This window comes from Mycobacterium sp. NGS58 (assembly GCF_059812385.1).
This window is the reverse complement of sequence record NZ_JCALCO010000010.1, coordinates 112505-169334: the sequence shown is the minus strand read 5'-3', so window position 1 is coordinate 169334 and position 56830 is coordinate 112505. Positions and strand designations below refer to the sequence as shown.

Here is a 56830-nt window from a genome sequence, read left to right as displayed (position 1 = left end):
GATCTCGGCCGTGCGGCACCTGGCGGGGCGTGCTTGGCCATCGCGTCGATAACGCCGTCGGTGAAACGAAAACGTTCGATCCAATCGTGACCCTCGGTTGTGCCGGTCGCCGCGTCAAGCGTCTGACGTAGTTTCCTTGCGGCGTCGGCGGATTCGTCGGTGTCGTGCAGCGCCGCCGTGCGCGCCAGCCTGTCGGTGTTGATCCGCTTGAGGCTGTCCGAGGTGATCGGCACACCCTCGGGCGAGGACACGCGCAGGTCGGTAATCACCGCGCCCTCGGCGGTGTCGCGCCACGCAATCTCGTAGGTGTGCGCGTGATCGTGGCATGTAATCGTCACCGGACGCTCGGCGTCGGCGTTCACCTCAACCCCGACCACCTCGCCCGCCCGGCGCGGTGCGTAATTCCGATTGGTCCCGCCCATAGTTTCTAACCCTAGACGAGACATCACAAAGGTGCAAAATAGACACCATGTCAATGACCACAACTGCCCCGGTCCTGCACACACTGGACGAATTGCGCAGTGGGCCACCGACTCTCAGCATCACGCAGGCCGCGCAGTATCTAGGCGTGAGCCGCGCCTACGGCTACGCGATGGCCCGCGAGGGGCGGCTGCCGACGATCAAGCTCGGGGAGCGCCGCGTGCGGGTGCCCGCGCTGGCGCTGCTCAAAATGCTCGGCGGCGGCGAGGACGCTTGATATGGCGACACCCTTTACGGTCGTGCCGAACCACGACGCCGAGGTACTGCCCGCGCCGCTGGCCGAGGCCGACGCCAAACGGCTGGACGACCGTATTCGCCGGATGGCCACGGCCACAGGGGAACACGCCGCCAAGCTGGCCGATCTGATTGCCGAGGCTAGACGCGGCCAGGTGCACCGGGCGCTCGGCTTCACAAGCTGGCCCGCCTACTTGGCCGACCGCCTTGCGCCCCTGTCCGCTGCGCTGACTGGCGAAGTCCGCCGCGAGGTGGTCGCCCTGATGGCCGGTGAGGGCATGTCGCAGCGGGCCATCGCGGCGGTGACCGGCGCGTCGCAATCGACCGTCTCGCGCCATATCTCAGGTGATTCATCTGAATCACCTGATGACGGGGACGCTGGCGACGGCGTGCCCGAGCCGTCCCAGGCGACCGTCACCGGCCTTGACGGCAAGACGTACGCCAAGCGCAGGGCCGATCACGCCGTGCAACCGCTCAATGGGACGTTCCGGCGGCGATGGAACGCCAGCCGCGAGGCCGTGATCAAGCTGTGCAAGATCGCCGACTCGGACAGGTTCGACCCCGCCAGCCTCGGCGAGGACGCCGATGCGATCCGGTCGCAGATCGATGCCGCGATCTCGGCCCTGACCCACGTTCGCGCGCGGCTCGAAACCCATGGGGTCGGCGAGATGACTTTGACCTTGCCCGAACCTACAGCGCCGCCCGGCTGATCGACCCGAAACATGCGTGCGCCCCGCCAGATTCACCAGTCCGAGCGGGGCGACTTACCGAGATGAGAGGCAGCCCGACCGGTGACCGCCAAAGCTCACACTACCGCGATTAACAGCAGTCCTTTTGCGAAGGAACCCGCCGCAATCAAGCGTGCGAAGGCCGATCGGGCTCGCGACGACCACGACCAGCGAGCCGCTGACCAATATCGAGCGCGTGACGCGGCGACCACCTCCGACTGCGCGACAGCGGCAGCGGATGCGATGGCCGACCTGCGCCGGGTGATGGCCGACAACGCCGACACCCTGACATCGAGCGGCGTCCTGGGCCACGTCGCACGGTTCGCCGACGCACGCAGCGCTGAGCGGTACGCGACCACGTTCGGGGTGCTCATGCGCACGGTGCTGGCCGTGCCGCCCCAGGTGGTCCTGCCGCCGATCATCGGCGGCGAGGTATCGCTGAACATGCTGCTCACGGTCGTCGGCGGCAGCGGTGCCGGTAAGGGCACCGCCGACAAGACCGCCGCCGCAGCCGTGCGCCTGTCGGTCGGCGGTCACCGCACGATGCCGTCGCTGCCCATGCTGCCGGTCGGCACAGGTGAGGGAATCAACCGGACCTACGCGCACGCCGAGCGCGACAAGCTCGGCAGCGGTCAGGTGGCGCTGCGCTGGCACACCGACCGCGCCCTGTTCGGCTGCCGCGACATCGCTACGTTCGACGCTCTGACGGCACGCCAGGGCTCGACGTTGGTCCCCGAGCTGCTCAAGGCGTACATGGGTGAGGAGCTGGGTTTCGCCAACGCCGAGAAAGATCGGCGTGTCATCCTGCCGATGCACACCTACCGGCTGTGTCTGTCGGCGGGCGTGCAGCCCGATAACGGCATGGTGCTGCTCAACGACCAGGCGCAGCGTGACGGGGTGCCGCAGCGGTTCATCTGGACCCCCGTCCGGCCCGGTGTCGCCCGACCGCGACGACGCGCTGACGCTACGCCGGTCGATCCGCTGACCGTCGCCGGTGCCCGACTTCGGCATCGACCCGATGACGTTCGATGTCGGCGACGACGACGCCGACGTTTACGAATCCGCTGCGCGGCCACTGGTGCCCATCGGGGTCGCGTCGTCCATCGCTCAGCAGATCATCGACGCCGACGCGGCCAAGGACGCCGACCCGTTCGGGCGGAGCGCCGACCCGCTGGCCGGTCACCGCCTGCTCGCTCAGCTCAAGGTCGCCGCCGCGCTCGCGGTGTTGCACAACCGGACCTACGTCGGTTCCGAGGACTGGCAGCGGGCCGAACGGCTGATCGAGGTTTCGTCGGCGGTGGCCCGCGTCGTCGGCGCCGAGTCCGGCTCGGCTGCTGAGCGTGACGCGGTGCGACAGGGACAGATCGATGGGCACCGGCTGGCCGCTGCCGACGATGCCCGGCACGCCGCCGCGCTGCACACCGTGATGAACCGCGTCACCCGATACCTCGGCGAGCAAACCACTTGGGTCTCGCAGGGTGCGGTGACCCGTTCGGTAACGGGGAAGATGCGCCGTGACCTCCCCGACGCGCTGCTGGCGCTGCTCGGTAACGGCACCATCGAGCGCCGCAAGGTCGAACGCGCTGCTCAAAACGTTATCGAGTACCGGATAAAGGCGCCTGACCGTGGGTGAGGGGTTGGCACCCTTGGCACCAGGATTGGCACCGCCGGCGCTGACGTTTGCCCAGCTCGCAGGGGGCTTGGCACCCTTGGCACACCTTGGCACCCCTGGCGCGAAACCTCGCTACCTGAGAGTGCTGTACGAAGTCGCCCGATTCACTTCTCTAGCTAACTGTCTGACGACAGTTGAGAGGCTGCGGGGGAGTGCGACAGGGTGCCAAGGGTGCCAAGCCCCGACTGACCTGTGGTTATTGGGTGCCTACCCCCGGTGCCAAGGGGCGCCAACCCCTAAGCAAGGCGGTGCGGCGATGACGTAGACGGCCCTGACGCCGCCGGAGCAGCGTCACCGACCCACAGCTCACCAGTCGCGACCCATGACGGACCAAACCAATCGAGGAGACTGAGATGACCATCTACGCCGAGACCACCGAACCGACCGATGACCCGATCGACGCCGCGATCCTGGCTGCGCTTACCGACGCGGGCGGCGAGGATCTGCACCCCTGGGCTGTGATCAGGCGGCGGGTGCCCGGCTCGCTCGACTGCAAAACCGAGCGGCTGATCGCGCTGTACCACATAGGCCGCGTGTACCTGATGAAGATCGCCGGTCGCAACTACGTCGGCCTAGGTGACGCCGACGACATGCGCCTGGCTGCTGCCAACAATGCCCGCGTGCCGCTGGTGCTCTGACTATCCCGGTGTCCGATCAATGGCCGTCCGAACCGAACGGAGACACACCGATGACCAATAACGCCGTGCGCCAGCCCGACGAGCGTCAGCGAGCCATGCGGGCGGTCGAGCTACGGGTGCAGGGACAGACCTATGCTCAGATCGCCGAGGCGCTCGACTACAGCGACGAAAGCGGCGCACGACATGCCGTATCGCGCCTGCTCGCGCGCCGCGAGGCCGAGTCAATTGACGAATTGCGGGCGGTGCACTCTGCGCGCCTTGAGAGCGTGCTGTCTAGCTTCTGGCCCGCCGCGACGTCCGCTGACACCGACGCCGCGCGCATCGTGCTACGCACTCTCGACAGCCTGGCCAAGCTTTACGGCCTCGATCCGCCGGCCCGCGTCGCGGTGGGGGCGAGGATCACCGATAACGTCGAGTTCGCGAACGAGGCCGCGAGACTCATTGAGCGGATTGCCTCGCTCGGCGGCACCGATGACCTGTTGCGGTCACTGCCTGGCGGCGCGGGCCATCAGGTGATCGCCGAGCGCGAGCGGGCGACCTTGCCGGTCGGTGATGTCGCAGCGCAACCTGCTTCCTTCAGCGCCGCGGCGCTCCATTACGACGACGAACCGTGGTCTAACATCGGCGGGCCGGATCCCGAGTCAGCATGACCTAGTCAAGATCGGCGCGCGGGGCGACGCCGCGACACTCCCAGGTTCTGACCAATTGGTGAGGCAAGATGCCAGGCAGCAACCTAAACGGCAGTTCACTGCGCGGCGCCAAGCTAGGGTTTTGAACGGACCTTCATCCGACTGCCGGCCGACGGGGGGTACACCGCAATCCGTGATTCATCGCCGTCAGAATTCTGACGTGGAGCGACGGGTCGGCAACCGGCAAGAGAGCAGGACGAGGGATTAAGTAGATGGCAACAGAAGACGCGACGTCTCCGGACGGCGTCGTAGTAAATGACGGCCACCAGTCCACCAACGCGATCGACATGGACATCGCCGCTATCGAAGACCCGCAGCTTCGCCGCCGGATCGCAGCAGCCTTCGAGCGTCTTCGCGGTCGCGCTGAGTACGGACTAGTTTTCGAGAAACATAAGCCGGAATCCGTTGTCTTGCATGGTCAGCCGATCCGCGAAGACCGGTACGCCACGCTGCGCGCTGCACCAGGACCGAAGAATGCGTTTCGCGTCCTCGCGACCGACGAGGATAAGGCGACCCTGCAACCTGTCGACGAGCACTTCCGAGCTGACGGCGAAATTATCGCCGAATCTGTCGAAAGTCTCGTGCCGATCGCTCGATTCGGAGACCCGATCTTCCCCGGGATGGTGCCTGCGGGTGAGGTGCTGGGAGCGGTTGACGAGGACGGCAGCCCGACCAAGCCGTTCCACATAGTGATCAACGGCGAGAACTTCCATGCACTCGAGACTCTGCTCTACGCGTACGAGGGTCAGGTCGACGCGATCTATATCGACCCGCCGTACAACTCGGGTGCGAAAGACTGGAAGTACAACAACGACTACGTCGACCGGGACGACATCTATCGGCATTCGCTGTGGTTGTCATTCATGGAGAAGCGCCTAAAACTCGCGCGGCGTCTCCTGGCTCCGGATGACTCGGTTCTCATCGTCACCATCGACGAGAAGGAATTCCTGCGTCTCGGGCTGCTCCTAGAACAAATCTTCACAGGCTGTCCCATCGCGATGGTGACAAGTGTCATCAGTGCCAAGGGCGCGGCCCGTCAGCGCAGCTTCTCGCGCGTTGAAGAGCACATTTTCTACGTACTGATCGGCAACGCAGCGATCGTGCACGGGGCGAGCAACATGCTGCCGGGTTACTCAGTAACCGATGATGAGGAGAAGCCCGAAGACGAGCAGGAAGCCGAAGACGAGGTCCAGCAGGAGGCTCCACCAGAACCAATTGAGTGGCTGGGGCTCCGTCGGCGAGAACCGTCAAGCAAGCGTGGCGCACGACCTAATCAGTTCTACGGAATATTTGTCGACGAGGAGACCGGCCACCTGCATTCGGTTGGTGAGGCGCTCGACGACGACGTAGATCGCCACAAGGTGGAAGTGCCGAAGGGGACAGTTGCGATCTGGCCGCTCGACTCCAAGAAACGCGAGACGCTGTGGGGCCTGACCCCAGACCAGCTCCGAGCCAACTGGGCGAAGGGGTACGCCCGCGTCTACAACTGGAAACCCGCCGAAAAGAAGGGCAATGTCCAGTACCTGCCGACAGGAACTATCGAGAAGATCGAGAGCGGGCAGGTCACGATCACTGGGTACGCGGACGATGGACACGTCCAGGGGTACTTGACAAAAGATTCCGAGACCACAGTCCGCCCGAAGCGGGTCTGGCACCAAAAGTCTCACAACGCCGAAACCGGCGGAACGAATGTGCTCGGAAGAATGCTTCCTGGCCGGCGCTTCGACTACAGCAAGTCCCTATACGCCGTTGAAGACACAATCCGCTTCGCCGTTGGAAATAAGCGGGACGCGCTCATCCTAGATTTTTTCTCTGGGTCAGGTACAACCACCCATGCAGTGATGCGGCTCAACAAGCAAGACAACGGCCGCCGTCGCTCAATCCTCGTCACGAACAACGAAGTGTCGGTAGGCGAACAGGCGTCGCTTGCCGCCAAGGGCCTCCATCCGGGAGACGAAAGCTGGGAAGCCCTCGGGATCTGCGAGTACATCACCAAGCCGCGTATCCGGGCGGCTATCACTGGACAGACGCCGGAGGGTGACGAGATCCAGGGGAAGTACCAGATTCGCGGCGCGGATGTGCCGGACCCATTCCCCATGAGGGACGGCTTCGAAGAGAACGCGCGCTTCTACGATCTCGCTTACCTGGATCCGGAGACCGTGGAGGCGAAGCAGTCCTTCGATCGAATCGCGCATCTGCTGTGGCTGATCGGTGGCGCTGAAGGCCCCGTGATCGAGAAAGAGTCACGCTGCGGCTGGGCGCTCCCCGCCGGTGCGACATACGGAGTTCTGTTCCGCAACAAGGGACGAGCTGCCTTCGCCGATGCGCTGAAAGCTCGTGCCGAGGCGGGCGACCCGCCCCGGCACGTGTTTATCGTCTCTGACTCGACCGATGAGTTTCACCGGAGCCTCGAGGAAACAGGGGCGGACCCGGCACACACGACGCGGCTGTACCGCCATTACTTGAAGAACTTCCGCGCAAACGTGATCGACCTGAAGGACGAACTGTGAAGGTCCCGCTGAAAAACTTCCAGAAGAAGGCTGTACGTCGTGTCCTGAGGGCGCTCGACGAGGCATACGGCAACTGGGCTGAGGACGACGACCACTCGGCCGTCATGCTCCATGCCCCGACGGGCTCAGGGAAGACCGTGATGGCGACTCAGGTGATCGAAGGACTCCTGGACGGCAGCAACGAAACTCAGGAACGCCCAGCCCTCCGGGTGCTCTGGCTGACCGATAGCCCGTCGCTGAACAGGCAGTCAGCGGACAAGATGGACCGATACGGCGATCATCTGTCGTATGGCAAGAATCTGATAGTCATCGATGATGCCTACGATGAGGAAGTCCTCGCCGCCGGCACAGTGACCTTCGCCCATATCCAACAACTGACGTCGTCAGCCTCGTCATGGTGGCCGAACGAGTCGAAGGGCAAGAAAAACGCACTGTGGCATGCAATCTCCAAAACGGTTCGCGATCACGGCGACGACTTTCTGCTCGTGATCGACGAAGCCCACAAGGGCATCGGCAAGGAGAAGTCGAACGGCGACCGCGACACCATCATTAAGACCTGCCTTGAAGGCGGCAAGAACCTCTACGACGGAGCCGCGCATCCGGCCGCTCCCGTTGCGCTCGTCATGACGGCGACACCTGAGAACTTCAAGAAGGCGATGGTGGCGTCCGACCGGCTAACGCCCGAGCACAAGGTCGATGTCCAAGAGGTCCAGGACGAAGGCCTGCTGAAGGCCCGGGTACGGGTGGAGTTCGCCGAGGAGAACCAAAAGGCGCACCACACGCTGCTGGAGTCGGGTACCGAGGACCTATTCCGGTCTCAGGGGTGGTGGAAAGAAGCTGAAGAAAGCGGCTTCCAGCACGTTTTGCCAGCGATGGTCGTTCAGGTTGAGAACTCAATCTCGAAGGCCGAGCTCGGCGAGCGGATGAAAACCATTGCCGACAAGTGGGCCGAACTGACCGGAGCCGCACTCCCTGAAAACGCATTCGCCCACGCCTTCGGCGACGACGGCAATATCAAGGCTGGCGACATGACGCTTAGGAAGGTCGCGGCCGAGCAGATCGAGGCGGATACATGGATTCGTGTCGTCTTTTTTAAGGAGGCGCTCACCACCGGCTGGGACTGTCCGCGCGCTGAAGTGATGGTGTCGCTGCGTCCTGCGAAGGATGCGACAACAATCGCGCAGCTCGTCGGCCGGATGATCCGTACGCCGGGTGCGACGCACGCACCTGACCCACGGCTGGAGAGTGTGATGCTCTATCTGCCGTACTACAGCCAGACCGAGGTGAAGAGGGTTGTCGACGAGATCGCCAAGGACACTGAAGGTGGTTCGGTGGTTGAGCTGGCTAGCGAGCCGACGGACCTAAACCCGGCAGTGTCTGCTGAGGCATTCAAGAAGATTAATGGACTGCCGAAGTACACCAAGCCCAAGCAGGACTACCCGGACGACGTCGAACGCGCGTCCGACCTGGCGGAACGGCTTGTCGACAAGAAGATCGTCAGCATCGAGGACGATGAGGACACTCCCGAAGATGTTCTTCGAGGTCTTCTGGTCGCCGAAATGCGACGAGTCGACGGTGCCAACAAAAAGCAAGTCGACCAGCGCGTGAAAGACCTTCTCGAGATCGACACCCATCGCCGTGATTTTCAGTATGCGGGAGCTGGCGGCGACGAGGACGGGGACGGCGACACCAGAAGCAAAGCCGTTCACTTCCGAGACCTTGACGGCTACTTCGAGGACGCAAAGCGCCGACTGCCCGGCGGCACCGGGTCTTGGTACTACGACGCGCTGATGTCCGACGGGGTGCCCGGGAAGAAGGCCAAGATGCGTGTCGCAGCCGTCGCGGAAATCGCCGACATCAAGAAGATGCTCAACGCGATCGCGGCCAGCAAGATCGAGGAGATGCAGAAGGACTACGAGGACCGCGTCGAGACCCTCGGGCTTGCCGAGCAGTTCAAGGCGATCTGGTTCCCGCCGACGAAACCAGTGGACGGAGAGTTGGTGCTGGTCAACCCTGGCCGGGTCGCCACTCAGAAGGCCCGCAAGAAGGGCACCGAGGTCGAGATCACTAACTACCCTCTCTTCGAGAAGCATGTGTGGGCGTTCGAGAGAGATGGCGACTGGCGGTATCCAGGAAGCGGCAATAGCTGGGAGGATGCCGCGCTCGAACTCGAGTTGGATCCGTCGCGGAATGTTGTCGGCTGGTATCGCAATCCTGGCTCCGGGAGGGCTGCCTTATCGGTCCCCTACTTCAAGGGCTCTGGTGCGAAGCGGCAGCTCAATCTCATGCATCCAGATTTCATCTTCGTGCGCGACATCGACGGTGAGCTGGTGGTCGACATCATCGACCCACACCTAGACCACGGTGATTCTCGCGACAAGTGGCAAGGGCTGGCCCGCTACGCGGCTGACCACTCCAACGTGATTCGGCGGGCAATCGCGGTGGTACGAATCGGCGAAACCGACTGGGGGCTCGACTTAGCCAAATCGTCGGTCCGCGAAGCACTGGAAGACACCAGTGAGCCGCTCGAGGACCTGTTCCAGCGCATGGGTCACAGGCGGATCCCTGGCTGACGCCTACCGTCGTTGGTTTAGCGTCCGCAACGGCGGCATGCCCAGGTCGATTCGCACGACGGGCGCGGCGGCGTAGCCGCAACGTAGATCACAATGCGACGATCTGAGTTTCCTCACGAGGTTCATCATCCTCTTGCCAGTGCATCGTCACCTTCAACTGCGGCGGGCTCTGCCCAAACACCATCATTGGCCAATCCACCTGCGAGTCGGGTAGCAGGTCGATCGGCTCGCGCTCGTACATGAGATGTACGGGTTCGTCGTCTCCCATGTCGCCCCAACTGGCAGGCCAGACACCGGCAATGTCGAACCAAAACTGTTGGGCAGTAACGCTGTTACTTCTATTCTCGACTACCAACGAGTCGCCAGCACGCCTCGCCCGTGGGCGAGCGCGCTCCGCCGCATCTCGGCGTATACCGGTTTGGCCCAGGCCCATCTGAGCGAGGTCACCTTCGATGGCGCTGCGCACCTTATAGGCCAGGTCGGCTGGGCTGTCGTACTCACCCAACAGCCCCTGACTCTCGAGCCCGGCTCGGAATTCGTTGAGTGCGGCCACCTGGCGCAAGTCCGCCGAGCGGCTTATTGGTTCGTTGGAGAACCAGACGTGGACATGTTTGCCCGCATCGATCGCGCGTTGAATCTCCTCTGCTGTGCCAGAAACGGCGTCCGCGGTTGCCTGCCCGAGGCGGCTATCGAACAGCGCGATGACGATGTCGGCACCATCTACTAACTGCTCGTTGATCACCCCCTGACCGCTGCCGACACCGACACGGGGGATGGCATCTGACCTCCAATGACGGGGCAGGAGAATCACTTCGGCTGACTCGGCCCTGTCGCCATTCCAACCGTGAAGAGCCTGTTTGACCGCGTCCACCTCCTCGGCGGTGTCTCCTGGCGAGGAGATCAACACCTTGAGTACGTGCGCGTCGAACATCGCATGCTCTCCTAGCTACTCGGGCATCGGCAATACGCGTGGCGGTGAATCGTCGGCAAGCACCTGAGCTACTGCCTCGCGGCCGGCGCGGCTATGTGCAGATTCGCCCAATCCAGTTCCGATCCGGTGCTCATCTGTTTCGCCGGTGTCGCTCAGGTCGATCTGCCGGGGTAGCGCAGGCGTGGCAGGCGCGCCCGTGACGAGAGTCGGGATGAGGATGTCCGCGACGAAATCGTGAATCTGGGACAGCTCCGATCCCGGGCCTACCCACACTTGGCCGTCCGGACGTTGGACGAATACCGCCGTCCGTGATTCGACCTCCACCGGATTGCCTTCTCGCACGCCGCTGGAGACGACGTCGCCGACCTGGACCTCTCGCCATTGCAGGTTCTGCGCCGTGAACGGTCGGTCATCCCGGGTCACGACTGCACGCCAGATAGCGGGCCGGATGATGCGGTGTTTGTCCTCGTTCGAATAGCCCTGGAGCAACAACAACGGATGTACCCCGTTGAGATCGGACACGCCCATTACCGTGGCGAGCTCAATGGGTAGCGAGGTCACCACGGCTGGGCTGCGGTAAGGCTGCAAGCTTTCAATCCGCGAATGGAGGTCGGTATTCGAGCCCAACTCCGGCACCTGCCGTGACGTTCGATTCGTCCAGTCGGCTAGATCGCTGGCCGACTGGACGATCGGCATCTTGACTTTTACCGCTTGCCCCGGCGGCAACGCCGATCCGCGCGCCTGCTCGACCAGATAGAAGACCACATTGTCAATCGCCGCCCGCAGATGGTTGACGGCTTCGCTGATGAGCATGGGGATCGCAGGCGGGATGGGTCGGATCGCTGATACGACCAGAGAAAGCAGGCCGTCGTCCGTCCGCACTTGATCGAAGTCGAGCGCGCGGCGCGACCATTCGAGACACAGCATCGCAAGTTCGTGTTGGAGTTCGTCGGCGCGAGCTAACCGCATTGCTACGGGGCTCAGTTCGGTGGGCAACCAATCTAGGGCCGAAGGAGTGTGTGTCACGGACGACCAGTCAACACCGTTTCCGCGCTGCCGCGCGAACACTTGTTCGGCGTGTCCTAGCGGTGTCCTAACACTCTCGATCACTGGCGAACACGCAGTAGACAGATCGGCACGAAGACGGTCCGCCGACTTGGACGAATCGGTGCAGAGTAGACGTGCCGACACAAGCCAGCACATACGGTTTCACCCTGGCAGTGTGGGGGTCAGGGGTTCGAGTCCCCTTAGCTCCACTTATTTCCGCAGGTCAGAGGCACTTTTTTAGAAAGCGCCTCGGTGCGCAGCGGCATGATTTCCGACAGCGCGCCACCGCGGTGCGCTTCTCAGCCATCCACGCCACTACCAGTGGCCGCTGTGGATGACCGTGGGAGCGCAGCGCGGTTGCTCGGCCCGCGGCGGGCTGTCCGGAGTGTTGCGGATTATGTGGTCGGGACAGCGGATGACCATATGGTTGTCGAGGAGAAGAGGATTGCAGCAACCTCGCCGCCGTTGACGCCATCAACACCGATCGCGTATCCGCAGGCCGCCGTGCGTGCTTTGACGTCGTTTCGCGTCGCGTAGTGCGGTCTTTCCGCAGGTCAAGGCGTTTCGGCAGTCGGGTTCGAGCCCCTACAGTTCCACTCAAAACCGCAGCTCAGAGCGATGTCGGAGATCTGTTCGGTCTGACGTCACATTAGGTCGGCTAACGCATGGCGGAAGGACGTCAGTTACTCGCGGCCTGTGTCAGACCCATTGCTCCCGGGTTGCGTCTAATCGCGCGGGATCGTTGGCGCTGGATTGCGCACGTGCCGAGCACATCTCAGGGCGCCGCGGAGTCCGTCGTGCAGCCGGGGCTCAGTCTCGAGGGGAAGACCCGTGTCTGTGGAGATTTACGCGCGGTTGGTGGCGTCGTGGGTGACAATCCGTTGCTCTAGATGGTCGTGCCTGCTTCGGCAGCCGATCGATCCTGGTGGATCTGACGTAGAAATCGTCCGATAGCGGCGACAACTGCACTAGTACGTGCTCCGTCGACCAGATCGAAACCGTGACCGACGCCTGGCAACTCGACATAACCCACGGGCGCCGCGGACACAGATCGCAACGTGTGGACGAATGTGCGCGCCTCGTCGACAGGAATGAGGCTGTCACGGCTTCCGTGGACAACGAGAAAGGGTGGCGCGGCTTCGTGGATCCGATCCACCGGCGATGCCGCGCCAAACACCTCGGGGTGGCGAGCCTGTGAGCGCTTGACGACTACACGCTCGAGGAATTCCATGAATCGTGCGCGCTGCACAGTGGAACGGTCCTGCCAGTCGTAGAGGCCGTACAGACTGACGACTGCATCGACGGATGTGTCGGCGTCAGCGGGTAGTTCGGTTTGCCACTGCGGGTCGTTGGCGGTGAGTCCAGCCAGCGTTGCCAGGTGGCCGCCAGCCGAACATCCCGCGGCGACAATGAAATTGGGGTCTCCACCGAATTCGGCGACGTTGGCGCGCGCCCACGCGATCGCGGCTTTCACATCGGTCATCTGACGCGGCCAGCGATGTTGCGGGCTGGTCCGGTATTCGAGACACAAACAGACCCAGCCTCTTCTGACCAGATGGGCCATCAGCGCATGGCCCTGCAGTGTCCGGCTTCCGAATACCCACGCGCCGCCTGGAATGTAGACGAGCACCGGAGCGGGAGCGTCCGGGTGTTCCTGGCTTCGCCATACGTCGAGTAGCTGGCTGGGGTGATCTCCGTAGTGCACAGATGACCGATACACGTAGCGGCGCTGCCCGGACGCCTTCCACAGGGGGGCCCGCTGCGGATGTGACGGCCACGGATGTGCAAGGTCGTCGGCGCTCACGATGCCCTGCAACGCCTCCGTCAGTACCGTCGGCGTCAAGGCGAGTTGTTGACGTCGGAGTTGGTAGCCGCCCGGGTCGAACCGCGCGCTGGCCATAGCCGACACGATGCCGGGAAGATATGTCCTGCCGCAGACGCCGAGGGCTGCCATGCCGCTGATCGGCTGAATATGCCGCCCGATCACCGGAGTCGACGCGGATACGGCGCTCAGCGCAATCAAATAATCGCCAGGCTTTGCTCGAATCATCCACCGGAGGTAGGACTGGACGGTGCGAACTGCCTGTCCAGCGTCGACTCGAGACATCGCTGCAGCGTACGCGCGAGGGAGTCTGCTGCCTACGGTATCGGCCAGGCCGTAATAAGGTTTGCTTCTCCGTGCTGGTCAGGGTCTTTCTGAGGACGCGACGCGTGATCCTTTACAGCTGCGACGACGCCTTGCGTGTGGCTTGGGGAACCGCGGGGAACCATCTACGAAATGGAGCAGTTGAGCTGGACCGACGACATGATGTTGCGCGCCGAAAGGCCGGAGACTCCGATGCAGATCCAGATGCTGCTGATCTATGACCAGTCGACGGCGCCCGACGGCAAGGTCACCTTCAAGCGCACTCTCGAAGAGATCGATGCCCGGCTGCATTTGGCGCCGACGTTCCGTCGGCGGCTGACCGACTTACCCGGCAGCCTGCACATGCCGTACTGGGTTGATGATCCCAACTTCGATCTCGAGTACCACGTGCGTCACATCGCTTTGCCCCAGCCGGGGGACTGGCGTCAGCTGTGCATACAGATCGCGCGCATTCATGGACGTCAGCTCGATCTCCGCCGGCCACCGTGGGAGATGACCGTGATCGAGGGATTGAATTCCATCCCAGGCGTGCCGAAAGGATCGTTCGCGATCTCACTCAAGCTGCACCACTGTGTCGTCGACGGGATGGAAAGCGTCGAGCTGATGGCCGCCATGCATGACCTCGCGCACGACAGCGAGCGTCCCGGAACACCGGAAAAGCCGTGGAATCCCGGCGCTCTGCCTTCGACGGCAGACCTCGTCGCGCGGACAACGATCAACGGTGTGCTCCACCCGCTGCGTGCGGGCAAGGTCCTGATTCCCAGCGCTCTTGGCGCGCTGCGTCACGTCGCGGAGTTGCCAGGCAAGATTGCCGGCGGACTAGCGGCCACGCTGGCCCCAGGGTCGGGCTCGTTCTTTGCGCCGAGCACGCGATTCAACGGCGCGGCCACACCACACCGCGTGTTTGACGCACGCTTTCACGAACTGGCCGATTTCAAGCGGATCAAGGCATGCGTGCCGAACGCGACCATCAACGACGTAGCCCTTGCCTACGTCGGAGGTGCGCTTCGGCACTATCTGGATAGCCACGGAGAGTTGCCCGACGAAACTCTCGTTGCCGCATGCCCGGCTTCGATTCGGTCCAGCAGCGAAACCGGTAGCGGCGGCAATCGACTGTTCGGCCGGCTCCACGCGCTCGAAACCGCGATCGCCGACCCGCTCGAACGACTGACGGCGATCGTCGACGACACCTCCGCGTGTCGCGACACCGCCGATTCCTCGAGCAGCGCCCGGTTGATGGACCTAGTGGGCACGGTGCCCACCACGCTGATCGGACTCACGGTGAAAGCCGCTAGCGCAGTGTCCTTTTCGGGCCCTGCGATCGCAAACACCACAGTGAGCAACGTGCCAGGCCCGACCGATCCGATCTACTTCGCGGGCGCTCGCCTTCTGCGGGTGACCGGGCTGGGCCCACTGATCGGCGGAATGAATCTCTTTCACATTGTGGCCAGCTACAACGGAACGGTTTCCATCGGTGTGACAGCGGATCGCAGTGCGCTGCCCGATCCGGGCCACTATGCCGACTGCATGCAGAGCGCCTTCGAGGAGATGCTTAGCGCCGCAAGATGATCAGCATAGATGGCGCCTATGCAGGGATGTTGCCCGACCCGCGGCGGTCGAATCCGCAGGACACGCGAAATTCGGTCCGAGCAGCCTGATCATTCCCAATCAACGCGAAGCTGCCAGTGCGATCCGAGTTGCTGTGCTTCGCCGACCGCGTGGGGGACCACCCCTCGGCACTACGGGCCATGGGAGCAATTCGCGTCGTTGCTCACCGACGGGCTGGTGGCAGCCGGCAATCATGTCACGCTGTTTGCGCCACTGCAGACTCGATCACTGCGGCCAGCCTGCACGCAGCGGCGCCGTGGGACTGGTCTGAGGATGCGACAATCGACGCCAAGGTCGCAGAGTGCCTGCACGTCGCCTCGGTATTCGAGGGCGCCGACAATTCGACATCATTAACAACGGGTTCTATTTCTTGCCGCTCACATACATCGATCTCGTCCCGACACCCCGTCATCACCACAATCCACGGCTTCTCGTCCGATCGGATCATTCCCGTCTACAAGCGCTACGACAGCACCACCGCGTATGTGTCAATAAGCGACTCTGATCGACACCCCGATTTACACTATGCCGCCACGATCCACCACGGCATCGACCCCGACGACTTCGCAATCGATCCCAGCCCGGGCGAGGATCTGCTGTTCTTCGGACGGGTGAACCTACAAAGCGTTGGTAGGCCCGACGCGGCCGCGATCGCGGGGCACCGATCGCCAGCGTCGCCGTCGCCTCCACGTGGGACGACGTCGTCTTCGTCGGGGACCTCGCACTCATTACGCCGTCCGGAAATCGGCCCAGCGCTCACTTCAGCCAAGCCAGCGAATTGGCCGATTTAGAAGAACACGGAGTCACTTACGACCTGCTGGTAGTCGCGCCGCGCTCTAGCTGCGCCTTTAGGCCTTCCAAACGCCACGGTGTTCCTCTCGCGGCTCGAAGACGCTGAGCCGGTCGCGTAGATCCCAATTCGACAGGGAACAATAGGGGTACGGTGAGATGCACCGGTCAAGGTAGCGATGATGACATGGGTCCACGTTCTGTGCTGCCGTCGAAAACAAACTGGTCGGAACAACCATCGCGCCCTCATCGCACCCGGGTGCTAGATCCTCGGGGGTGCAGCAATGCTCGACCACACATCCAAGATCACTCCTGCACAAGGTGCAGGCTTCATGCGCGCCGTTGAGGCGCAGCTCCGCCAGGACTTGCACAACTACGCCGTCGAGTTACGGCAACTTGTCTACACCCTGCCCAACTGGGTGGTGAGCACGCTTTCCTTCACTTGTCGGGTCGAATTCTTGCTGCCGCCGACCAAGCAGTCGCCAAGAGAAGCTAGCCAACCCTGATGATTTATTCGCCCGCAATCGGTCGCCGGGACGATTCTGTACGGCTAAGCGTGGCCCGCACATTGGGCCGCGCCGTCGACGGCGCCTGGTGGCCGCGCGTGGATCGCATCACCATCGAATTGCCTCACGTCGTCGCGGCCTTAACCCGTTGCTTGGACGCGTCACCGCAATCGAAGTCAACTGGCCGCCACTACAACGACCACCCAACTTGAACTTGCCGCGGTGGGAAGGCAAACCCCAGCATGTGATGACCGCTAGCGGCGTCGACGCCAGCGCCAAACTCTTAATCATCCCGTACGCGACCCGCGGGGCGCTCGCGCTGATGGTGCTACGCCTCGCCGCCAACCTACCCGTCGACCCAGCTGACCGCAAAACACCCGCATTCCTGACCGCCGGCTCGATTCTGCTTGCCGCCCAACAACAATGCGCACCAATCAAAGCTGATTACCCCAGGAGGAAATAGTGGCCATCTTCGACGCAGTTATCCCACAGACGCGGCAGGTTGACCCAGGAGCGAGTACTCATCCGCCGCGCCGCGATATAAGCGTAAGCGGCACGCCGTCGCCCGTGCCGGAACCAGACGAGCAACGACGTCGCGACGAAAAGCGTCGCAAACATGTGCCTTATGAGCGAGAGCGCCACGACCAGGCACGCGCGACCAGGCACGCCGCGAGCAGGAGCGCCGTACCGAACGGCGCCGCGAGGAAGAGCGCCGCAACGGGTAGCCGCTCCAGCAGTCGTCGCCGAAATTCCTCGCCGCGAGGTGGAACCGGATCGTCGTGGCCGGCGTCCAAACAGTTGATCGGGCCGCTCCCGCGCTCTCCCGGGGACGGCCCAAACTACCTTTTCAGATCGTCGGACTCTGAGGGTTGCACATCGGAGTCATCTTCGTCTTCGGTGGCTTGCGGGGGTTGTTCGTCGCCACCTGGCGGCGGCTGTTCGGCGGTCGTCACGGTATGGCGCTTACCCGTGTTCACGTCACCGGAAACCAGCCGCAGCGAGATCGCATGGCGCTCTAAACTGAACGACGGGCCGTGCAAGAGGAGCGGCAAATGGCAGACGACACCAGCTCGTTGAGAACCCCTAGGTGCCCCTCGTTCTAGCCCCTGATAGGGCCGGCTGGCGCTGCTGGCGCGGTGTTACCGAGAAGGGCGTCGAGCACGGTGTCTAGTCGAAGTCGTGGGAACCCTGGTCGGGTATGTCCGCGTCTGACTAGTTGATTGGGCCGCGCCCTGCTGCTCTCCCTGGCGGACCCGGTCTTGCACGTCTTCAAACGGCAATGTGTTGCCGTCGCGCTCGAAGACACCGAGCCCGTCACGTAGATCCTCGATTCGACAGGGAACAAATGAGGTACTGTAAGTGCACCGGTCAAGGTAGCGATGATGAGATGGGTCCACGTTCTGTGCTGCCGTCGAAAACAAACTGGTCGGAACAGCCATCGCGCCCTCATCGCACCCGGGTGCCAAATCCCAAGGGGTGCAGCAATGCTCAACCGGCGACAGGTGGCCACGGGCACGTTCTGTGGAGGTAACCATCCCGAGCAGATGGAATACTATTACGCGCTGGTAGACGGCGTCGAAGTCCCTGAAGGTCACAGCGGTCCACGCTGCTTCCGAGGCGGCTGTCCCGACAATGTCGCGGCTTTGGCCAGAGAGAAGCGCGGCGGGCGCCCGATGACATAACGACCACCGGTGACACGAGTGCAGTCCAAACTCTGAGTGACGGCCACGTCGCAACCGGGTTGGGGACGATTCCGGTGAGCAAGTACCCGGATGCCTGAAAGTCGAGGGAACCGGATTGGGTCTAGCCCGCGTCTGACTAGTTGATCGAGCCCGTCCTCGACCTCGAATTCTACCGAAAGCAGTAAACTTTCGGCCGCTCCCACCGTGAGCTCCCCGACTGCGTCGGACAAATGGGCTGACGACAATAGCCCAGCGCGATCTCATTTCGATCGTGGGTCCAAAAGCGGGCTTGGGACGCGTCGATCGAATCGAAAAGGTGGCGCTAGCCATCGGTCAGGATCCATGATGAATGCGAAGAAACCTGGTGGTTGATGCGCCGTCCGGCGTGTCCGCAGGCTGTCCGGTCAACCCTAGTCCGAGGTTAGCTCATATTTGGTGAGACGCATAGCCGCCGCCGATTTCCGATCCCGCTGCTGAGGTGCGCCGCGATTCGACGTCGGAGAAATCGATTTTGAAAGCTGTTGTATGGCAGTTGGTCTCGATAAGTAGTCGAAGCTGGTGGCCAGTCAGTCTAAATTATTGCTGGCAGTTCTCACCGTTTCGTCGGGGTGATGGCGGGTACGCCCGTTTGTTAGGCAAGCGGTTGCCCCGGGGATGCCGTGTCGCTTAGCCCCTGGAAGTCATGAAGCGGCTTCCGGGGGCGCCTTCAGCGACCGCCGTCGGCTAAGCGATGGCGTGCGGTCATCACCGCACCGATAGACCACGTGATCAACACCTTATACAACCCGGTCTGTGAACCGAAAAGTGTTGTGTTGAACTGCATCTCGTGATCAGGGGACGTCTGGATGGATCCAGAGCGGAAGGCTGCGGTGCCCCTACTCTCGGTGTCATGGAGCGCGTGGACGTCATCGAGCGTTTGGAGGTGTATCGTCGAAGTAACAGAAGCCCAGCTAGTCCGGGATGAGTCAGCCGTCTGAGCTGGCTGCACTGAGCAACCGCTCACGCCGGAGACGCCGGTGCCAACCGCAGTTGGGATCGCCTTGAGCGCTTTGGCTCCACTTCATAAACCGACGGATCCCATTGGGGGGCGAGGATTTTCTCATGACCCGAGTTTCGGCATCCTGAGTGCCTGCCCATCAGTGCGATGCGGGCTGCTGTGGTTCGGTGCTGCGCGGACCTCCGGGTTGGGCCGCCCATGGCGCCAACGTCAGTCGTCGTGCAAATGTCCGATGGGTGGCCGTGGCGCGTCGAGTCCTAGCTCAGCGACGGGTACGGGCATGACCACGACGTCACCAGCTCCGATCTTCGATCATCTGCTGCGGCTAAGCGATTGGCGCGGCACTTTAACGCATGCGCGGTCCGCCGAGCCGCTGCCCGAGTACGGTTACAGCACCGAAGATCTGGCATGGGTGCTTGTTGTTTCTGACCCGAGATCGAGGTCCAAACCGAACACTGAACGGTCTGACCCGGCTCGCATTGCGATTTTGAATGACCCGCAGGCTCTGACCGGCGCATGCCGAAATCGGATGGACGATTCAGGTGACTGGGTTGACGAACCCGCCCTTGAGGACTTCATGGGCGACAACGACGCGGGAGAGCCGATGAGGGATCCGGAAACGGGCCGCGGGTACGACGCACTGCACGCGGACGGAGTGGACAGTAATCGGGTGCGGAACCACCTTGGCGGTCATCTCTACGCGCAGCACGCACGACGTTATCGATTGTGCGGCAATGATTTCGGCTGGGCCCGAGGTACTCAGCATAGCCCGGCCGGTCACGTCTGGCGGACGCATGGCATCGCCCGTCAACGCTATTCAATGTTGTCAGAATGACGACTGCCGGCATTTGCCGGCGATTTTGGAGGTTCAACCATGACAGTTACCGTGACTCTGCCAGACGGAGCAATCGAAAGGTATATGCGGTTCGGCGACGCCTACCGTAGGCACAGCGATGGCTCGCTGGACGTCATTCGCGGTGGCGTTAAGCGAGCGCACAAGTATGCGCGCGACGAGTGGTCCGATGTTTCGGGCGACGAAAAAAGTTGGAAGAAGATCCGTTTCTGGGATTGATCTCACCGGGCGTGGTTTCTCCGGGTTCTCGCCGGCGGCGGACGAGCACCATCACCGCCCGGCGGTGCGCTCCGCAAGGGGCGCTTACAGTGGATGCGTGGACGTCTACGCCAGGAACAACATCAAGATCGTTGGCGCCCCAGACGGGCCACTGATTCTCCTCGCACATGGGTTCGGCTGCGATCAGCAGCTGTGGCGTCGGGTCGTCGACCGGCTGCAGCGGGACCTCCGCCTGCTGCTCATCGACCACGTCGGCTGCGGGGAGTCGGATCCGGCTTGCTGGGACCCGCAGAAGTACTCGTCGCTGACCGGATACGCAGCCGATATTCTCGACATCGTTCGTGAACTTGACCTTTGCGATGTCGTGTTTGTCGGGCACTCCGTCGCGGCCATGATCGGCGCCCTGGCGGTCATCGCCGAGCCCGATCGATTCGCCAAGCTGATCATGCTCACGCCTTCGCCGCGCTACATCGATGACGACGGCTATCGCGGCGGGTTTTCGCAGTGCGACATCGACGAACTCCTTGAATCCTTGGAGCTCAATTACCTGGGCTGGTCGCATACCATGGCACCCGTAATCATGGGAAACCCGGATCGCCCAGACCTGCAGGCCGAACTGGTCGAGACCTTCTGCCGCAACAACCCCGCGCATGCGCGCGTATTCGCCCGCGCCACATTCCTTTCCGACAACCGAGACGACTTTGCACAGATCCCGGTTCCCACGTTAGTGATTGAGTGCGCACGCGACGCGATCGCACCGCGTGAGGTCGGCAACTATGTCCACGAACATATCCCGGACAGTCGACTGGTCACTCTCGATGCAACTGGCCATTGCCCCCAAGTGAGTGCCCCGGATGCCACCGCTTCTGCGATTTTGGCTTTCGTTCGATGCGGGTGACCGAGCCCAACCTGGACGACTTCTGGGAACACAGTCCATGTGGCCACCTCATCGCGCACCCTGACGGTCGAATCATCCGGGCCAACGATACGATGGTCCGGTGGTTGCGCTATGAGCGAAATACCTTGCAGAGCAAGTCATTAAGCGATCTCTTCACCCCCGGGGGACGCATCCACTACGAGACCCATTTCGAGCCATTGCTCCGCATGAGCGGTGAGCTCAGCGGTGTCACAGTTGACCTGGTGACAGCCGACGGGGTACGCCTGCCTATGTTTCTTATTGCCAACGTCAAGGCGGGTCCGCGCGGGCAGGTGGAGTTGCTGCGAATCAGCGCCGTCGATGCGGCAGATCGCCGCGCGTACGAACGAGAGCTTTTGGAAGAGCGGCGGCGGGCCGAGGCCGAGCACGACCGGGTACGGGCGTTTGCCGACACGCTGCGACGCTCGCTCCTGCCGCCGGTGCTCTCGCCTCCGAACGGGTTGGACGCAGCCGACTATTACTACACCGCGTCCGATGACGATGTCGGTGGCGACTTTTACGATCTGTTTCCACTGTCCCGCACCAAGTGGGGCTTCTTCCTCGGTGATGTCGTCGGCAAGGGGGTCGAGGCGGCGGTCGTCACTGGATTGACCAGGTATGTGCTGCGCTCGGCCGCTGTATCCGACGACGACCCGGACCAAGTTCTGCACAATCTCCACGCCGTCCTCGGGCAGAAGCTTGGCACCCGGAACGAGAGCTTCTGCACCGTGATCTATGGCAATCTCACCAGGCGCGGTGATGGCTTTGATGTCGAGCTTGGCAGTGGCGGGCATCTACCTCCGTTGCACTTGCACGGCGACGGCGCCGCCCGCTACATAGATTGCATCGGTGGTCACGCCGTCGGCCTCGTTAAAGAGCCGCGATTCGTGGCCACCCGTTTCCACCTCGGGCCCGGCGACACGCTGGTGCTCTACACAGACGGACTCACCGAGGCCAGCACCGGTGTCGGTCGCGAACGATTTGACGATCGGGGCGCCCTACTACGCTTCGCAGCATCCCATGCGCCAGCGACGGCGTCAGCCATCGTCGAAGCTGTTCACACATTGCTCGACGGCCTTGGTTCTGGGGTCGAGGACGACGTCGCTGTGTTGGCGCTTGGCGTGCCCCTCCCGCCGGGTGAGCACGTGTAGCTTTCCGTTGGCCCGGCAATCTCGTTTCGATCACCACCTGCCATGCACATCGCGGGGATTTGCAGGCTCATGTAGCCTCGGAGTCGACCGCGCACCAGCGTGTTGCATGAGTGTGTCCCGGACGCCTACGGTCAGGGTTCACGGCGTAGAGCCATTAAGGCAGGTGTATCAAGCAGATGGCTCAACGCCCACCGGACCCTTAAGGGCCGGGCAGGCTGCCGTACGGTCAGACTCCGGTGACGAGGGGCAACGACGGTAACCGCCGCAGTAGTGCAGCCGTATTCGCGGCCGACGAGATCAAACTCGTCGCCCGATGCCGCAGTAGTTCTGCTGATCGAGAATTTCCCGGCTTATTTGAGCTTGCGGCTATCGTCCCGTCTCGCGGGCGACTGACCACCCATAGATCGGACGTACCTGCCCATGCTGCGGTTCGCAAAACTTCCCTGGCTGTGTGTCGGCGCACAGAGGCCGCTCAGTACGCGCGAATCACGTTGATTCCAATGGCTATTACCGAAGTACCTGAATACGCTCATTTGAGTGACGAAGATCTTGAGGCGTTCGCGGCCGAACTGGAAGCGATCCGTTGCGATATTGAGGTGTCGCGCGGCACTAAGGACCGCGCATACATCGTGCGCGCCATTGCTTTTCAGCGTTGCCTCGAAATTGCGGCGCGGCTGGTCATCGCCACGAGCAGAGGCAAGCGCGGATGGGCCGTCGGGACGGCGGCTCTAGCCGCGGCCAAGTGCATCGAGAATATGGAGCTCGGCCATAACATCAGCCACGGTCAGTGGGATTGGATGAACGATCCGGAAATCCATTCCAGTACGTGGGAGTGGGACATGGCCGGTCTCTCGGCGCAGTGGCAGCACTCTCACAACTACCGACACCATGTCTTCGCGAACGTAGTCGGCATCGACGATGACCTCGGGTTCGGCATCATGCGCGTCACCCGCGACGATGCTTGGCAGCCGGGCGCGCTGGCCCAGCCGTTGCGCGCGGTGCTGCTGGCCCTTCTGTTCGAATGGGGCGTGGCTTTGCATTGCCTGTATGCAGTGCAGGAACGCGAGAGTACCGATGCCGGCAAATCCGCCCACGCAAAAGCCCTCCGCTGCAAGATCGCTCGACAGGTCGGCAAGGACTATGTGCTGTTCCCTGCGCTGAGCCGCGGGCGGTGGCGACGGACCCTGGGGGCTAACGTGGTGGCCAACGGACTTCGCAATGCCTGGGCGTATCTAGTCATTGTCTGCGGTCACTTCACGGATGGTGCGGAAAAGTTCACCGAGTCGGTCCTCGACGGTGAGACGAAGGCCGAATGGTATCTGCGCCAAATGCTGGGTACGGCGAACTTCAACGCCGGGCCGGTCATGGCATTCATGAGTGGAAACCTCTGCTATCAAATCGAACACCATCTCTTCCCCGATTTGCCGAGTAATCGATACCCTGAGATTGCCGCGCAGGTCCGCGCGTTGTGCGTCGCTTACGACCTGCCTTATACGACGGGCCCGTTGGTTCGTCAGTACCTGCTCACCGTGCGCACCATCTGCAAATTGGCGTTGCCGGACCGGTTTCTGTCGGCCTCCTCTGACGACGCGCCAGAAACAGCCTCGGAGAACAGGTTTCGGATCACGGGGGAAGCGGTGACGCGATCGTTAGCGGGCAGAGATGCGAAGCGGCGGGGTTTATCGACAGCGATACTTGCCCGAAACAACTCACGCGAGCGCCGAATTCGACCTGCTCACCGCTGATGCCCTCTGATCGACTTGCAACGCAACGATTTTCATCTTGCTGCGACTGTTTCGCCATTGTTTCGATTACTCCCGTACCCGATTGACCAGACCGATAACGTATCGCGAATCGATCTCTTCACGCCGTAGCCGTAGTAGACGCGATGAGGCCCGCTCGCGGTGTCGTCGGCGTTTGCGTGACTGTGATCCACCTGCCAGACGTCGGATCTTCGAGCGTGTCACGCTCCCGGATCTCCGACAGCGGCACCTTCTCTACTGCATGTTCCGAACTGTGGCACTCGTAAAAACGGCGAACTAGTGAAAGGCTGACGGGATGACGTCCCCGACGAGCCACGTGGGCACCGATGCGGCCGCCCGGCCCCTGTTCGGCTAAATGTGGCAATCCACGAGCAACTCCGCGCTGCTGTCGAAGGCCGGCGCGGGACGGAGGCCGCGGACCGATTGTGCGAGGCCTGTGTAGTGCTGCTCGACGTTGACGCAGCCGCGATCTCGATCGTCTTCGACGGCGCGAGCAGCGGAACACTTGGAGCCAGCGGCGAGCCTGCCCGTAGGTACGACGAACTTCAGTTCATCCTCGGAGAGGGACCATGCTTGGATTCCGTCGCGCGGCGGATCCCGGTCCTGGTCGTCGACCTCGCCGATCCCGAGGAGGCTCGCTGGCCCGTCTATGGTGCCGCCATGCTTGCGAACCAAATCAGGGGTGTATATGCCATACCGGTCGTGGTTGCCGGTGAGTTTGTTGGTGCGCTGGATCTCTTCCGCGCGCAGCCGGGTCCGCTCCCAGGCAATGAGCTGGCCAGTGCTGTCGCCGCCGCGGAGTTCGCAGGAATTCCACTACTGGATCTTTTGGACGCCGACCTGCAGGCCGCGGTCGCAGACCCTAGGAGCAACGCCTGGGCCGAGCTGAATGCGTTGAGTCGCGTGGAGGTCAGCCAGGCGACCGGAATGCTCGTCGCCCAACTCGAAGTGGAGCCGGCCGAGGCGCTGGTCCGGCTGCGGGCCCATGCCTACGCCACCGGCCGCAGCGCCACCGATGTAGCCCGCGCCATCCTCGATCGCCGTCTGCGACTCGAGGCGGACTGATGCGCCTTGACTGCCAGGAGAGTCAGGAAGGAGGACAGCGTGACTGGGGCCCCTCGCGAAACCCGCGTGCTGGATGCCGTCGTATCGATCGTCGATAACCTGCTCGACGATTTCGATGTGGTCGACCTGTTGACCGGGCTGACAGAGCGATGTACCGAGTTGCTCGACATCGAAGCGGCGGGATTTCTGCTCGCCGACCCATTGAACCGGCTCCGCCTGCTGGCCGCCACCTCGGAGCAGGCCCGCGAGCTGGAGCTGTTCCAGCTGCAAGCCGACGAAGGTCCGTGCGTGGACTGCTACAGCACCGGCCAAGCGGTGTCGGTCGCCGACGTTCAAGGGGCGTTGGAGCGGTGGCCACGGTTCGTTCCGGTCGCCGTCGATGCCGGCTTCGCGTCGGTGCACGCGGTCCCGATGCGTGCCGCCGGCATCGTACTGGGCGCGCTCGGCTTGTTCGGGACCCGACGCGGCGAGCTCAACGACGCTGACCTGCTCGTCGGCAAAACCCTGACGCACATCGCATGCGTGGCGATCCTTCAAGAACACCCGCCCACACCGTCGTCGGTGATGCCGCAACTACGCTTGGCGCTGACTGGTCGCGTCGTTGTCGAGCAGGCCAAGGGTTTACTTCGCCAACTGCTGGACGTGCCCGTCGAAGACGCCTTCAAGCTCTTGCGGACCTATGCGCGAGCAAACGGCGCACACCTGACGGATGTTGCCCGAAGATTGATGACCGACCCCTACTCGCGGCTGCTCATCGTGGCGGAGCTCGACGAATTGCGCGCCGGGCCAATGTAATAGCGGCTTCAGCGACGCGGCGCTCGGGCGCGCCGCGCGGCCTCCTCGACCAGCCGTTCGGCGACGGTGTGCAGCTTGACGTTTTCGGTTTGGCTGATCTGGGCGAGCCGTTCAAAAGCCTCGTCCGCCCCCGCGCCCGATCGGCTACGGATGATGCCGACCGCCTGATCGATCACCGATCGGCTGTCCAATGCCCGCTGCAATCGCAGTGTCCGTTCATGCGCAACGGCCAGCAACTGGGCGTTGTACACCGACACGGCCGCGGATCGGGCGAATTGGGACCCTAACTGCACCGCGTGATCGGCGAACGCATCGCGGGCGGCTGCATAGGCGTTGATCGCACCGATCACGTGTTCGCCGACGATCAGCGGCAGCGCTAACGCGGAATGCATGCGCATGCGGGCCACCCGTCCACCGAAGTGCGGCCAACGGATGTCACTGCCCAGCGATCCGCTCACGGTGGGGCGTTTGGACTCCATACAGGTGATGCAGGGGCCCTCGTGCAGTTCGCTGTATTGCACCGTGTCGATGTCGTGCACAAGCATCGCTGTGGCCGCCCAAGTGCGAAGGCTGGAGACACCATACTGCGGATCGATCAACGCGACGCCGACGCCGTCGGCGCCTGGAATCGCCTGCGCGGCGAACTCCGCTACGTCCCGGAGGAGGTCTATCACCGCACGCCCGCCGGACACAATTCCGGCCACCCCACGCAGCCCGGCGTAAAGCTCGGCCTCATCCGCATCCCGCTGAGCGGCGGAGAGTTCTGGCACTGCGGGCGCCGTGCGATTGGGTTGGGCGTCGAAGTCGGCCAACATCCCTCCTCGCGTACACCCTCGACCGCAAACTTACTCTCTGTCGGGTATCCCGAATTCAGCCGACGAGTGTCAACGTACGCGTGCGCCGCAGCTTGCCGGATGGCGTCTTGGGAATCGTTCCGGGCTCGAGCACCGCTACGTTGCGCGGCCTGACATCCACCTCGGCAATCACCTCGTGTGCCACCTGTTGTTCGATACGCCGCACCTGGGCCGTGTTCTGCCAGTCGTTCGACTCAACGGCGACCGCAAACGTCTCTCGTGCATGTCCCCCTCCCAAGCGCACCGCTACCACACTTCCAGGCCGGACCCCGGAAACACGCGCGGCGGCGCGCTCGATATCGGTCGGGTAAATGTTTCGCCCAGCCATGATGATCACGTCCTTGACTCGGCCGCAGACGACGACGTGACCAGTCTCGGTGAGGTAACCGAGATCGCCGGTGTCATACCAGCCCTGGTCGTCCTGTACCGCGACGAAGCCGGCCACCGTCTGGTAACCCAGTGTCACCGGCTCACCGCGCACCTCGATGACGCCGACCGCGCGGGCGGGCAGAATATCTCCGTCTTCACCGACGATGCGCACTTCGACTCCCTGAAGTACGCGCCCCAGCGTGGCCAGTCGCCGGGTTTTGCCCTTGCTCGCCGGAACAGCCCGGTGCAGCACGGCGAGTAGGTCGGCGTCGACCTCATCAATAGACAGACCCGCGCCGCACTCGGAGAACGACACGGCCACGGTCGTTTCGGCCATGCCGTAGGCAGGCAAGATCGCCTCCCGGTGTAATCCGAACGGCTTGCCCGCTTCGCAGAAGTCTTCGACGTCGTCGGGTTCGACCTGCTCGGCGCCCGACAGCGCCCATCGCAGGCTGGACAGGTCGAACTGGCCGGGCTCAGCCAGGCTGCGAAGGCGTTTGGCGAGCAGGGTGTAGGCGAAGTTGGGCGCAGCGGTCATGGTGCCCTTGTACTTGTCGATGAGCTTGGCCCACAGCAGGGTGTCGCGCAAGAAGTCCATCGGCGTGACCTTGACGAGTTCTGTACCGAAATACATTGGCACGGTTAAGAACCCGGTCATGCCCATGTCATGGAACAGGGGTAGCCAGCTTACGATCACGTCGACGCCCAGGTCGACCTTTGCGCCGACGAACATCGCCTCGGCGTTGGCGACGACATTGCGGTGGGTGATCCGCACCGCCTTGGGCGACCCCGTAGAACCGGATGTCAGCTGAAGAAGCGCGACATCGTCTTCATCGGTTGGGACAGGAACAATCGGGCGGCTTCCGAGCAGCCGCTGGATCGTCAACACCCGCATGCCCAGCTCGGACAGCAACGGGGCCGCGGCCATGAACGGGTCAGAGATGAGCACCGTTTTGGCGCCGATCATCTTGATGACGGCGGTGGTCTCCTCGGCCCACCGTATGAGATCGGTGCGCGGAGTGGGCTGGTGGAGCATCGTGAGGCTGGCACCGCGCATCCAGATGCCCTGGCTGGTCGGCGCGATCTCGGCCGGGGCACCGGCCAGCACCGGTACGGCATCACCGGGGCCGACGCCTCCGCTGGCCAAGCCGCCCGCGATACGACGGGCCCGCTCGTGAACCTCACCCCATGTGTGCCGGACCGGGCAGTTCGGCTCCCCAGTTATCAGACCATTCGAACTGGACTGCGCGGTCTGGTACATGAATTCGGTGAACTTACTCAAGGGCCCCCCTTTGGCTCCCGCCCCGCGGATGCCCGCCGGCGGCAATTTGAGATGGTGAATCGCAGACCCGCATGACCAGGTAGACGCGTCGAATGGTTTGACGACCGACGGACTGGACACAGGCTGACGATGACTGCGGCGGAAGCACCTACCCCTTTCAAGCACGCACCGTCACGCCGGTCTAAGCGGGGGATGAAGAAGCTCAGACGCCTTGATTTTATGTACCGACTGGCAATCGGGCACGAAGGCGCGCTGAAGCCGCCGCTAGGTTCAGCGACCCCCGGTGAGCCCCTGGACACACGACTCCGTCAGTGTCTAGGCCAACAGCACGATCTTGTGACTGTCGGCTGTTCAGGCGGTGCGGAATTGTTAAAGGCGGGGACCTCAACGGGTCGCCACCAGGCGTTTCCAGCAGGCTGGGGAGTCAACCGTGATCAACGATATCGCAGCGGGCATTCCGATAATTGGAAATCGCTGCCGGCGTGCGCGTATTTGCGCCGGTCGCTAGTTGGCAGTCACTCCCAAGCTGGGTGGATCCTTCGGCCCGTTACTGATGTCGGACTGGACTCGCGAATCCTCCTCAAGGAGGCGAAAGCCGTCCCCTCGGGCTTCGGAATGATGGACAACGCTTTTAGTGCCACTGCCCGGGGCGACAAACGCGAAACTCGTGTCGTTGTTGAACCATTTGACAAGTTCCTGCCGACTTCTCTCTGCTTTGAAAGTAGGCATGATTTCGATACGTCTGCGGAGAGATCTATTTGGGTTCGCAGCTCGCGGTTTCCGCGTCGTTCGGGGGTCCTTCGACTGACTGGATCCGACTGCGGACGGACAGCCAAACGAAATCAATTGTGCCGCATTGGCTTATATTCGCTCAATGCCTTGGTTGTCAAGCTCCGCAACGGCGTCTGAACGGGCGAAACATGCACCCCGATGCTGCGTGCGACGACAGGCTCGCGCCTGATGCGATCGCACAGAAGCAAATTGTGGCGTAACGTCGCTAATGAGCTGTTTTCGTTGTCAACGATAGCTCGATGCCTCAAACGGCATTCCCATCGAGATCACGGACAAGGTGATTTCACCGACGGCCCGTTTCGCGGGTTGATCGATCGAACTGCGAAGGGTTGCCTCATGCTGCAAGCAGGAGCGTCGATTGGTGGTATCGCCTCCCAACAGAATTCATCGATAGATGCGCTCACAGACCCTGTCGAGCAACGGCACGCGTGGAAGACCGCCGCGGTGACGGATCCCTTGACGTGCACCAAAACGGCAGGGCCACGGCGCCCTGCAAGCCCGGTGCGGCTCACTTTGGCACCCCGGCTCGGGAAGAAGATCGATGGCGCGTGGTGGCCCCGCACTGGGATGATCTCGCGGGAGCTAACTGAATTGGTATCTGTTTTGGACGGTCGATTGGGCCGGATCAGGGAAATAGACGTCAACTGGTCATCGTTACAACGCCAGCACGATCTGAATTGGGACTGGTGGCAAGGGATACGCCCACACATTATGACGGTTGGCGGCTGTGATGCGCGGGCGACCCTGCTGATCGTTCCGCATCGAACTGCTACGGCACTCGCGGTGATGGTGTTGCGCGAAGCCGCCGGCCTACCCGTGTATGCGGCCCACCGCGATTCGCGCGCCTTTCAGATCGCCGAATCCATAGTCCGCGTGGCCCGAGGCGAGCCAATGTTTGAAGCGCGCGGCGCGCGGCGAAGCTAGCTGCGCGGTGACAACTTGAAGTCGTAAGGCCGGAGACGAGCCCAGTTACCCTGGCGCATAAGGGATGCGCCGCTTTCCCGGGGCCATAACCCGTCTGGGTTCAAGCTTCCACATCGGCGGCGTTGGTCCTTTGGAGGTTCTCGACCGTCGAGGCGTTGCCTGAGCCGGCCGCGGTCATCATGATGGCATGTGCCTGGGTTGGGTCAGCGCGCGGGGAAACGACCAGCAAGACGATTTTCGCGGAATCAAGGCCAAGCACTTCGACGGTGCCAGCTGGCTGGCGGCGATACCCATCGATTCGTACCGTTCGGCCTCCGGTCATGAATTTGGTTGGCGGCGTTGCCCATTCGTTCACATTGTAGATCACTCGGCCGATCGGCCCGAGCCTGACTGACAGGACCGATAGCAGGTCGGGCAGCTCAGCAGAGAGGTCGTCACTGTGCGGCCACCACGCACCGTCGACGTACCCGCTCTCTGGGGCGCCTTGGATTTCAGCCTCAAACGCGGTGTATGTGCCGGCGGGGAGTGCCGGTGCCGTGAATCCATGTGGTCTTTTTTCAGCGTCACCGCGACGCTCCCGTCTTGACCGCGAGACCGGTCAAATCATGCGAATCGGCGACGACATGGCTTTGAATAGTCAGGTACGAAGTATCGCCAATGTCCCCAACACTACACGCGACGTCCAGAGCGAATGCCGGCAAGGTAGCCGCTGCGATCGGCCGATCGAGGCGCGCGTTGTCAGCGGATGGATACCAGCTGGTCGATCGAGTCCGCGGGCAAGTCGCCGTCCACGACTGCGGTCACGACCAGCCGGTTCAGCGTGATCGCACCTCTGTGGTTATCGAGGAACGCGGTGTCGGAGGCGTCACGACCGGTGGCTATGCGCACCAGGGTTTGCCGCGGCGCTAGTAGCGTCGCATCGACCACCCGCCATTGGCCCTCGACAAATGCCTCGGCCACCGCGTGAAAGTCCATCGGATACACACCCGCCGCGTACACCGACACCAGGCGGGCCGGGACGTTGACCGCACGCAGTAGCGCCACCACCAGATGCGCATAGTCGCGGCACACACCTTCGCCGGCGAGCAACGTTTCCACCGCCCCGTCGATCGGATCGCTGGAGCCGGGCACATAGTTCAGCCTGGTGCCCACCCACGAGCTCACATTCTCCAACAGCGTCGCGGAATCACCGTAGGTGCCGAATTCGGTTGCGGCGAAACCATAGAACTTATCGGCCTCGGCGTAGCGGCTGGGTCGCAGATACATCGACAGGTCGTATTCGGTCACCGGAGCCGGGTCAGTCTGACCTACGACCGTCGCCGCGTACTCAACTCTGAGTGTGCCCACCGGTGCGTCAAACTTATGGATGCGGTTGCCATGCACACCGCTGATTTCCAAGGGGTGGACCGGCTGTCCGTTCAAGACGATGCTCAGCGACTCGAAGACCTCGGTGCGCGGATGCGGAGCCACCGCAATCTGAAACTCCAGCGTCGTGGGCGCGGTGATCTCGGCTTCGATCTCGGCGCCCACTTCGCGTCTCATATCGCGATACTGCGCCAATTCTGAAGGATCCGCCAGGCGTGGTACGGCATCGGCTCGGGACGGCGTGTCTCTGCGAAGTCGCACGGGTAGCCCTGAGTTGGGGGCGTTGGCATCCGCAACCGCTTCGGCGCCACCTGCTCACACCGCTTGCACTACAAGCACTGGGTCAACTGGGCTGCGGCTGTAGTCTGTTGCTAGATGGCCGCTGCTGCGCAACTGCGGTGTTAGCGTCGAGTCTTCACTGTGTGTTATCCACCTAGCACGTCTCCCTGTAGAGCCGATAATTCGGCACGATCGTTCGGACTTGACGGCTGGCCAAGTACGGAGTCAGGGGTTACTGCGATTCCGTAGGCCGCCTCATGGTTTGCAACAGCCCTGCTGATGTTCGTCGGGAATGGCGTCGGCAGCACCCGCTTCAGACCAGATCGGAGTAGGGTGAAAAAGCATGAAAGCCAGGGCTCCTGGCGCCAGATATGTGGATGGTGCGTGGCGGCCACGCAATGATGACCTGACGATGGAGCCGCCGAAGATGATCGCAGTTTTCGGTGCGCGAGAGCGCCATGAGTCATGTGACATACAACCCTGCGAATGGAGAACGACGCCCACGAACGTCACCGGCGAACGTGCGGTCAAACTTGACGGGTCCCGTGACCAGCCGGCCAACACCGTCGAAGTCGTTGATGCCCAAGGCATCAAGGTTGTCTTGCTGGTTGTCCCGGCTCGCATCGATCCAGACCAAGCGCATTCGATCGTCATGGCAGCCGCCGCGTCGGGCAACGCGTCAAGCGTCGATGCCCTGTTCATGATCAGCCTAAAGGATAAGGAAAGCCATACGGAGAGGGCCGCCACGGGGGAGCGCTGCGATTCGCAAGGCAGCGCCAACGACCGAAGCGCCAAGATTCAGTCGGCATCTCGCGGGTGCCTGTTGGTAAAAAGCTCTGGCGCGAAAGGTCTCGTTGGAACGGGGGTGGTGTGCTGATGGTTGTGCGGTTGTCGGGGATCGATGCGCTGTCGCTGCACGCACGGAGCTCGAAGATGCCTGCCCACACGGTTACGCTGGTCGTCATCGACGCGTCCGACCAGCTCAGCCACCAGCGGCTACACCAACTGGTGGCGACATCGCTGCCGCAGATGGCGCGATTTCGCAGCCGACTGGTGGCCAAGCCGCTGGGTCTAGGACAGCCCCTGTGGGCCGAAATTGAGGACTATGACGCCTCTCCGCAGATTCATTGCGCAACGGTACGCGCCCCCGGTGGACGGAGAGAGTTGGCCGATCTCATCGCGGACGTCAGTGCCAGGCGGCAAGATTGGCGTAACCGGTTGTGGGAAGCGTGGAGCATCAACGGTCTGGCGGGCGGCCGCTGGGCATTGGCGGTGAAGACGTCGCCTGTGCTGAATGACGGAGCGGCGGGGATGGCGTCCTTATGGCCGCGGCTGCTGACTACTGTGCCGCACGCCGACGCGACCAACAATCTGCCGATAGAGCCGAGTCTCGGCTCGGCTCCGTCGGTCGGCGAAGTCGTTACCGATGTGATGACGGAGATCGCCGAGAACCATGTCACCGGCGTGTGGCTGATTGCTGAGGGCATGTCGAATGTAATGCGGGCCGTAAGTGGCCGGCTTTCCGGCAGCGCCGGACGGAACTCCATGACTCCAACCGCATCGCCGATGAGCGGGCCGGTGCCGCACACCGTGTTCGACGCGCCGCTGACCAAGCGGCGTGCGGTGGCCTTTGCCTCGATTCCGCTGGCAGACGTCAAGACGGTCAGCGGCGCGTTCGGGGGCAGCGTCCCGAACGTGGTTTTAGCTGCCTGCACTTTGTCATTGCGCGCTTGGCTGCAACAGCACGACAAGGTGCCCGACTATCCGCTGCTCATGCGGATGCCGTTCGAGTTGCCAGCCACAGATCCCCCAAACATCGGTAAGTCGTTGACTGTCGGGCGACTTCGCATCCCGGTACACATCGACGACCCTGTGCAGGTCCTCGCCAATCTCCATACCGCCACCGAAAGGCTGAACGCGGTTCGCAGCAAAAGGAACAAAAGGGGTGTGTCCGCAGTGGATTTAGCGATGATGGCTTCGGTTATGCCGCCGAGCGTAGTTCGCGTCGGTATGCGGCTTTATACCCGATCAGGTCTGCGGCATCAGTTCGAACCGATCTGTCACGGCGGTGTCTCCTACATCGCCGGTGAGGCGGTGCCGACATACTGCGCCGGGGCCAAGGTGGTCGGCATGCATACCGTGGCGCCACTAGGCGAGCAGAGTGGGTTGAATATCGGGCTGACCTCCCGTGGTGAGGACCTCGATGTGAGTGTATGTGCGTGCCCCGACAACGTCGCTGCGGTCGACGATATCGCGACCGGAATCGCCCACTCTGTCGATATTCTGCTGGCGGCAGCGCACGAATATCCTCGCGGGAAAGGCCGGTCCGTGGTCAGCGAGATGACGACACACTTTGCGAATCGTCCACGCCGCGGGAGCTATGACGGGTTCAAGTAAGTCCAAAGCGTCTGTCGCTCCCGTTCTAACCGCCGTGTGGCGCACCAATGGGCCTGTCGACCAACCAATGCTTTGACCCATGCGCTGGGGCCGCCGAAGGCTGATTCCCTTCGCCGCCCGTCGTGAGTTTGCGCTCGCGGCACGCGATGACGGAGACGCATGACGGGAGCGAAAAGTTGCGCGACGCCATAAAGCGAGCCGGGCGGCACGCAGAGTAATGGATGGAACCCCGTGGACCGGGGTGGCCATAATGGCCGACGACGAGATGCGGGCCATCCTGGGGCTGCCCGACAACGTCTATCACGCCACGACCATCGCCGCCGCCTACTACACCGGCACGACCTTCCGCCATGCCAAACGGATTCCGCTCGACGACGCGCTGCACTTCGACCGATGGTGAGCCGCAATGGGTCTGGCGGCCAGTCATCGTCGCGCGTCGAACGGCCTTCATGGTGACGTGGCGCAACACGGCACCGACCAGCCGCGCGATGGTGGTTGCGGTGATGGTGTCCATGGGCGCGTTCCGCGACTCCACGGTGATCAACCTGGCTTTGCCGGCCACCCCGGGAATCAATTTCACCGCGATTGCGTTCGGCTAGCCGTGGCGCACACGAAGAGATACCTGGATACCAGCCCGTCAAGCATCACTGATCGAGGGGCACGGTGTTGAGGCTTCTCAAGCGGGCATGGGTTCCGCTGGTCGTGGTCGTGGCACTGATCGTGGGCGGGGTTGCGGTTGGCCGGCTCAATGGCGTTTTCCCAGGACCTGGCTTGCCTAAGCCCGATCCCAGGGACGCGACCCCGCCGTACGCGGCCAAGACCGCCATCTACGAAATCCTGGGACCGCCCGGCACGATCGGCGTCGTCAACTGGATGGACGCGGAGTCATTGCCGCAGAAGGCCAGCTTCACCACACTGCCGTGGTCGAAGACGATTGTCGCCGAGATGCCCGGCATCTTCGCCTACGTCGTTGCCCAAGGGAACAGCCCATCCATCGGCTGCCGGATCACCGTTGACGGCAAATTGGTCGATCAACAACAGGTAAACACCCGGGACGCCCAGGTCTCCTGCTTGGACAAGTCCGCGTGATCGACGAAACCACCGACACCGACGAAATTCCCGTCGCGCAGCGCGCCGAAGTGGAGCACAAACCGCGTCTGGCCCGCGGCATCCGCGTCCTGGGGCTTCCGATTGTCGTGGCATGGGTGCTGATCGCGGTCGGTGTCAACGTCTTCGTTCCACAGTTGGAAAAGGTTGCCGAGGAAGTTTCGGTGCCGCTGTCACCATCCGATGCGCCGTCGGTGACCGGGATGAAGCACATCGGGGAGAAATTCAAGGAGTACGACTCCGACAACCTCGTACTGGTGACCCTGGTCGGTGACAAACCGCTCGACCAAGACGCGCACCGGTATTACGACATTCTCGTCACAAAACTCAAGCACGACAAGCACGTTGAGCACGCGCTGAATTTCTGGGGCCAGCGATTCACGGCGTCGGGTGTCGAAAGCTACGACCACAAAGCCGCCTACGTCCAAGTGAACCTGCGTGGTGACCAGGGCGGGGCCGACGGTGGCAAGTCCGTTGCCGCCGTGCGCAAAATCGTCGCGGATTCGACGCCGCCACCGGGAGTCAAGGCATATGTCGCCGGTCAAGGAGCCCTGACCAGCGACGTAATCGTTGTCGGTGACGCGAGCCTGGCCAAGATGACGATTATTACCATCATCATCATCGCGATCATGCTGATGTTCGTCTATCGATCCATCGGCACGGTACTGCTGACGATGGTCATCCTATTCGTCGGACTGGCCACCGGGCGCGGCGTAGTAGCGCTGCTGGGCGACACCGGCATCATGGGGCTTTCAACATTCGCCGTCAACTTGCTCACGGCACTGGCCATCGCGGCGGGCACCGACTATGCGATATTCATGGTCGGCCGCTACCAGGAGGGCCGGGAGCGAGGGCTGGACCGGGAAGCCGCCTACTACGACACCTTCGCCGGTGTCACCAAGGTGGTGCTCGGCTCGGGTCTGACAATCGTCGGGGCACTGGCCTGTCTGAAATTCACGCGGCTGCCCTACTTCAGTTCGCTGGCGTTTCCGTGCGCAGTCGGTCTGCTGGTAGTGGTGGCCGCCGGGGTCACGCTGACGCCGGCGCTGATCGCGTTCGCGAGCGGCTTCGGTCTGTTCGATCCGAAGCGCGAGTTCAACTACACGCGCTGGCGCCGTCTGGCGACGGCCATCGTGCGGTGGCCGGCGCCCATCCTCGCTACTTCGGTCATCCTCGCGATCGTCGGCGCCCTCGGCCTGATGGGCTTCAACCCGCGCTACAACGACCTGTACTATTTGCCCCAGAGCGCTTCGTCAGTGAAGGCCTACAACGCGGCCGATCAACACTTCACCCAGGCCCGTTTGAACCCGGACCTGCTGATGATCGAATCGGACCACGACCTGCGCAACCCCCGTGACATGCTCGTTTTGGACAAGGTTGCCGGTGCCATCTTCCACGTGCCCGGCATCGAACGGGTGCAGAGCATCACCAGACCCCTTGGCCCGCCAATTCAGGACGGATCCATTCCGTTCCAGCTCAGTGTGCAGAGCGCGCCGATTCGCAGCAACCTCAAATATTTGAAAGACCGTGTGGCCGACATCAAGAAGATCACCGGTTTCCTCGACACACAGATCGCCCTGTTGGAGCGCCAGTACACGGTGACCCAGAAGCTGGCGAACGCCGCGGACGACAGCTCGAAAACCACGGGGGAGACGGCGGCCATCACGGACGAGATCCGGGACCACATCGCGGATTTCGACGACTTCTGGAGACCGATCCGCAGTTACTTCTACTGGGAGAAGCACTGCTACGACATCCCGATCTGCTGGTCTCTACGATCGCTCTTCGACGCGCTGGATGGGTTCGATCAGCTGGCCGATAAGTTCCATGCACTCACCAGCGACCTCGCCAATACGGCCACGGCCACACGCGAGTTGCTGGCGATTATTCCCGAGAATATCGCTGTCTCGAAGTCCATCCGCGATACGACGTTGACCATCTACAGCACGTTCGACAGTCTGATCGATCAATTCGACCGGCTGACTGACACAAATGCCGTAATGGGCAAGTCGTTCAACGACTCTCAGGTAGAGAGCCTCTTCTACCTGCCCCCCGAAATTTTCCAGAACCCAGACTTTCAGCTGGGGTTGAGCTTGATGGTGTCGCCGGACGGCAAGGCGGCTCGCTTCATCATCACTCACACGGTGGATCCGGCGACGACCGAGGGGATCGCGTCCGTTGATCAGGAGCGCAAAGCGGCCCAGGAGGCGCTGAAACTCACCTCGCTGGAGAACGCCTACATCTACCTCGGCGGTACGGCCGCAACGTTTTATGACATCGCTAACGGCGCCAAGTACGACCTGATGATCGCCGCGGTGGCCTCGATCGTGCTCATCTTCATCATCATGGTGCTCGTCACACGCGCTTTGGTCGCAGCGGGTGTCATCGTCGGCACCATTGTGATGTCGCTAGGCGCCGCCTTCGGGTTCTCGACACTGATCTGGCAGCACCTTGGCGATTTCCAGTTGCACTGGGTAGCAACCGAATTCGCGTTGATCGTGCTCTTGGCGGTGGGATCCGACTACAACCTGATGCTGGTGTCCCGAATTGAGGAGGAGATCGGGGCCGGCCTGAAAACGGGACTTATCCGCGGCATGGGGGTGACCGGCCCCGTGGTGACTGCCGCCGGTGTGGTGTTCGCCGTCACCATGGCCACCATGATCACCAGCGATCTCCGGGCGATCGGCCAATTCGGCACCACGATCGGCATCGGCCTGCTGTTCGACACCTTCGTCGTCCGATCGCTCATTACGCCGTCGATCATGACGGTGATGGGGCGCTGGTTCTGGTGGCCGAAGCGGGTGCGAGTTCGCCCGGCAAGTCAGATGCTTCGGTCGGTGGGGCCGCGCCCGCTGGTTCGTGCTCTGTTGCATCACCCGCGACACGCGGTTTCGCAGACGTAGCACGACCGCGCCAGCCGGTTGCGGATTGTGTTGCGCCGGTGAAGGGTTGGCTGCGCTGAGCTTGCCGGCGCGCTGGCTGAATCCGCGGCTCGCGCTTCTACACTCCGCTTTTCGCCGCCTTGGCGGCATCGCGCTTGGCCTTCTCTTTCACGTGGGTCGAGCAGCAATGCCCCAGGTTGCGATGGAATTGGTCACTGCAATCATGCGAACAATAGACCGTTGCATCCGGAAGCCAGTCCGGATCGGACAGGTCACGCCGTGGGTCGTTCAGGTCGAACGTGTGGCCGCAATGTATGCAGGTCTTGATCTTGCTCTTGACCATAGTGGTCAGGCTACGCTCCATGGCCCTAAATCGGTGCTGGTTTGCCAGCACTTATCCACCGCTGCTTCGGCTTAGGGCAGCGCATTACTCACCCGGGTGAACCGGTGGTTGGGGTGATGACAGCTCACCCCACCTGCCGCAGTCTCAATACGACGCGCCGTCGATACGAAAAGCGGCGGTCCAGTCGAAGCCATCAGGAGAGCCAGGAGGGACCCGAATGCATTTCGAGGCCAAGAAAGTCATTGTTGTCGGCGGCAGTGCCGGCATCGGGCGGCAGGTGGCGATGGACGTCGTCGATCACGGCGGCAGCGCGGTGATCGTCGGACGCTCGAAGGCTCGCGTCGACGACAGCGTCGCTGAGCTCACCAGCCGGTCGGGTGAAGCCTGGGGCGTCGCCGCCGAGCTGACGGACCGCGCCGCTATCGCTGATGTGCAGCGCGCGCTTTCCGAGCAGCACAGCGATGCGACACTGCTCGTCAACGCGGCCGGATTCTTCGTCCCCAAGCCGTTTCTCGAGTACGACGAGCAGTTCTACGACTCGTACATGGAGCTCAACTATGCCCTGTTCTTCCTGACGCAGACCGTGGTTGAGGGCATGATCAACCGCGGTGAGCGCGGCTCTATCGTCAACATCGGCAGCATGTGGGCGCATCAGGCCGTTGGCGCGACCCCGTCGGCTGGGCACTCGATGCAAAAAGCTGGGCTGCATGCGCTCACCCATAACCTGGCGATCGAGCTTGCCGTGCACAAGATTCGGGTCAACGCGGTGGCGCCGGCCGCCGTGAAGACACCCGCTCTCGAGCGATGGGTCCCCAAGGACGAGATCGACGCCACGCTTGACACTTTCGCGCCGCTTCATCCCCTGGGCCGAGTCGGCACCCCCCGCCGACGTCGCCAACGCCGTCACATATCTGCTCTCCGACCAGGCCAGCTGGGTCACCGGCGCGATTCTCAACGTCGACGGCGGCTTTATGGCCGGCCGCAAGTAGTCCGGCGGCCGTCCTGCGCCGGACGCCGTGAACCAAGAAGGAGAGATCGCACTGACCTATTCAGTGATGAACCGGCGGTCTCGAAATCCCTCTTCAGCCAAAGCGATGTCGGTGGGACGATAACCAGTCAAGCGCAATTCTGAAAGGTTCATCATGAAGATCGTTGTCATCGGCGGTCGTGGGCTGATCGGCTCGAAAGTAGCGTCCAAGCTCAGCGCGCAGGGGCATGAGGTAGTCGCCGCCTCTCGCCGATCAGGTGTCGATTCCCTTACTGGCGAGGGCCTCGCCAATGCCCTCGCCGGCGCGGATGTCCTGGCCGATGTCGCCGATTCACCGGTGTTCGACGATGAACCCGTGATGCATTTCTTCACAACCACGACGATGAATCTCCTCTCCGCCGAGCGGGAAGCGGGCGTCAAACACCACGTCGCGTTGTCCGTGGTGGGCGCGCAGGTCATGCCGGATAGCGGCTACAACACCGCGAAAGCAGCCCAGGAGAACGTGATCAGGGATTCGGGCCGGCCTTACTCGATCGTGCGAGCGACTCCTTTCTACGAATTCGCGGTTGGCTTGGCCGATTCCGCGACAGGCGGCGACATCGTCAGACTGCCACACGCGTTGTTCCGGCCCATAGCCGCGGACGACGTCGCCACCGCCGTGGCCCGCGCGGCTGTCGGCCGTCCCATCAACGGAGTCACGGAGATCGCTGGGCCCGAAACAATGGGGATGGACGACTTTGTCCGCACAGGCCTTGCCGCCATTGGTGATCGACGTCGGGTCGTGACTGACGCCCAGGCGCCGTACTTCGGTGCGGTGATCGACGACCACACCCTCGCGCCCGACGAACACGCCACGATCTTCACGACTCGCTACTCCGACTGGATCGACACACACTCCAGCTGCCGCAGTCAGGGAATTTGAAGGGGTGCATGCGTTTCGCCACCACAAGAGGGGATAACGAAGGTTGCAGAGTACGAGTGACTCCGGATCGAAATCAACGATGAAGGTCCTGCAGGAAGTACGGTCACCGTCGCTTCCTGGCGATGCCCATGTGATGACTGTTCTCATCAACCATCCACCGGGCGCCCCCGGTTATCCGCCACATCGCCTTCCTGGCGGTCCGGGATTCGGTTACATGATTGACGGTGCGATGTTGTTCGAGATCGAGGGTGAACCGCCACGTGTTCTTCGCGCCGGAGATGCGTTCTGGGGACCTGGCGGCGACGTGATCCACTATCAGGACGCTAACAACCGCACTGACATCCCTTGTAGCTTCGTCCTCACATTTGTTTTGCACGCCCGGTCAACCCATGCTCGAACGCGTGGGCGACGAAGAGCTTGAGGAGCGGAAGGGACTGCGCGTCAACAGTTGACAGGTACACGCGTGAGCTCGAACTGCGACATGTCTCCACGCACTCACGCGTGACGCTGAGGAAAGCGAAGACCCGGCAATGTCAACGTCGGCGCATCCAGATAACGCTGCCGACGACGGCTGCCAGGACTGCCACAGCCACGGGCACGACACCGTGTGATAGCACCGCATCCCTCGTCCGAGTGGCAACGTGCTTGAGCCCCGTCGACTTCTGGATGTTGTGAGTCGCGGGTTCACCCGGTTCTCGGTTCCTTGACTGCTCGAGAACCGTGCGATGTACGGGCCGAATGCTGACCGGCGGGTTGGTGGGCCGACGCTGGCCCCGTGGTTCAACTTCCACCGGATGCGGGGGCGGGCTTCCGTGAGCGCCCGACTCGTGAGCCGGCCGCCGCTGCTGCGGGCGATGGGCCTTGTTTCGTCGCCGAAGCCGCACTCAGAGACCCAGCCGCCGGCTCGGTGACCGCTTCGGAGGCCGAACGCCGCCGCCGATCGCGGCTGCGGCCGCGTCGCGGCCCCCCACTCCTTCATCCACAGTGCCTGCTCTCGCACGTTCACCTACCCAGCGAACTCTCAGCATCCTGTACCGCTGGTAACGCATAACCGACGGCTCGCGTGGGTACGCCACTGAGTGAACGGTTGTTCGCAGTGGAACGGTCGCCTGCAGCGGTTCGGCCGCGAGCCGACTTGTTTCCCTCTAACCAGAACGGGAACGACCGACTAAGCGTTGCCGGTCGACGGGAGGAGTTTTGATGCCCGAGGTCCAACTTCACCACGACGGACATCCGCGCTATCGCCGGATGGTCCGATTCGACTGGTCCGAGACACCGCTGCACTGGGTGCCCGACGACCCGTTCTCAACACACATGATGAACGTGCTGCATCTGCTGCTGCCGGAGGGCGAGCGGCACTTCATCAAGGCAGTCCTGGAGGCGTCTTCGTTGGTCGATGACCCCGAGCTGGAGGCGGCGATCAAACCGTTCATCCAGCAGGAGTCCTGGCACGCCTGGGCGCATCAGGTGGTGCTCGACCATCTGGCCGAACAGGGCATCGACACGAAGCCGTACACGTCGCGACTGCGGAAAATGCTGTCTGTGGCGCTGGGGGATCCGCCGAAGTGGTTTCCGCCGGCGATGAAGCGGTGGTGGCTGTATCGGCGCCTGGCCGACGTGGCGGCGCTGGAACATTACACCGCGATGTTGGGCCAATGGGTGCTGCAGAACCGCGGTCTGGATTACGCCGGCACCGACCCGATGATGCTGGATCTGCTGCGCTGGCACGGGGCCGAGGAGGTCGAACACCGCTCACTGGTGTTCGACGTCTACCAGCACGTGTGCGGCAACTACTTCATCAGGGCCTTCTCGATGTTGATGACTACGCCGCTGTTCTACGGATGGTGGATTGCCGGAGCGAAGTATCTGATGGCCCATGACCCGACCATCGACCAGAAGTGGCGCTGGCGCGATTGGTTGCGTGCGGCCCGCGAGTACAAGTTGCCCGGCCCCTGGCAGTTGATGGTCACGCAACCCGCCAGGTACATGCGGCCCCATCATCACCCCGGTCCCGAAGCCGTCACCGAGATGGCGGTCGAGTACATCAAGAAGTCGCCGGCGGCCAAGGCCGCTCGCGAGCGGGCGCAGTTAGAAGGAAAGGTCGCAGTTCGATGAAGGTTTCGGTGGACCTCGACACCTGCGACGGCAATGGTGTGTGTATGAGCCTGTGCCACGAGGTGTTTGACGTACGAGAGGACGGGCTGCACCTGCTCCAAGATCAGCCGCCGCGAGAACTACGCGGACCGTTGAAGGCCGCCGAAGTGTCCTGTCCCACCCAGGCGATCGTGGTGGAGGAGGACTGAGGCGATGGCCACAAATCGTCAGTTGCGGCAGATCGTCGTTGTTGGTGCCGGCGTGGCGGGGGTTCGGGCGGCAGAAACGCTGCGACGGGAGGGATACGACGGCGCCCTCACCATCGTTGGTGCCGAACGACAGGCCCCCTACCATCGGCCGCCGTTGTCGAAGAAGCTGCTGAGCGGTCAGGTGCACCGGGCGGGCGTCGACATGGCGCCGCAGTTCGACATGGATGCCAGGGTGCTCAGAGGTGCGACTGCGGTCGGGCTGGACATGTCCGCACGTACCGTCCAGGTCCGCGATGAGGCCCAGAACTTGTCCCTGGATTTCGACGGAGTTGTCATCGCCAGTGGCGCCGAACCGCGCGAATGGCCCGGCGGCCAGGCTCCCGAAGGGGTCCTTTTGCTGCGGACGGTCGAGGATTGTCTACGCATCCGGGAACGGCTCGGCTCGCGTCCCCGTGTCGTGGTGGTAGGGGGCGGGTTCATCGGCAGCGAAGTCGCCGCGACCTGCCGATCGCTCGAGCTCGATGTGGTGCTCGTTGAAAAGGCCTCCGGACCGCTGGTCCAAGCGTTAGGCCCGGAGCTGGCGCCTTGCTGGGCGAAGTTGCATCGGGAACACGGGGTAGACCTGCGCGTCGGCGTTGGAGTCGACGGGTTCGCCGGCAACGGACGGGTGGAGGCAGTTCGGCTCACCGACGGTTCGCAGGTCCCGGCTGATGTCGTCATCGTAGGGCTCGGCGTGACGCCGGCCACCGCGTGGCTTGAGAACTCGGGCCTGCATTTGGACGACGGGGTGGTCTGCGACGCTACTGGCGCCGCAGAGGGCAACGCCGGCGACGGCCCGGTCGTCGCCGCGGGTGACGTGGCGCGCTGGTGGCATCCGCTGTACGAGCGCCACCTGCGTACCGAACACTGGGATGACGCGGCACGTCAGGGCGAGGCCGCGGCGCGCACACTGCTGGCCGGGCCCGAGCGCGCAGAACCCTTCGACGCGGTGCCGTACTTTTGGTCCGACCAATATGACGTCAAGGTGCAAATGCTTGGCGTGCCAACTGATTACGATACTGTCGAGGTCATCGAAGGCAATCCGGACGGCTGGCAGTTCGTCAGCGCTTACGGACGGGGCGGCCGCACGATCGCGGTGCTCGGGACGATCCCGGGCCGGGTCCATGCCTATCGCGAGGCCATCGAGAAGCGCGCGGAATTTCCGCCGAGCCGACCGGACTAGCAAAGGCGGACGTCCGCTACTCCCCATGGGCCTGGGGGTGACTCGACACGCGCCTTTTTGGGTACAGGATCCACAAGCCGACTGGAGTTCACTGATCGGGCCGACATAACCGCATACGCGACGACCCTGTCGTGCGTACCGCCGAGGGACGGAGTTATGACATGCATCGCCCCGACACGATCATCGAAATTCATCGCGAACGAGTGCAGGATCAGACGGTCGAGATGTTCAGCGGTGACAAGTACACGCAGTCCGTCGACGGTACCGGCTACTCCGCAACGGCCACTCTCGACCTCACCCTGGATCGCGTGTGGTTCGTCCGCGACTCTCGTCAGCGGCTATGGCAGGAAGAAGCCGACGGTGAACTCCGCGACCCTCTGCGGCACTTCGCGATTGACCTGGTGATTTTCGATTCGAAGATCGTTATCGACTCGGTCACCTGCATCCCGTTGGTTTCGCTGCCCCCGGCGACAATCACGATCCCGGATGGTCCGCGCGCCGAAGAGTCGCGCGAGATCCCGTACAACGAGATTCCGCTGTTCGGCCGCTTGACAATTCACGATCAGCTCGAGCCGCACCAATTAGAGCCGGGCAAGCAGACGATCGCGCTCAACTTCACCTCCCAGGATGCTCCTGTACTGGTAGCCACCCCGTTGAAAGACCCGCACGCCGGGTGGCTCTTCGGCCCGCACGTCGAGCGGCGTGAGGACGGGTTCACGGTCTTCCGCGGACAAGACCCGCGGATCACATGGGAACTCGACTACGCCGAGGCGTACTGGATAACCCACAGCATCGCAGGGGAACTGATGGTGAACCTGGAGAAACTCCAGCACCCCGGCCTCTCCGATGAGGAAGCCAGAACCAGGGTGCTCGACTCGCTTGCCGCCCAAATCGCCGATGCGGTCGGCCCGCAACTGGAGTCGATGGGAGACAACGGAATTCAGGCGCTGCTGCCGTCGCCGGTGGACGTCGACCCCGAGGCCCAAGACGACAGCACGGTCAAAGAACTCGACGCCGTCGTGCAGCGCTTCGAGGTCGGTGAGGACACCGAGGAGTCGATGGTGGTGCAGCTGCGGACGCTGCGCGAATTGCCGCCGGGGGAGGAACTACCCGCGTCCGTCCTGGCCGAAAATCCCCGGGAGAAGGCAGCTCTGGCCGCCACCGGGTGGAGCATCCTGCGGCAGGTTCGCGACACGGTGATGAACAGTTTCAACCTCGACGAGAGCGACTTCGACCCCGACGCGCCGTGCGCGCTGGCGGGCCCCAAGACCATCAGTATCGGCGGTCAAGACCGCAGCCTCGACGCCCTCGACGCCGATATCGTGCCGCGAACCGAGGACGGCCGGTTGGTCGTCGACGGGACCGTGAGTGCCGATACCAAGCTCTACGACTTCAAGGCCACCTTCAAGGTGGTGTACGAGATGGGCCTCGGCGACATTCCGCGTGATCCGAAGGGGAAGGAACTGTTGCGAGAGGACGTTGACACCATCGAGTTTCTCGAGCAGAGGCTGAGTCTGGCCGGTCAGAAGAAACGCGCCGGTGATCTCAGCGCCGAAGAATACGAGGCGGAAGTCAAAAGGGTCAGCGAGCGATTCGATCGGCTACCGCGAACGGTCGGGGTTCGGCCCGCGCAGAACTCCGAGCCGGACGTGAATGCGGACTTCAGCCTGACAGCGGCCGGAAAAGTGGCCACGGCCGCGGGCGCGGCGGCGGTCGTCGGGCTGCTTGCGCTGCCGGTGACCTGGGTGGCCGGGGCTGCTGGGGTTGGCGCCGCCGGCGCAGGCGGATTGTTAACACTGGCGATCGCGCAATACATCACCACCGTCCTGACCGTCGACTGGTTCGGTACCGGCGTCGGTTCTCGCCAGGTCAAGAAATCGCTGAACGACCAACCCGAGGGCACATCGCTTCCTCCGATCGGGATGCCGGTCGACCTGGACCTCAACCGTCAACGCCTCGCGGTGTACTTCCGTCCGGTGCCGGCGAAATTGTGGGTCGATTGCGTCATGGCCGATGCGGAAGAAGGCGAGGCAGGTGATGGCGACGCCATTCGGGTCATCGGTGGCCGGTGGCCCACCGATGACCACCCATGGAGGCTTTCGCACGATGATGCGGTGTTGTTCGTCGATTCCGACGAACTGCAACTTTTCGTCGATCCGGCCGAGGGGCGCGGGGAGGAGTCACCTGTCGGCGTTGACACCGAAGAGGGCGGACGACGCCGCCTGCGGGTGCACGGCGGTCCCGAGTCACTACACCGGCTTCCGCAATGCTCTCTTGACGCTCCCAAGGCGCGTGAGTAAAAGCGTTGCGACAGATAGGAATCAACCGGTGGCGCGACGCCCGCGCGGATGCCGGCTAGCAGAGGGCGGCGGCGGAGAACCATCCACCAGCCACAAGCGCGATGAGGAGCGCCGCAGTGGTTTGCCCCATCATCGCGGCCGCGATGACGCCCACGATCGCGCAGATGAATACCGTGACCGTCAGGACGGCGACGAGCAGGCGATGTGAATTGACGGCCGCGCCGGCACGAGGGGCGATGACGGCCTTTCTAGAGCGATCCACGCCAACCATGAAATCTCCTCCGTTGTGACCTGCGCAACAGGCTATCCAGAGATGTGGTCCACATCACATCATTAGGACACCGGGTTCGACGCTCGATCGGAAGACATGGCCGTCTGGCCAAAAAAATTAGAACGGCACTAATCAGGATCCCGCCCAGTTTGGCCAACTTTTGGTAACGATCACTTGCAACGCCGGTTGCGTGGCCGGCACGCGAAACGATGCGATCGAGGCTCGGCAATCGTGCCGGCGGTGCCGACGAGCGCGTCAGACCACCAGGGCGAAATCGGTTCGGGCCGAACATGATTAAATCGCACAACCCCCGTCCGTCCCATCCTCGGGTGGCTTGTCGCAACGAGAAAGTCGAGTCCCGCCGCAAGACGGCGAAGCGCAATCCGTACCTACCGACGGTTTGCCGTTATCCAGCCGAGACCGCCGATTAGGTTTTCGCCCCGTTGCGGATTAATCTTGCCCGCGGTTCGTCCGCGACTCACCGAAAGCAGCCATGCCCGTTCAGCCCACTCTGCTGCGCCGCCAATCGTTGCGCAGCGCCCGCCGACAGCGGGTCGCACCCCGCGTGAAGTGTCCGATGGTCGGTCAGTGCTTCGATATCGAGATCTCTCGCGACGCGGACGGATGGATGATCCGGATTCCCGAGATCGGCAGGGCCACCCGCGCCGTCAGCCGGGCCGTCGTGGAGCTGGCGGCACGGGAGTGCATCGCGAGCTGGACCGGCATCCCCATCGGATACGTCGCCGTGTACGTCGCGAGCGAGACCAGCTAGTTACCTAACCGGCCGGCGCTACCGCGATCGACTTCGTGTCGAGGTAGCCGTCGAGACCCTCGGGTCCGAGCTCCCGGCCGTAACCGCTGGCTTTGACGCCGCCGAAGGGCGCGAACGGGTCCATGGTGTAGCCCTGGTTGATGCCGACGGTGCCGGTGTGGATCCGCGTGGCCAGTGCCAGGGCCCGGCCGGTGTCGTTGCCCCAGACCGAGCCGGCCAACCCGTAGTCGGAATCGTTGGCGATCTGGACCGCCTCGTCCTCGTCGCGGTAGGGGATCACGGTGATGACGGGACCGAAGATCTCTTCGCGTGCGATGCGCATCGAATTGTCGGCGGTCGCGAACAGGGTGGGCTGGACGTACCAGCCACGGTCTAGTCCGCCGGGCATGTCGGCGCCGCCGACGATCAGGCGCGCCCCCTCGTGCTGACCGATGTTGATGTAGTCGCGCACGCGCTGCTGCTGGCGACGCGAGACCAGGGGACCGAGGTGAGTCTGTGGGTCGCTGGGGTCGCCGACGCGAAGTCCGCTCATCTCGGCGGCGAGCGCATCGACGTATTCATCGTGACGGGATTGGGGAACCAGGACGCGCGTCAGCGCATTGCAGATCTGCCCGCTGTTGGACAGGCTGGCCGATCGCACTCCGGCGGCGACCTTGTCCGGCGCCGCGTCGTCGAGAATTAGCGCCGCCGACTTGCCGCCGAGTTCGAGGCTGAGCTTGGTGAGGTTGGCGGCGCAGGCCGCCGCCACGGCGCGGCCTGCCGTGGTGGAGCCGGTGAAGGAGACCTTGTCCACTCCGCGGTGCGCAACGAGGTAGGCGCCGAGCGCGGCGTCGCCGGGGAGAACGCTGACCGCGCCGGGCGGCAGGCCGGCCTCGTCGAGCATCTCGCTTAAAAGCAGGGCGTCCAAGGGGCTTTCGGGTGCGGGCTTGAGCACGACGGTGCAGCCGGCCAACAGCGCCGGCACCAGTTTGGTGACGATGAGGAACTGGGGCATGTTCCAGGGCACGATCGCTGCGACGACGCCGACGGGTTCTTTGTGCACCAGCACGTCGGCACCGAAGAACCCGGGCCTGCTCTCCCGCCACGGATGACGCTCCGCCAGGTCGCAGAACGCGCGGATCATGAATGCGGGGAGGCCGACCTGGGCCCGCTGGGCGAAGCTGATCGGTGCCCCCATCTCGGCGCTGATGGTATTGGCCATCTCCGGGCGGCGCCGATCGTAGATGTCGGCCAGGCGCCGGATTGCGGCGATGCGTTCCGACGGCTCGCTACGGCCCCAGGGTGCCGAGGTCAAGGCCGTGCGTGCGGCGGCGAGCGCGGCGTCGACGTCGTCGGGGCCGGCCGCGTCGACCTCGGCGATGGGTTTCTCGGTATGCGGTGAGATGACCTGCACGACGCCGGTCCGCGGCCGCGCCCGATCGCTCGCCGCTGTTCGCACTCCGTGGTTGTGGTCCATCCGCGCCTCCCGCAGCCAATATCAACTACTTGCTATTGATGGGGTCGAGGATATACCGTCGGCCGTGACGGAGCTCTCAGGGATTAAACCGGTGCGCAGGTGGTTGTTTCGCGTGCACAGTGCTGCGGCGAGCGGCTGGGCGCCGAAGGTTCGGTGAGAGTGGACTGCATAAGGAGCGATCATGGCTCGATTCCCCAAACCGCCGGAGGGCAGCTGGACCGAGCACTACCCCGAGTTGGGCACCGATCCGGTGTCCTACGAGGACTCCATCAACCCCGAGATCTACGAGCTAGAACGCCAGGCCATCTTCAAACGGGCCTGGCTCAATGTCGGTCGCGTTGAACAGCTTCCACGAAAGGGCAGTTACCTCACCCGGGAGCTGAAGGTCGTCAACACATCGATCATCCTGGTGCGCACGGCGTCCGGAGACATCAAGGCCTACCACAACGTGTGCAGACACCGCGGCAACAAACTCGTGTGGAACGACATGCCGCAGGAGGAAACGCGTGGCGTGTGCCGGCAGTTCACCTGCAAATACCACGCCTGGCGCTACGACCTGGATGGCAACCTCACCTTTGTGCAGCAGGAGGAGGAGTTCTTCAACCTCGACAAGAGTCGCTACGGCCTGGTGCCGGTGCACTGCGACGTGTGGGAGGGCTTCATCTTCGTCAACTTCGCCAAGAAGCCAGAGCGGTCGTTGCGAGAGTTCTTGGGGCCCATGGTCACCGGGCTGGAGGGCTACCCCTTCGACAAGATGACGTCTCGCTGGTACTACCGCTCGGAAGTCAAGGCGAACTGGAAGCTCTACATGGACGCGTTCCAGGAGTTTTATCACGCGCCTGTGTTGCATGCGAACCAGTCGCCGACCGCGTACTCAAAGGCGGCCGCCGAGGCGGGTTTTGAGGCCCCGCACTACCGGCTGGACGGGCCTCACCGGCTGGTCAGCACCTCGGGGGTGCGGGCCTGGGAGATGGCCGACGAGATGCGTAAGCCGATGGAGGACATCTGCCAGAGCGGACTCTTCGGCCCGTGGGAGAAGCCCGATCTCGGGCCGATGCCCGCGGGCCTCAACCCCGCGAAATGCGATCCCTGGGGCCTGGACTCGTTCCAGCTCTTCCCCAACTTCGTCATCCTCTTCTGGGGCCAGGGCTGGTATTTGACTTACCACTACTGGCCGACGTCCTACAACAGCCACCTTTTCGAAGGCACGCTGTACTTCCCGGCGCCGCGCACCCCGCGCGAGCGGGTGGCCCAGGAACTGGCGGCGGTGTCGTTCAAGGAATACGGGTTGCAGGACGCCAACACGCTCGAGGCGACGCAGATGATGCTCGAATCCCAAGTGATTGACGAGTTCTTACTCTGCGACCAGGAGGTTCTGATTCGCCACTTGCATAAGGAGGCCGCGGCCTGGATCGACGACTATCGCCGGACTTCCACGGCGGGAGTGTGAACACGATGCCGACGCTGCCTCCCGAGTTCGCCGACCTCGAACGGTTCGCCGACTGGTGCCTGCCCAGCGAGCCCGAACGCTACGCCAAGAGGCTGGCCAGCTCGATGACGGAAATGAAGGCGTTTTACGACGCGATCACCGCGCGAGCCGAAGAGGCATTGGCGTTCTGCGACAAGTTTTCTCTCGACGACCTGCCCGACGATGTCCAGAATCTGATGCACCTGCTCTATTCCATGATTATGGTCTCGTTCCCGGTGGAATGCTGGAAACAGCCCCGCGTCCCCGATTCGGGTGCGTCGAGGCTGGACTGCGTGTCCGAGCCCGTTCCATGACCACCGTGCTGCGCGCGGCGCGATGGGGTGACGTCGTGACCGGCCAGATCCACACGCCGGCGGAAGTGGTGATCGACGGCGAACGCATCACCGCGATCAATCCTCAAGAGCCGCTTGTAGATTCGGCGACCGTCGTCGACCTCGGCGACGTCACGCTGCTCCCGGGGCTGATGGACATGGAACTCAACCTGCTCATCGGCGGCCCCGGCGGTCCGGAGGGCCTGCCGGCGCCCATGCATGGGGTGCAGGACGACCCCGCGTATCGCACGCTGCGCGGCGCGGTCAACGCGCGCACCACGCTGGAGGCCGGATTCACCACCGTGCGCAATCTCGGTCTGATGGTCAAGACCGGGGGTTACCTGCTCGACGTCGCGCTGCAGCGCGCCATCGACCAGGGCTGGCACGTCGGGCCGCGCATCTATCCGGCCGGCCATGCGGTCACACCGTACGGCGGGCATCTGGACCCCACGGTGTTCCAGCGGTTGGCCCCCGGGATCATGCCGCTGTCGGTGGCCGAAGGCATCGCCAACGGTGTGCCCGACGTGATCGCCTGCGTGCGTTACCAAATTCGGCACGGCGCCAAGCTGATCAAGGTCTCGGCTTCGGGCGGGGTGATGTCACACAGCACCGCTCCGGGTGCCCAGCAGTACTCCGACGCCGAGTTCGCCGCGATCGCCGACGAGGCCCACCGGGCCGGAGTGCGGGTAGCCGCGCACGCCGTCGGGGACAGTGCGGTCCAGGCGTGCATCCGCGCCGGCATCGACTGCATCGAACACGGCTTCCTGGCCAGCGACGAGACCATCCAGATGATGGTCGACCACGGCACGTTCCTGGTGTCGACGACGTATCTGACCGACGCGATGGCCATCGACCGCATCGCACCGGAGCTGCGCAAGAAAGCGCTCGAGGTGTTCCCGCGCGCAAAGTCGATGCTGCCCAAGGCAATCGACGCCGGCGTGCGCATCGCATGCGGCACCGATGCGCCGGCCATCCCGCACGGCCACAATGCCAAGGAACTCGGTGCGCTGGTCGAACGCGGCATGACTCCCGCGCAAGCGATCCGCGCGGCCACCGTGGTGGCCGCCGAGCTGATCGAGGCGGATGACGAGTTGGGCAGGCTGGCCCCCGGCTACCTGGCCGACATCATCGCCGTTCCCGGAGACCCTTTCGACGACATCGCCGCCACGCTCGACGTCCGCTTTGTCATGAAAAACGGGCAGATGTACAAAAGCCCCGCGGCGTAATGGAGGCGGGAATGGAACTCACCGACAACATCCTGTGGCTGCTCAAGCAGGCCTTCTACTACTCGCTGACCACCATCAACGAGGCGATGCGCGAACACGGCGTGAGCACCGCCCAGATCGGCGTGCTGCGCCAACTGGCCAACGAGCCCGGCCTGTCCGGCGCGGAATTGGCGCGGCGCCTGCTGATCAGCCCCCAGGGCGTCCAGCTGGCACTCACCGCCCTGGAACGCCGCGGCCTGGTGGAAAGAAAACAGGACCCGCAGCACGCCCGCATCCTGCGGGCCTACCTGACCGGGGAGGGCCGCACGGTCGCCGAAACCGTGGTCAATGACGCGATCGCCGCACACCAGGAGGTGTTCGGCGTGCTGAACGAACAAGAGCAGCGGACCCTGCGCGAATTGCTGGGACGCGTCGTCGAAAAGGGCACCGGACATGAGCTGTTCAACGACCACGTCGACGGCTGACCCCGCCCAGGACGACGCCATCGGGGCTCCTGACGCGCACCAGCAGTATCTAGTACTTGAGACTAATCGCAAGTAGTTGATACTGTGGCCGGGATGGATGAAATTCGCGCGGTTGCGAACGCCGGTTCGGCGGCAGTGACCGAGTCCGGCGGCGGTGTCGATGTGGCTGCCTTGCCGGATGGCTTTGTGCCGCTGCGGATCAAGCGCGTGATACCCGAAACCCGCGATGCCGTGTCGATCGTCCTCGATGTCCCGCCGGGCAGCGCGGAGCTGTTCGGATACCAAGCGGGACAGTTTCTGACTCTGCTGGTGAGCGTCGATGGCCGCGAGCATCGACGGTGCTACTCGATGTCGTCGTCACCTGACCTGGGCGAGGATTTGCAGATCACGGTCAAACGCGACCGTGACGGCGTGGTGTCGAACTGGCTCAACGACACGGCCGCTCCCGGCGATCAGCTGCCCGCCCTGCCGCCGCAGGGCCGTTTCGTTTTGCACGAGAGCGATCGAGAGCTGGTCGCATTCGCCGGCGGAAGCGGCATCACCCCGGTGTTTTCGCTCGTGCGTACGGCGCTGATGTCCGGCAAGCGCGACGCGCGATTGTTCTATGCGAATCGGAGTCGTGCCGCGGTGATCTTCGATGAGGCGTTGGCCTCGCTCAACACGCGGCACGCCGATCGTTTCGTGCTGCACCATCATCTCGACGATGACAGGGGTTTCGTCACCCAGGCGGAGGTCGAGGCGTTCGTCCGGGACGCGCGAGACGCCGACGTGTACATCTGCGGGCCGAACGAATTCATGGAGACCGTGCGAACCGCCCTGTCCGCGGCGGGTGTGCCGGCCGACCGTCTGCACGTGGAGCATTTCGACGTGAACGACATTGCCGCGGCGGCGCCATCCGACACCGGCGTGGCCACCGACAAGGTCACCATCGTGCTCGACGGAGTCACGACAACGGCGTCTTACGATCCGGGCAACACGTTGCTGCAGACGGCCCGGATGGCCGGCCTGCGGGCCCCGTCGTCGTGTGAGATCGGTTCGTGCGGAACGTGTATGGCGCGCCTGACGCAGGGCAGCGCCCGGATGATCAACAACGACGCGCTCGAACCGGATGAGGTGGAGGAGGGCTGGGTGTTGGCGTGTCAGGCGCTGCCCACCAGTCCCACGGTGCGGGTGGTCTACGAGTGAGGGACAAGGTGGAGCGGAGTCGATGACCAGGGTGGCGGTGGTGACCGGCGGTGCCTCGGGGATGGGCGAGGCGACCTGCCATGAATTGGGCCGGCGCGGAATGAAAGTCGCCGTTCTCGACGTCAACGAGCATGCCGCACAACGGGTGACCGATGACCTGCGGGCCAAGGGGATGACCGCGCTCGGGGTGGGCGCCGACGTCACCGATCGGTCCGCCGTGGAGCAGGCCTTCGCCAAGGTGCGCAGCGAGCTGGGCCCGGTGACGGTGTTGGTGACCAGCGCCGGCATGTTCGATTTTTCGCCCTTCTTGGACATCACCGCCGAAACCTGGTCTCGGATCATCGATGTGAATCTCACCGGCACCTTTCATTGCTGCCAGCTCGCGCTGCCGGACATGGTGGAGGCGAACTGGGGCAGGATCGTGATGATCTCCTCCTCGAGCGCCCAGCGCGGCTCCCCGTACGCCGCCCACTACGCGGCGTCCAAGGGTGCGGTGATCACCTTGACGAAGTCGCTGGCCCGCGAGTACGCACCGCACGGGATCACGGTGAACAACATTCCGCCCTCGGGCATCGAGACCCCGATGCAGCACCAGGGCCAGGCCGCCGGGTACCTGCCGTCCAACGAGCAGATCGCCAGCAATATCCCGTTGGGCTACCTCGGCACCGGGGCCGACATCGCCGCGGCCGTGGGGTTTTTGTGTTCCGACGAAGCGAGGTACATCACCGGCCAGGTTCTGGGCGTCAACGGCGGAGCGGTGATGTGATAGCGAGGATTCGATGACCAGAGCAGGCAGGCCCCCGGAGGGCTCCTGGACCGAGCACTACCCCGAATTGGGAACCGGGCCGGTGTCTTTCAAGGACTCGACGTCTCGGGAGTTCTACGAACTCGAGCGCGAAGCGATCTTCAAACGCGCGTGGCTGAACGTCGCACGGGTGGAGGAGTTGCCGCGGGTCGGCAGCTACCTCACCAAGGAGATCGAGGTCGCCGGCGTCTCGGTGATCCTGGTCAAGGGCAAAGACCGGCGCATCCGCGCCTTTTATAACGTGTGCCGTCACCGCGGAAACAAGCTCGTGTGGAACGACTTTCCCGGCGACGAGACCCGCGGCACGTGCAGGCAGTTCACCTGCAAATATCACGGCTGGCGCTACGATCTGCAGGGCGCACTTAAATTCGTCCAGCAGGAGTCGGAGTTCTTCGACCTCGATCTCGCGCAGTATGGGCTGCGTCCGGTGCGCTGTGACGTGTGGAACGGCTTCGTCTTCATCAACTTCGACCCCGAACCACGCCAGGGCCTGCGTGAGTTCCTCGGGCCGATGATCACCGGCCTCGACGATTATCCCTTCGGCAAGCTGACGGAACGCTACGAATGGGTGGCCCACAACAACAGCAACTGGAAGATCTTCGCCGACGCCTTCCAGGAGTATTACCACGTGCCCTCGCTGCACTCCCAGCAGGTGCCCTCGGAGGTGCGTGACCTCAACGCCGGATTCACTTGCGGGCATTTCCAACTCGACGGCCCGCACCGGTTGGTCTCCACGGCCGGGCGGCGCCGCTGGCTGCTGCCCCCGGAGTACATGTACCCGATCGAGCGGGCCACGCGCAGCGGGCTGGTGGGGCCGTGGCGAACGCCCGACATCGGCGAACTCCCCCCAGGGCTCAATCCTGGAGGGATCGAGCCCTGGGGCATCAGCAATTTCCAGATCTTCCCGAACCTCGAGATCCTGATTTACGGCGGATGGTATCTGCTGTACAGGTACTGGCCCACCTCACACAACACGCACCGATTCGAGGCGTACACCTACTTCCATCCGGCGCGCACCGTGCGGGAGCGGATCGAGCACGAAGTCGCCTCGGTGGTGCTGAAGGAGTTTGCGTTGCAGGACGCCGGGATGCTCGGCGGTACGCAGGCGGCACTGGAATACGGCATCGTCGACGAGTTTCCCCTCAACGACCAGGAGATCCTGGTGCGCCATCTGCACAAGGTCACCGTCGACTGGGTCGAAGCCTTTCGCCGCGAACAGGATTCGGTAGGAGTCTGACGATGCAAACCATGCTGCCCAGCGCATTCGCCGAGCTGGAGGACTACGCCCGAACCTGGTGCTTGGCAACCGAAACCGAGCGCTGGAACGCCCGGGTGAACGCGTCGATGCCGCAGCTGCGCGAATTCTACGACGCGTTCTTCCCGCGCCTCGAAGAGGCGATCGACTACTGCGACAAGTTCCCCCTCGACAATGTGCCCGACGACGCGCTGAACCTGCTGCACATGATCTATTCGCTGATCATGGTCGCCATGGCGGTGGAGATCATGCATCAACCCGCCCCGGTCGACTCCGCCGACGCCGTCATGGTCCGCACCGGCGGACCCGTGCCCTAAGCGCTACGCCGAAGGCGGGCGCGGCAAAGTCACTTTTTCCGAAAGGAGCGACCATGAGTCTGCTCACCATCACCAAGCTCACCGAGTCCGTCGGCGCCGAGGTCGCGGGCCTGGAGCCGGCCGCTCTGGCAAGCGACGACTCCGTCGGTGAAGCAGTGCTGGATGCGTTGGAGGACAACGGGGTTCTGGTCTTTCGCGGTCTGCGACTCGACCCGGAGGCCCAGGTCGGCTTCTGCCGTCGCCTGGGCGAGATCGACCATTCCTCCGACGGCCACCATCCGGTGCCCGGCATCTACCCGATCACCCTGGACAAGTCCAAGAACGCCTCGGCCGCCTACCTGAAGGCCACGTTCGACTGGCACATCGACGGCTGCACTCCGCTGGGCGACGAATGCCCGCAGAAGGCCACGGTGTTGTCGGCGGTACAGGTCGCCGAATGGGGCGGCGAAACCGAATTCGCCAACTCGTACGCGGCCTACGACGGCCTGACCGACGAGGAGAAGCAGCGGTTCGGCGCCCTGCGGGTGGTGCACTCGCTGGAGGCTTCCCAGCGTCGCGTCTACCCCGACCCTTCGCCGGAACAGGTACAGCGCTGGCGATCTCGGCGCACCCACGAACATCCGCTGGTGTGGACGCACCGCAGCGGCCGCAAGTCGCTGGTGCTGGGTGCCTCCGCGGATTACATCGTCGGCATGGATCTCGATGAGGGACGCGCACTGCTTGACGAACTCCTCGAGCGCGCCACGGTGCCGGACAGGGTCTACAGCCACAGCTGGTCGATCGGCGACACCGTGATCTGGGACAACCGCGGGGTGCTGCACCGCGCCGCCCCGTACGACCCGGACTCACAACGAGAGATGCTGCGCACCACCGTGCTCGGCGACGAACCGATCCAATAGCATGACCACGGCCGACCGGCATCCACTGCGCCTGACACCGCTGCCCGCCGACGAGTGGG

The 56830-nt window shown here is 63.3% G+C and carries 51 protein-coding genes and 4 pseudogenes (2 of these 55 cut by a window edge); 42 read left to right on the top strand and 13 right to left on the bottom strand.

Features of this window, described 5'->3' with window-relative positions; all coding sequences use genetic code 11:
- A protein-coding gene (locus tag AC5Y4H_RS12460; RefSeq protein WP_499981991.1) for a hypothetical protein crosses the window boundary here: on the bottom strand, positions 1-422 show its 5' portion. Its footprint begins 271 nt before the window's first position; the window shows 422 of its 693 coding nt (coding positions 1-422); its start codon is at positions 420-422; its stop codon lies beyond the left edge, outside the window.
- Positions 423-475: 53 nt separating this feature from the next.
- On the opposite strand from AC5Y4H_RS12460, the gene AC5Y4H_RS12455 reads away from it, so the two are divergent.
- Both AC5Y4H_RS12455 and AC5Y4H_RS12450 read left to right on the top strand, forming a co-directional pair.
- Positions 476-697 carry a helix-turn-helix transcriptional regulator gene (locus AC5Y4H_RS12455; protein WP_499981988.1) on the top strand — a complete coding sequence of 74 codons (222 nt, stop codon included), beginning with the start codon at positions 476-478 and terminating at the stop codon, positions 695-697.
- Position 698: 1 nt separating this feature from the next.
- A complete protein-coding gene (locus AC5Y4H_RS12450) occupies positions 699-1424 on the top strand; it encodes a hypothetical protein (protein WP_499981986.1) in 726 nt (241 codons plus the stop codon).
- Between the two features lie 54 nt (positions 1425-1478).
- On the opposite strand, the gene AC5Y4H_RS12445 is transcribed toward AC5Y4H_RS12450, so the two are convergent.
- Positions 1479-2453 (bottom strand): hypothetical protein, encoded by a 975-nt coding sequence (locus AC5Y4H_RS12445; RefSeq protein WP_499981984.1) that lies wholly within the window; start codon positions 2451-2453, stop codon positions 1479-1481.
- A 7-nt stretch (positions 2454-2460) separates the two neighbouring features.
- Between AC5Y4H_RS12445 and AC5Y4H_RS12440 the strand changes: the two genes are divergently transcribed.
- The 5 genes from AC5Y4H_RS12440 to AC5Y4H_RS12420 all read left to right on the top strand — a co-directional run bounded on the left by AC5Y4H_RS12440 (position 2461) and on the right by AC5Y4H_RS12420 (position 9524).
- The gene (locus AC5Y4H_RS12440) at positions 2461-3075 is read left to right on the top strand and encodes a hypothetical protein (protein ID WP_499981980.1); all 615 of its coding nucleotides are present in this window, start codon (positions 2461-2463) and stop codon (positions 3073-3075) included.
- A 392-nt stretch (positions 3076-3467) separates the two neighbouring features.
- Positions 3468-3752 (top strand): hypothetical protein, encoded by a 285-nt coding sequence (locus AC5Y4H_RS12435; protein ID WP_499981977.1) that lies wholly within the window; start codon positions 3468-3470, stop codon positions 3750-3752.
- 50 nt (positions 3753-3802) lie between these two features.
- Positions 3803-4402 (top strand): hypothetical protein, encoded by a 600-nt coding sequence (locus AC5Y4H_RS12430; protein ID WP_499981974.1) that lies wholly within the window; start codon positions 3803-3805, stop codon positions 4400-4402.
- A 251-nt stretch (positions 4403-4653) separates the two neighbouring features.
- Complete coding sequence (locus tag AC5Y4H_RS12425; protein ID WP_499981972.1) at positions 4654-6951, top strand: site-specific DNA-methyltransferase; 2298 nt, start codon at positions 4654-4656, stop codon at positions 6949-6951.
- Positions 6948-9524: a DEAD/DEAH box helicase gene (locus AC5Y4H_RS12420; RefSeq protein ID WP_499981971.1), complete on the top strand. Its 2577-nt coding sequence runs from the start codon at positions 6948-6950 to the stop codon at positions 9522-9524. The genes AC5Y4H_RS12425 and AC5Y4H_RS12420 overlap by 4 nt, the downstream gene beginning before the upstream one ends.
- Before the next feature lie 88 nt (positions 9525-9612).
- Here the strand turns inward: AC5Y4H_RS12420 and AC5Y4H_RS12415 are convergent, their stop codons facing one another.
- The 3 genes from AC5Y4H_RS12415 to AC5Y4H_RS12405 form a co-directional block, all read right to left on the bottom strand.
- Complete coding sequence (locus tag AC5Y4H_RS12415; protein ID WP_499981968.1) at positions 9613-10455, bottom strand: DUF4062 domain-containing protein; 843 nt, start codon at positions 10453-10455, stop codon at positions 9613-9615.
- Positions 10456-10470: 15 nt separating this feature from the next.
- The gene (locus tag AC5Y4H_RS12410; RefSeq protein WP_499981967.1) at positions 10471-11424 is read right to left on the bottom strand and encodes a hypothetical protein; all 954 of its coding nucleotides are present in this window, start codon (positions 11422-11424) and stop codon (positions 10471-10473) included.
- A gap of 964 nt (positions 11425-12388) precedes the next feature.
- Complete coding sequence (locus AC5Y4H_RS12405) at positions 12389-13609, bottom strand: alpha/beta hydrolase (protein WP_499981966.1); 1221 nt, start codon at positions 13607-13609, stop codon at positions 12389-12391.
- Between the two features lie 171 nt (positions 13610-13780).
- Between AC5Y4H_RS12405 and AC5Y4H_RS12400 the strand changes: the two genes are divergently transcribed.
- The 10 genes and pseudogenes from AC5Y4H_RS12400 to AC5Y4H_RS12355 all read left to right on the top strand — a co-directional run bounded on the left by AC5Y4H_RS12400 (position 13781) and on the right by AC5Y4H_RS12355 (position 25992).
- Complete coding sequence (locus tag AC5Y4H_RS12400) at positions 13781-15217, top strand: WS/DGAT/MGAT family O-acyltransferase (RefSeq protein WP_499981964.1); 1437 nt, start codon at positions 13781-13783, stop codon at positions 15215-15217.
- Positions 15218-16377: 1160 nt separating this feature from the next.
- Entirely contained in the window at positions 16378-16551 is a 174-nt protein-coding gene (locus AC5Y4H_RS12395; RefSeq protein ID WP_499981961.1) for a hypothetical protein, read from the top strand.
- Positions 16551-17014: pseudogene (locus AC5Y4H_RS12390) on the top strand (DUF5994 family protein). The gene AC5Y4H_RS12395 and the pseudogene AC5Y4H_RS12390 overlap by 1 nt, the downstream one beginning before the upstream one ends.
- Before the next feature lie 2496 nt (positions 17015-19510).
- Positions 19511-20065 carry a hypothetical protein gene (locus AC5Y4H_RS12385; protein ID WP_499981959.1) on the top strand — a complete coding sequence of 185 codons (555 nt, stop codon included), beginning with the start codon at positions 19511-19513 and terminating at the stop codon, positions 20063-20065.
- Between the two features lie 39 nt (positions 20066-20104).
- Positions 20105-20302, top strand: a complete 198-nt coding sequence (locus AC5Y4H_RS12380) for a hypothetical protein (protein ID WP_499981957.1) — start codon at positions 20105-20107, stop codon at positions 20300-20302.
- Between the two features lie 97 nt (positions 20303-20399).
- Positions 20400-21200, top strand: coding sequence for an alpha/beta fold hydrolase (locus AC5Y4H_RS12375; protein ID WP_499981955.1), 801 nt, complete (start codon positions 20400-20402; stop codon positions 21198-21200).
- Positions 21191-22369, top strand: a complete 1179-nt coding sequence (locus AC5Y4H_RS12370) for a PP2C family protein-serine/threonine phosphatase (protein WP_499981953.1) — start codon at positions 21191-21193, stop codon at positions 22367-22369. The genes AC5Y4H_RS12375 and AC5Y4H_RS12370 overlap by 10 nt, the downstream gene beginning before the upstream one ends.
- A gap of 500 nt (positions 22370-22869) precedes the next feature.
- Positions 22870-24114, top strand: coding sequence for a fatty acid desaturase family protein (locus AC5Y4H_RS12365; protein ID WP_499981951.1), 1245 nt, complete (start codon positions 22870-22872; stop codon positions 24112-24114).
- Between the two features lie 375 nt (positions 24115-24489).
- Entirely contained in the window at positions 24490-25197 is a 708-nt protein-coding gene (locus AC5Y4H_RS12360) for a GAF and ANTAR domain-containing protein (protein ID WP_499981949.1), read from the top strand.
- Positions 25198-25236: 39 nt separating this feature from the next.
- On the top strand, positions 25237-25992 hold the full coding sequence (locus AC5Y4H_RS12355; RefSeq protein ID WP_499981946.1) for a GAF and ANTAR domain-containing protein: 756 nt from the start codon (positions 25237-25239) through the stop codon (positions 25990-25992).
- Positions 25993-26000: 8 nt separating this feature from the next.
- On the opposite strand, the gene AC5Y4H_RS12350 is transcribed toward AC5Y4H_RS12355, so the two are convergent.
- The 3 genes from AC5Y4H_RS12350 to AC5Y4H_RS12340 all read right to left on the bottom strand — a co-directional run bounded on the left by AC5Y4H_RS12350 (position 26001) and on the right by AC5Y4H_RS12340 (position 29226).
- Positions 26001-26804: a GAF and ANTAR domain-containing protein gene (locus AC5Y4H_RS12350; RefSeq protein WP_499982049.1), complete on the bottom strand. Its 804-nt coding sequence runs from the start codon at positions 26802-26804 to the stop codon at positions 26001-26003.
- Positions 26805-26862: 58 nt separating this feature from the next.
- Positions 26863-28497, bottom strand: coding sequence for a fatty acyl-AMP ligase (locus AC5Y4H_RS12345; RefSeq protein WP_499981943.1), 1635 nt, complete (start codon positions 28495-28497; stop codon positions 26863-26865).
- A gap of 504 nt (positions 28498-29001) precedes the next feature.
- Positions 29002-29226 (bottom strand): cold shock domain-containing protein, encoded by a 225-nt coding sequence (locus AC5Y4H_RS12340; RefSeq protein ID WP_499981941.1) that lies wholly within the window; start codon positions 29224-29226, stop codon positions 29002-29004.
- Positions 29227-29427: 201 nt separating this feature from the next.
- Here AC5Y4H_RS12340 and AC5Y4H_RS12335 point away from each other — a divergent pair, with 201 nt between their 5' ends.
- Positions 29428-30213, top strand: coding sequence for a DUF5994 family protein (locus AC5Y4H_RS12335; protein ID WP_499981936.1), 786 nt, complete (start codon positions 29428-29430; stop codon positions 30211-30213).
- 100 nt (positions 30214-30313) lie between these two features.
- On the opposite strand, the pseudogene AC5Y4H_RS12330 reads toward AC5Y4H_RS12335, so the two are convergent.
- Both AC5Y4H_RS12330 and AC5Y4H_RS12325 read right to left on the bottom strand, forming a co-directional pair.
- A pseudogene (locus tag AC5Y4H_RS12330) lies at positions 30314-30759 on the bottom strand (DUF5994 family protein).
- A 192-nt stretch (positions 30760-30951) separates the two neighbouring features.
- On the bottom strand, positions 30952-31755 hold the full coding sequence (locus AC5Y4H_RS12325) for a transglutaminase-like domain-containing protein (RefSeq protein ID WP_499981931.1): 804 nt from the start codon (positions 31753-31755) through the stop codon (positions 30952-30954).
- A 445-nt stretch (positions 31756-32200) separates the two neighbouring features.
- Between AC5Y4H_RS12325 and AC5Y4H_RS12320 the strand changes: the two genes are divergently transcribed.
- From AC5Y4H_RS12320 to AC5Y4H_RS12295, 6 genes are all read left to right on the top strand, one after another.
- Positions 32201-32734: a DUF5994 family protein gene (locus AC5Y4H_RS12320; RefSeq protein ID WP_499981929.1), complete on the top strand. Its 534-nt coding sequence runs from the start codon at positions 32201-32203 to the stop codon at positions 32732-32734.
- Positions 32734-34254, top strand: coding sequence for a wax ester/triacylglycerol synthase domain-containing protein (locus AC5Y4H_RS12315; protein ID WP_499982045.1), 1521 nt, complete (start codon positions 32734-32736; stop codon positions 34252-34254). Before AC5Y4H_RS12320 ends, AC5Y4H_RS12315 begins: the two co-directional genes overlap by 1 nt.
- A 250-nt stretch (positions 34255-34504) precedes the next feature.
- Positions 34505-34654, top strand: a complete 150-nt coding sequence (locus AC5Y4H_RS12310; RefSeq protein WP_499981927.1) for a hypothetical protein — start codon at positions 34505-34507, stop codon at positions 34652-34654.
- A 49-nt stretch (positions 34655-34703) separates the two neighbouring features.
- The gene (locus tag AC5Y4H_RS12305; protein ID WP_499981926.1) at positions 34704-34853 is read left to right on the top strand and encodes a hypothetical protein; all 150 of its coding nucleotides are present in this window, start codon (positions 34704-34706) and stop codon (positions 34851-34853) included.
- A gap of 67 nt (positions 34854-34920) precedes the next feature.
- Complete coding sequence (locus tag AC5Y4H_RS12300; RefSeq protein ID WP_499982042.1) at positions 34921-35343, top strand: MmpS family transport accessory protein; 423 nt, start codon at positions 34921-34923, stop codon at positions 35341-35343.
- Positions 35340-38264 (top strand): MMPL/RND family transporter, encoded by a 2925-nt coding sequence (locus AC5Y4H_RS12295; RefSeq protein WP_499981924.1) that lies wholly within the window; start codon positions 35340-35342, stop codon positions 38262-38264. The genes AC5Y4H_RS12300 and AC5Y4H_RS12295 overlap by 4 nt, the downstream gene beginning before the upstream one ends.
- 97 nt (positions 38265-38361) lie before the next feature.
- Here the strand turns inward: AC5Y4H_RS12295 and AC5Y4H_RS12290 are convergent, their stop codons facing one another.
- Complete coding sequence (locus AC5Y4H_RS12290; RefSeq protein WP_499981922.1) at positions 38362-38586, bottom strand: ferric uptake regulation protein; 225 nt, start codon at positions 38584-38586, stop codon at positions 38362-38364.
- A gap of 217 nt (positions 38587-38803) precedes the next feature.
- On the opposite strand from AC5Y4H_RS12290, the pseudogene AC5Y4H_RS12285 reads away from it, so the two are divergent.
- The 7 genes and pseudogenes from AC5Y4H_RS12285 to AC5Y4H_RS12255 all read left to right on the top strand — a co-directional run bounded on the left by AC5Y4H_RS12285 (position 38804) and on the right by AC5Y4H_RS12255 (position 46321).
- Positions 38804-39575, top strand: a pseudogene (locus AC5Y4H_RS12285) (SDR family NAD(P)-dependent oxidoreductase).
- Between the two features lie 153 nt (positions 39576-39728).
- Positions 39729-40496, top strand: a complete 768-nt coding sequence (locus AC5Y4H_RS12280; RefSeq protein WP_499981920.1) for an SDR family oxidoreductase — start codon at positions 39729-39731, stop codon at positions 40494-40496.
- A 79-nt stretch (positions 40497-40575) separates the two neighbouring features.
- Positions 40576-40948 (top strand): annotated as a pseudogene (locus AC5Y4H_RS12275) (cupin domain-containing protein).
- Positions 40949-41696: 748 nt separating this feature from the next.
- A complete protein-coding gene (locus tag AC5Y4H_RS12270; RefSeq protein ID WP_499981918.1) occupies positions 41697-42611 on the top strand; it encodes a metal-dependent hydrolase in 915 nt (304 codons plus the stop codon).
- Entirely contained in the window at positions 42608-42799 is a 192-nt protein-coding gene (locus AC5Y4H_RS12265) for a ferredoxin (protein ID WP_499981916.1), read from the top strand. The genes AC5Y4H_RS12270 and AC5Y4H_RS12265 overlap by 4 nt, the downstream gene beginning before the upstream one ends.
- A 4-nt stretch (positions 42800-42803) precedes the next feature.
- On the top strand, positions 42804-44021 hold the full coding sequence (locus AC5Y4H_RS12260; protein WP_499981914.1) for an NAD(P)/FAD-dependent oxidoreductase: 1218 nt from the start codon (positions 42804-42806) through the stop codon (positions 44019-44021).
- A gap of 161 nt (positions 44022-44182) precedes the next feature.
- Positions 44183-46321: a hypothetical protein gene (locus AC5Y4H_RS12255; protein ID WP_499981910.1), complete on the top strand. Its 2139-nt coding sequence runs from the start codon at positions 44183-44185 to the stop codon at positions 46319-46321.
- Positions 46322-46376: 55 nt separating this feature from the next.
- Here the strand turns inward: AC5Y4H_RS12255 and AC5Y4H_RS12250 are convergent, their stop codons facing one another.
- Positions 46377-46592, bottom strand: a complete 216-nt coding sequence (locus AC5Y4H_RS12250) for a hypothetical protein (protein WP_499982056.1) — start codon at positions 46590-46592, stop codon at positions 46377-46379.
- Positions 46593-47169: 577 nt separating this feature from the next.
- Between AC5Y4H_RS12250 and AC5Y4H_RS12245 the strand changes: the two genes are divergently transcribed.
- Entirely contained in the window at positions 47170-47364 is a 195-nt protein-coding gene (locus tag AC5Y4H_RS12245; RefSeq protein WP_499982040.1) for a long chain fatty acid-CoA synthetase Faa4p, read from the top strand.
- A gap of 4 nt (positions 47365-47368) precedes the next feature.
- Here AC5Y4H_RS12245 and AC5Y4H_RS12240 read toward each other — a convergent pair whose 3' ends face one another.
- Positions 47369-48820 (bottom strand): aldehyde dehydrogenase, encoded by a 1452-nt coding sequence (locus tag AC5Y4H_RS12240; RefSeq protein ID WP_499981908.1) that lies wholly within the window; start codon positions 48818-48820, stop codon positions 47369-47371.
- A 181-nt stretch (positions 48821-49001) separates the two neighbouring features.
- Between AC5Y4H_RS12240 and AC5Y4H_RS12235 the strand changes: the two genes are divergently transcribed.
- The 10 genes from AC5Y4H_RS12235 to AC5Y4H_RS12190 all read left to right on the top strand — a co-directional run.
- Positions 49002-50270, top strand: a complete 1269-nt coding sequence (locus AC5Y4H_RS12235) for an aromatic ring-hydroxylating oxygenase subunit alpha (RefSeq protein ID WP_499981906.1) — start codon at positions 49002-49004, stop codon at positions 50268-50270.
- Positions 50267-50602, top strand: coding sequence for a hypothetical protein (locus AC5Y4H_RS12230; RefSeq protein ID WP_499981904.1), 336 nt, complete (start codon positions 50267-50269; stop codon positions 50600-50602). The genes AC5Y4H_RS12235 and AC5Y4H_RS12230 overlap by 4 nt, the downstream gene beginning before the upstream one ends.
- Positions 50599-51846 (top strand): metal-dependent hydrolase family protein, encoded by a 1248-nt coding sequence (locus AC5Y4H_RS12225; RefSeq protein WP_499981902.1) that lies wholly within the window; start codon positions 50599-50601, stop codon positions 51844-51846. The genes AC5Y4H_RS12230 and AC5Y4H_RS12225 overlap by 4 nt, the downstream gene beginning before the upstream one ends.
- An 11-nt stretch (positions 51847-51857) precedes the next feature.
- The gene (locus tag AC5Y4H_RS12220; protein ID WP_065056314.1) at positions 51858-52310 is read left to right on the top strand and encodes a MarR family winged helix-turn-helix transcriptional regulator; all 453 of its coding nucleotides are present in this window, start codon (positions 51858-51860) and stop codon (positions 52308-52310) included.
- A 93-nt stretch (positions 52311-52403) separates the two neighbouring features.
- Positions 52404-53495 (top strand): 2Fe-2S iron-sulfur cluster-binding protein, encoded by a 1092-nt coding sequence (locus AC5Y4H_RS12215; protein ID WP_499981899.1) that lies wholly within the window; start codon positions 52404-52406, stop codon positions 53493-53495.
- A gap of 22 nt (positions 53496-53517) precedes the next feature.
- Positions 53518-54261, top strand: coding sequence for an SDR family NAD(P)-dependent oxidoreductase (locus AC5Y4H_RS12210; protein ID WP_499981897.1), 744 nt, complete (start codon positions 53518-53520; stop codon positions 54259-54261).
- Positions 54262-54274: 13 nt separating this feature from the next.
- Entirely contained in the window at positions 54275-55537 is a 1263-nt protein-coding gene (locus AC5Y4H_RS12205; RefSeq protein ID WP_499981895.1) for an aromatic ring-hydroxylating oxygenase subunit alpha, read from the top strand.
- Positions 55534-55872 carry a hypothetical protein gene (locus AC5Y4H_RS12200; protein ID WP_499982037.1) on the top strand — a complete coding sequence of 113 codons (339 nt, stop codon included), beginning with the start codon at positions 55534-55536 and terminating at the stop codon, positions 55870-55872. The genes AC5Y4H_RS12205 and AC5Y4H_RS12200 overlap by 4 nt, the downstream gene beginning before the upstream one ends.
- A gap of 53 nt (positions 55873-55925) precedes the next feature.
- Complete coding sequence (locus tag AC5Y4H_RS12195; protein ID WP_499981892.1) at positions 55926-56771, top strand: TauD/TfdA dioxygenase family protein; 846 nt, start codon at positions 55926-55928, stop codon at positions 56769-56771.
- A 1-nt stretch (position 56772) separates the two neighbouring features.
- Positions 56773-56830, top strand: partial view of a carboxymuconolactone decarboxylase family protein gene (locus tag AC5Y4H_RS12190; protein ID WP_499981890.1) — the beginning only. 494 nt of this gene lie beyond the right edge of the window; only the first 58 of its 552 coding nucleotides appear in the window; its start codon is at positions 56773-56775; its stop codon lies off the right edge, out of view.

Excerpts from the sequence above, each read along its gene's own strand:
- AC5Y4H_RS12245 (WP_499982040.1), top strand. The coding sequence starts at position 47,170 with ATGGTCGGTCAGTGCTTCGATATCGAGATCTCTCGCGACGCGGACGGA.
- AC5Y4H_RS12195 (WP_499981892.1), top strand. The coding sequence starts at position 55,926 with ATGAGTCTGCTCACCATCACCAAGCTCACCGAGTCCGTCGGCGCCGAG.
- AC5Y4H_RS12455 (WP_499981988.1), top strand. The coding sequence starts at position 476 with ATGACCACAACTGCCCCGGTCCTGCACACACTGGACGAATTGCGCAGT.
- AC5Y4H_RS12450 (WP_499981986.1), top strand. The coding sequence starts at position 699 with ATGGCGACACCCTTTACGGTCGTGCCGAACCACGACGCCGAGGTACTG.
- AC5Y4H_RS12260 (WP_499981914.1), top strand. The coding sequence starts at position 42,804 with ATGGCCACAAATCGTCAGTTGCGGCAGATCGTCGTTGTTGGTGCCGGC.
- AC5Y4H_RS12385 (WP_499981959.1), top strand. The coding sequence starts at position 19,511 with ATGACCACGACGTCACCAGCTCCGATCTTCGATCATCTGCTGCGGCTA.
- AC5Y4H_RS12430 (WP_499981974.1), top strand. The coding sequence starts at position 3,803 with ATGACCAATAACGCCGTGCGCCAGCCCGACGAGCGTCAGCGAGCCATG.
- AC5Y4H_RS12405 (WP_499981966.1), bottom strand. The coding sequence starts at position 13,609 with ATGTCTCGAGTCGACGCTGGACAGGCAGTTCGCACCGTCCAGTCCTAC.
- AC5Y4H_RS12290 (WP_499981922.1), bottom strand. The coding sequence starts at position 38,586 with ATGGTCAAGAGCAAGATCAAGACCTGCATACATTGCGGCCACACGTTC.
- AC5Y4H_RS12445 (WP_499981984.1), bottom strand. The coding sequence starts at position 2,453 with ATGCCGAAGTCGGGCACCGGCGACGGTCAGCGGATCGACCGGCGTAGC.
- AC5Y4H_RS12255 (WP_499981910.1), top strand. The coding sequence starts at position 44,183 with ATGCATCGCCCCGACACGATCATCGAAATTCATCGCGAACGAGTGCAG.
- AC5Y4H_RS12365 (WP_499981951.1), top strand. The coding sequence starts at position 22,870 with ATGGCTATTACCGAAGTACCTGAATACGCTCATTTGAGTGACGAAGAT.
- AC5Y4H_RS12265 (WP_499981916.1), top strand. The coding sequence starts at position 42,608 with ATGAAGGTTTCGGTGGACCTCGACACCTGCGACGGCAATGGTGTGTGT.
- AC5Y4H_RS12225 (WP_499981902.1), top strand. The coding sequence starts at position 50,599 with ATGACCACCGTGCTGCGCGCGGCGCGATGGGGTGACGTCGTGACCGGC.
- AC5Y4H_RS12400 (WP_499981964.1), top strand. The coding sequence starts at position 13,781 with ATGGAGCAGTTGAGCTGGACCGACGACATGATGTTGCGCGCCGAAAGG.
- AC5Y4H_RS12240 (WP_499981908.1), bottom strand. The coding sequence starts at position 48,820 with ATGGACCACAACCACGGAGTGCGAACAGCGGCGAGCGATCGGGCGCGG.
- AC5Y4H_RS12250 (WP_499982056.1), bottom strand. The coding sequence starts at position 46,592 with ATGGTTGGCGTGGATCGCTCTAGAAAGGCCGTCATCGCCCCTCGTGCC.
- AC5Y4H_RS12235 (WP_499981906.1), top strand. The coding sequence starts at position 49,002 with ATGGCTCGATTCCCCAAACCGCCGGAGGGCAGCTGGACCGAGCACTAC.
- AC5Y4H_RS12435 (WP_499981977.1), top strand. The coding sequence starts at position 3,468 with ATGACCATCTACGCCGAGACCACCGAACCGACCGATGACCCGATCGAC.
- AC5Y4H_RS12410 (WP_499981967.1), bottom strand. The coding sequence starts at position 11,424 with ATGCGGTTAGCTCGCGCCGACGAACTCCAACACGAACTTGCGATGCTG.
- AC5Y4H_RS12210 (WP_499981897.1), top strand. The coding sequence starts at position 53,518 with ATGACCAGGGTGGCGGTGGTGACCGGCGGTGCCTCGGGGATGGGCGAG.
- AC5Y4H_RS12320 (WP_499981929.1), top strand. The coding sequence starts at position 32,201 with ATGAAAGCCAGGGCTCCTGGCGCCAGATATGTGGATGGTGCGTGGCGG.
- AC5Y4H_RS12315 (WP_499982045.1), top strand. The coding sequence starts at position 32,734 with ATGGTTGTGCGGTTGTCGGGGATCGATGCGCTGTCGCTGCACGCACGG.
- AC5Y4H_RS12415 (WP_499981968.1), bottom strand. The coding sequence starts at position 10,455 with ATGTTCGACGCGCACGTACTCAAGGTGTTGATCTCCTCGCCAGGAGAC.
- AC5Y4H_RS12215 (WP_499981899.1), top strand. The coding sequence starts at position 52,404 with ATGGATGAAATTCGCGCGGTTGCGAACGCCGGTTCGGCGGCAGTGACC.
- AC5Y4H_RS12325 (WP_499981931.1), bottom strand. The coding sequence starts at position 31,755 with ATGAGACGCGAAGTGGGCGCCGAGATCGAAGCCGAGATCACCGCGCCC.
- AC5Y4H_RS12380 (WP_499981957.1), top strand. The coding sequence starts at position 20,105 with ATGACAGTTACCGTGACTCTGCCAGACGGAGCAATCGAAAGGTATATG.
- AC5Y4H_RS12270 (WP_499981918.1), top strand. The coding sequence starts at position 41,697 with ATGCCCGAGGTCCAACTTCACCACGACGGACATCCGCGCTATCGCCGG.
- AC5Y4H_RS12220 (WP_065056314.1), top strand. The coding sequence starts at position 51,858 with ATGGAACTCACCGACAACATCCTGTGGCTGCTCAAGCAGGCCTTCTAC.
- AC5Y4H_RS12305 (WP_499981926.1), top strand. The coding sequence starts at position 34,704 with ATGGTGACGTGGCGCAACACGGCACCGACCAGCCGCGCGATGGTGGTT.
- AC5Y4H_RS12370 (WP_499981953.1), top strand. The coding sequence starts at position 21,191 with ATGCGGGTGACCGAGCCCAACCTGGACGACTTCTGGGAACACAGTCCA.
- AC5Y4H_RS12440 (WP_499981980.1), top strand. The coding sequence starts at position 2,461 with ATGACGTTCGATGTCGGCGACGACGACGCCGACGTTTACGAATCCGCT.
- AC5Y4H_RS12335 (WP_499981936.1), top strand. The coding sequence starts at position 29,428 with ATGCTGCGTGCGACGACAGGCTCGCGCCTGATGCGATCGCACAGAAGC.
- AC5Y4H_RS12205 (WP_499981895.1), top strand. The coding sequence starts at position 54,275 with ATGACCAGAGCAGGCAGGCCCCCGGAGGGCTCCTGGACCGAGCACTAC.
- AC5Y4H_RS12310 (WP_499981927.1), top strand. The coding sequence starts at position 34,505 with ATGGCCGACGACGAGATGCGGGCCATCCTGGGGCTGCCCGACAACGTC.
- AC5Y4H_RS12425 (WP_499981972.1), top strand. The coding sequence starts at position 4,654 with ATGGCAACAGAAGACGCGACGTCTCCGGACGGCGTCGTAGTAAATGAC.
- AC5Y4H_RS12280 (WP_499981920.1), top strand. The coding sequence starts at position 39,729 with ATGAAGATCGTTGTCATCGGCGGTCGTGGGCTGATCGGCTCGAAAGTA.
- AC5Y4H_RS12340 (WP_499981941.1), bottom strand. The coding sequence starts at position 29,226 with ATGCCTACTTTCAAAGCAGAGAGAAGTCGGCAGGAACTTGTCAAATGG.
- AC5Y4H_RS12395 (WP_499981961.1), top strand. The coding sequence starts at position 16,378 with ATGCGCGCCGTTGAGGCGCAGCTCCGCCAGGACTTGCACAACTACGCC.